Annotated in this window: 52 protein-coding genes (2 of these 52 only partly in view); 19 read left to right on the forward strand and 33 right to left on the reverse strand. The window is 64.7% G+C overall.

Annotated elements, in window-relative coordinates; genetic code table 11:
* The 4 genes in view from ACSVIE_RS00515 to pgl are tightly spaced (at most 15 nt apart) and all read left to right on the forward strand, a layout consistent with a single transcriptional unit that may run on beyond the window.
* Positions 1-150, forward strand: the end of a protein-coding gene (locus ACSVIE_RS00515; RefSeq protein ID WP_426002601.1) for a glucose-6-phosphate isomerase. 1,482 nt of this gene lie to the left of the window's left edge; 150 of the gene's 1,632 nt are visible here — the last part of the coding sequence; the start codon falls outside the window, past its left edge; the stop codon is at positions 148-150.
* A 15-nt stretch (positions 151-165) separates the two neighbouring features.
* A complete protein-coding gene (gene zwf / locus ACSVIE_RS00520) occupies positions 166-1,722 on the forward strand; it encodes a glucose-6-phosphate dehydrogenase (protein WP_426002600.1) in 1,557 nt (518 codons plus the stop codon).
* Complete coding sequence (locus ACSVIE_RS00525; protein WP_426002599.1) at positions 1,719-2,660, forward strand: glucose-6-phosphate dehydrogenase assembly protein OpcA; 942 nt, start codon at positions 1,719-1,721, stop codon at positions 2,658-2,660. Before zwf ends, ACSVIE_RS00525 begins: the two co-directional genes overlap by 4 nt.
* Positions 2,650-3,468 (forward strand): 6-phosphogluconolactonase, encoded by an 819-nt coding sequence (pgl, locus tag ACSVIE_RS00530; RefSeq protein ID WP_442422693.1) that lies wholly within the window; start codon positions 2,650-2,652, stop codon positions 3,466-3,468. The genes ACSVIE_RS00525 and pgl overlap by 11 nt, the downstream gene beginning before the upstream one ends.
* On the opposite strand, the gene ACSVIE_RS00535 is transcribed toward pgl, so the two are convergent.
* From ACSVIE_RS00535 to ACSVIE_RS00605, 15 genes are all read right to left on the reverse strand, one after another.
* The gene (locus tag ACSVIE_RS00535) at positions 3,421-3,816 is read right to left on the reverse strand and encodes an RNA polymerase-binding protein RbpA (RefSeq protein WP_426002596.1); all 396 of its coding nucleotides are present in this window, start codon (positions 3,814-3,816) and stop codon (positions 3,421-3,423) included. The two genes, pgl and ACSVIE_RS00535, sit on opposite strands and share 48 nt — an antisense overlap.
* Before the next feature lie 149 nt (positions 3,817-3,965).
* A complete protein-coding gene (gene secG, locus ACSVIE_RS00540; RefSeq protein ID WP_426002595.1) occupies positions 3,966-4,223 on the reverse strand; it encodes a preprotein translocase subunit SecG in 258 nt (85 codons plus the stop codon).
* Between the two features lie 36 nt (positions 4,224-4,259).
* Complete coding sequence (gene tpiA, locus ACSVIE_RS00545) at positions 4,260-5,075, reverse strand: triose-phosphate isomerase (protein ID WP_442422694.1); 816 nt, start codon at positions 5,073-5,075, stop codon at positions 4,260-4,262.
* A 78-nt stretch (positions 5,076-5,153) separates the two neighbouring features.
* Complete coding sequence (locus ACSVIE_RS00550) at positions 5,154-6,380, reverse strand: phosphoglycerate kinase (protein WP_442422695.1); 1,227 nt, start codon at positions 6,378-6,380, stop codon at positions 5,154-5,156.
* A 9-nt stretch (positions 6,381-6,389) separates the two neighbouring features.
* Positions 6,390-7,400 (reverse strand): type I glyceraldehyde-3-phosphate dehydrogenase, encoded by a 1,011-nt coding sequence (gene gap / locus ACSVIE_RS00555; RefSeq protein WP_426002591.1) that lies wholly within the window; start codon positions 7,398-7,400, stop codon positions 6,390-6,392.
* Between the two features lie 269 nt (positions 7,401-7,669).
* Positions 7,670-8,293: a superoxide dismutase gene (locus ACSVIE_RS00560; RefSeq protein WP_426002590.1), complete on the reverse strand. Its 624-nt coding sequence runs from the start codon at positions 8,291-8,293 to the stop codon at positions 7,670-7,672.
* Between the two features lie 175 nt (positions 8,294-8,468).
* The gene (gene whiA, locus ACSVIE_RS00565) at positions 8,469-9,449 is read right to left on the reverse strand and encodes a DNA-binding protein WhiA (RefSeq protein WP_018777554.1); all 981 of its coding nucleotides are present in this window, start codon (positions 9,447-9,449) and stop codon (positions 8,469-8,471) included.
* A gap of 13 nt (positions 9,450-9,462) precedes the next feature.
* Positions 9,463-10,479, reverse strand: a complete 1,017-nt coding sequence (locus ACSVIE_RS00570) for a gluconeogenesis factor YvcK family protein (protein ID WP_442422696.1) — start codon at positions 10,477-10,479, stop codon at positions 9,463-9,465.
* Positions 10,479-11,402, reverse strand: coding sequence for an RNase adapter RapZ (gene rapZ / locus ACSVIE_RS00575; protein WP_442422697.1), 924 nt, complete (start codon positions 11,400-11,402; stop codon positions 10,479-10,481). Before rapZ ends, ACSVIE_RS00570 begins: the two co-directional genes overlap by 1 nt.
* Before the next feature lie 110 nt (positions 11,403-11,512).
* On the reverse strand, positions 11,513-13,525 hold the full coding sequence (gene uvrC, locus ACSVIE_RS00580) for an excinuclease ABC subunit UvrC (RefSeq protein WP_442422698.1): 2,013 nt from the start codon (positions 13,523-13,525) through the stop codon (positions 11,513-11,515).
* Positions 13,526-13,579: 54 nt separating this feature from the next.
* Complete coding sequence (locus ACSVIE_RS00585) at positions 13,580-14,248, reverse strand: lysophospholipid acyltransferase family protein (protein WP_426002584.1); 669 nt, start codon at positions 14,246-14,248, stop codon at positions 13,580-13,582.
* The gene (locus tag ACSVIE_RS00590) at positions 14,235-14,951 is read right to left on the reverse strand and encodes an HAD hydrolase-like protein (protein WP_442422699.1); all 717 of its coding nucleotides are present in this window, start codon (positions 14,949-14,951) and stop codon (positions 14,235-14,237) included. The genes ACSVIE_RS00585 and ACSVIE_RS00590 overlap by 14 nt, the downstream gene beginning before the upstream one ends.
* Before the next feature lie 111 nt (positions 14,952-15,062).
* Positions 15,063-17,990 carry an excinuclease ABC subunit UvrA gene (gene uvrA / locus ACSVIE_RS00595; RefSeq protein WP_442422700.1) on the reverse strand — a complete coding sequence of 976 codons (2,928 nt, stop codon included), beginning with the start codon at positions 17,988-17,990 and terminating at the stop codon, positions 15,063-15,065.
* A 66-nt stretch (positions 17,991-18,056) separates the two neighbouring features.
* A complete protein-coding gene (locus ACSVIE_RS00600) occupies positions 18,057-18,437 on the reverse strand; it encodes a GntR family transcriptional regulator (RefSeq protein ID WP_442422701.1) in 381 nt (126 codons plus the stop codon).
* 136 nt (positions 18,438-18,573) lie between these two features.
* A complete protein-coding gene (locus ACSVIE_RS00605; protein WP_442422702.1) occupies positions 18,574-19,353 on the reverse strand; it encodes a trans-aconitate 2-methyltransferase in 780 nt (259 codons plus the stop codon).
* A 68-nt stretch (positions 19,354-19,421) separates the two neighbouring features.
* Here ACSVIE_RS00605 and ACSVIE_RS00610 point away from each other — a divergent pair, with 68 nt between their 5' ends.
* From ACSVIE_RS00610 to ACSVIE_RS00625, 4 genes are read left to right on the forward strand one after another with little or no spacing between them, the layout of a single operon-like run.
* Positions 19,422-21,956, forward strand: a complete 2,535-nt coding sequence (locus ACSVIE_RS00610) for a DEAD/DEAH box helicase (RefSeq protein WP_442422703.1) — start codon at positions 19,422-19,424, stop codon at positions 21,954-21,956.
* A gap of 11 nt (positions 21,957-21,967) precedes the next feature.
* Positions 21,968-23,344, forward strand: a complete 1,377-nt coding sequence (locus tag ACSVIE_RS00615) for a CoA transferase (protein ID WP_442422704.1) — start codon at positions 21,968-21,970, stop codon at positions 23,342-23,344.
* Between the two features lie 13 nt (positions 23,345-23,357).
* Positions 23,358-23,867: a GNAT family N-acetyltransferase gene (locus tag ACSVIE_RS00620; protein WP_426002571.1), complete on the forward strand. Its 510-nt coding sequence runs from the start codon at positions 23,358-23,360 to the stop codon at positions 23,865-23,867.
* Positions 23,860-25,188, forward strand: coding sequence for an alpha/beta fold hydrolase (locus ACSVIE_RS00625; protein ID WP_426002570.1), 1,329 nt, complete (start codon positions 23,860-23,862; stop codon positions 25,186-25,188). Before ACSVIE_RS00620 ends, ACSVIE_RS00625 begins: the two co-directional genes overlap by 8 nt.
* 18 nt (positions 25,189-25,206) lie before the next feature.
* On the opposite strand, the gene ACSVIE_RS00630 is transcribed toward ACSVIE_RS00625, so the two are convergent.
* The 4 genes from ACSVIE_RS00630 to coaE form a co-directional block, all read right to left on the reverse strand.
* The gene (locus tag ACSVIE_RS00630; RefSeq protein ID WP_426002569.1) at positions 25,207-26,559 is read right to left on the reverse strand and encodes an MFS transporter; all 1,353 of its coding nucleotides are present in this window, start codon (positions 26,557-26,559) and stop codon (positions 25,207-25,209) included.
* A 29-nt stretch (positions 26,560-26,588) separates the two neighbouring features.
* Positions 26,589-27,614: a TerC family protein gene (locus ACSVIE_RS00635; RefSeq protein WP_442422705.1), complete on the reverse strand. Its 1,026-nt coding sequence runs from the start codon at positions 27,612-27,614 to the stop codon at positions 26,589-26,591.
* A 165-nt stretch (positions 27,615-27,779) separates the two neighbouring features.
* On the reverse strand, positions 27,780-29,879 hold the full coding sequence (uvrB, locus tag ACSVIE_RS00640) for an excinuclease ABC subunit UvrB (RefSeq protein WP_426002565.1): 2,100 nt from the start codon (positions 29,877-29,879) through the stop codon (positions 27,780-27,782).
* A 29-nt stretch (positions 29,880-29,908) separates the two neighbouring features.
* Positions 29,909-31,150 carry a dephospho-CoA kinase gene (coaE, locus tag ACSVIE_RS00645; RefSeq protein ID WP_442422706.1) on the reverse strand — a complete coding sequence of 414 codons (1,242 nt, stop codon included), beginning with the start codon at positions 31,148-31,150 and terminating at the stop codon, positions 29,909-29,911.
* A gap of 22 nt (positions 31,151-31,172) precedes the next feature.
* Between coaE and ACSVIE_RS00650 the strand changes: the two genes are divergently transcribed.
* A complete protein-coding gene (locus ACSVIE_RS00650; protein WP_426002561.1) occupies positions 31,173-31,862 on the forward strand; it encodes an IMPACT family protein in 690 nt (229 codons plus the stop codon).
* Between the two features lie 154 nt (positions 31,863-32,016).
* On the opposite strand, the gene rpsA is transcribed toward ACSVIE_RS00650, so the two are convergent.
* From rpsA to polA, 3 genes are all read right to left on the reverse strand, one after another.
* A complete protein-coding gene (gene rpsA, locus ACSVIE_RS00655) occupies positions 32,017-33,492 on the reverse strand; it encodes a 30S ribosomal protein S1 (RefSeq protein ID WP_021470388.1) in 1,476 nt (491 codons plus the stop codon).
* Positions 33,493-33,737: 245 nt separating this feature from the next.
* Entirely contained in the window at positions 33,738-35,048 is a 1,311-nt protein-coding gene (locus tag ACSVIE_RS00660) for a GNAT family N-acetyltransferase (RefSeq protein WP_426002560.1), read from the reverse strand.
* A 75-nt stretch (positions 35,049-35,123) separates the two neighbouring features.
* The gene (gene polA / locus ACSVIE_RS00665; RefSeq protein WP_442422897.1) at positions 35,124-37,766 is read right to left on the reverse strand and encodes a DNA polymerase I; all 2,643 of its coding nucleotides are present in this window, start codon (positions 37,764-37,766) and stop codon (positions 35,124-35,126) included.
* A 160-nt stretch (positions 37,767-37,926) separates the two neighbouring features.
* Between polA and ACSVIE_RS00670 the strand changes: the two genes are divergently transcribed.
* On the forward strand, positions 37,927-38,391 hold the full coding sequence (locus ACSVIE_RS00670) for a hotdog fold thioesterase (RefSeq protein WP_426002559.1): 465 nt from the start codon (positions 37,927-37,929) through the stop codon (positions 38,389-38,391).
* 25 nt (positions 38,392-38,416) lie between these two features.
* Here the strand turns inward: ACSVIE_RS00670 and ACSVIE_RS00675 are convergent, their stop codons facing one another.
* The 6 genes from ACSVIE_RS00675 to ACSVIE_RS00700 all read right to left on the reverse strand — a co-directional run bounded on the left by ACSVIE_RS00675 (position 38,417) and on the right by ACSVIE_RS00700 (position 43,062).
* A complete protein-coding gene (locus tag ACSVIE_RS00675; protein ID WP_426002558.1) occupies positions 38,417-38,968 on the reverse strand; it encodes a dihydrofolate reductase family protein in 552 nt (183 codons plus the stop codon).
* Between the two features lie 13 nt (positions 38,969-38,981).
* Positions 38,982-39,863 carry a hypothetical protein gene (locus ACSVIE_RS00680; RefSeq protein WP_426002557.1) on the reverse strand — a complete coding sequence of 294 codons (882 nt, stop codon included), beginning with the start codon at positions 39,861-39,863 and terminating at the stop codon, positions 38,982-38,984.
* Entirely contained in the window at positions 39,860-40,846 is a 987-nt protein-coding gene (locus ACSVIE_RS00685; RefSeq protein ID WP_426002555.1) for a hypothetical protein, read from the reverse strand. The genes ACSVIE_RS00680 and ACSVIE_RS00685 overlap by 4 nt, the downstream gene beginning before the upstream one ends.
* Before the next feature lie 108 nt (positions 40,847-40,954).
* Positions 40,955-41,176: a hypothetical protein gene (locus ACSVIE_RS00690; RefSeq protein WP_426002554.1), complete on the reverse strand. Its 222-nt coding sequence runs from the start codon at positions 41,174-41,176 to the stop codon at positions 40,955-40,957.
* The gene (locus ACSVIE_RS00695) at positions 41,173-42,378 is read right to left on the reverse strand and encodes an anion permease (protein WP_426002552.1); all 1,206 of its coding nucleotides are present in this window, start codon (positions 42,376-42,378) and stop codon (positions 41,173-41,175) included. Before ACSVIE_RS00695 ends, ACSVIE_RS00690 begins: the two co-directional genes overlap by 4 nt.
* A 177-nt stretch (positions 42,379-42,555) precedes the next feature.
* The gene (locus ACSVIE_RS00700; RefSeq protein WP_442422707.1) at positions 42,556-43,062 is read right to left on the reverse strand and encodes an HAD domain-containing protein; all 507 of its coding nucleotides are present in this window, start codon (positions 43,060-43,062) and stop codon (positions 42,556-42,558) included.
* Positions 43,063-43,168: 106 nt separating this feature from the next.
* Here ACSVIE_RS00700 and kynA point away from each other — a divergent pair, with 106 nt between their 5' ends.
* The 3 genes from kynA to ACSVIE_RS00715 are packed head-to-tail and all read left to right on the forward strand — an operon-like array spanning position 43,169 to position 46,166.
* Entirely contained in the window at positions 43,169-44,041 is an 873-nt protein-coding gene (gene kynA, locus ACSVIE_RS00705; RefSeq protein ID WP_426002548.1) for a tryptophan 2,3-dioxygenase, read from the forward strand.
* 32 nt (positions 44,042-44,073) lie between these two features.
* Positions 44,074-45,312, forward strand: coding sequence for a kynureninase (locus tag ACSVIE_RS00710; RefSeq protein ID WP_442422708.1), 1,239 nt, complete (start codon positions 44,074-44,076; stop codon positions 45,310-45,312).
* Entirely contained in the window at positions 45,309-46,166 is an 858-nt protein-coding gene (locus ACSVIE_RS00715; RefSeq protein WP_442422709.1) for a PaaX family transcriptional regulator, read from the forward strand. Before ACSVIE_RS00710 ends, ACSVIE_RS00715 begins: the two co-directional genes overlap by 4 nt.
* Here ACSVIE_RS00715 and ACSVIE_RS00720 read toward each other — a convergent pair.
* Complete coding sequence (locus ACSVIE_RS00720; protein WP_442422898.1) at positions 46,163-46,822, reverse strand: GntR family transcriptional regulator; 660 nt, start codon at positions 46,820-46,822, stop codon at positions 46,163-46,165. The genes ACSVIE_RS00715 and ACSVIE_RS00720 overlap by 4 nt on opposite strands.
* 185 nt (positions 46,823-47,007) lie before the next feature.
* On the opposite strand from ACSVIE_RS00720, the gene ACSVIE_RS00725 reads away from it, so the two are divergent.
* The 5 genes from ACSVIE_RS00725 (at position 47,008) to ACSVIE_RS00745 (ending at position 51,593) form a co-directional block, all read left to right on the forward strand.
* The gene (locus ACSVIE_RS00725; RefSeq protein ID WP_442422710.1) at positions 47,008-47,919 is read left to right on the forward strand and encodes an N-acetylglucosamine kinase; all 912 of its coding nucleotides are present in this window, start codon (positions 47,008-47,010) and stop codon (positions 47,917-47,919) included.
* Positions 47,920-48,006: 87 nt separating this feature from the next.
* Positions 48,007-49,119: a LolA family protein gene (locus ACSVIE_RS00730; protein ID WP_442422711.1), complete on the forward strand. Its 1,113-nt coding sequence runs from the start codon at positions 48,007-48,009 to the stop codon at positions 49,117-49,119.
* Between the two features lie 10 nt (positions 49,120-49,129).
* The gene (locus tag ACSVIE_RS00735; RefSeq protein WP_442422712.1) at positions 49,130-50,110 is read left to right on the forward strand and encodes an ABC transporter ATP-binding protein; all 981 of its coding nucleotides are present in this window, start codon (positions 49,130-49,132) and stop codon (positions 50,108-50,110) included.
* A complete protein-coding gene (locus tag ACSVIE_RS00740) occupies positions 50,094-50,951 on the forward strand; it encodes an ABC transporter permease (protein ID WP_442422713.1) in 858 nt (285 codons plus the stop codon). The genes ACSVIE_RS00735 and ACSVIE_RS00740 overlap by 17 nt, the downstream gene beginning before the upstream one ends.
* Before the next feature lie 21 nt (positions 50,952-50,972).
* Entirely contained in the window at positions 50,973-51,593 is a 621-nt protein-coding gene (locus ACSVIE_RS00745; protein WP_426002537.1) for an L-threonylcarbamoyladenylate synthase, read from the forward strand.
* A 33-nt stretch (positions 51,594-51,626) separates the two neighbouring features.
* Here the strand turns inward: ACSVIE_RS00745 and ACSVIE_RS00750 are convergent, their stop codons facing one another.
* The gene (locus ACSVIE_RS00750) at positions 51,627-52,634 is read right to left on the reverse strand and encodes a serine hydrolase (RefSeq protein ID WP_442422714.1); all 1,008 of its coding nucleotides are present in this window, start codon (positions 52,632-52,634) and stop codon (positions 51,627-51,629) included.
* 160 nt (positions 52,635-52,794) lie between these two features.
* Positions 52,795-53,829, reverse strand: coding sequence for a non-homologous end-joining DNA ligase (ligD, locus tag ACSVIE_RS00755; RefSeq protein ID WP_442422715.1), 1,035 nt, complete (start codon positions 53,827-53,829; stop codon positions 52,795-52,797).
* Positions 53,830-53,926: 97 nt separating this feature from the next.
* Between ligD and ACSVIE_RS00760 the strand changes: the two genes are divergently transcribed.
* Positions 53,927-54,592 (forward strand): alpha/beta family hydrolase, encoded by a 666-nt coding sequence (locus ACSVIE_RS00760; RefSeq protein WP_426002533.1) that lies wholly within the window; start codon positions 53,927-53,929, stop codon positions 54,590-54,592.
* A gap of 27 nt (positions 54,593-54,619) precedes the next feature.
* On the opposite strand, the gene ACSVIE_RS00765 is transcribed toward ACSVIE_RS00760, so the two are convergent.
* The gene (locus ACSVIE_RS00765) at positions 54,620-56,713 is read right to left on the reverse strand and encodes an elongation factor G-like protein EF-G2 (protein ID WP_426002532.1); all 2,094 of its coding nucleotides are present in this window, start codon (positions 56,711-56,713) and stop codon (positions 54,620-54,622) included.
* A 163-nt stretch (positions 56,714-56,876) separates the two neighbouring features.
* Positions 56,877-57,451, reverse strand: the 3' portion of a protein-coding gene (locus ACSVIE_RS00770; protein ID WP_426002530.1) for a M50 family metallopeptidase. 199 nt of this gene lie beyond the right edge of the window; the window shows 575 of its 774 coding nt (coding positions 200-774); the start codon falls outside the window, past its right edge — the gene reads right to left on this strand; its stop codon occupies positions 56,877-56,879.

Raw genomic sequence — 57,451 nt, forward strand, 5'->3', positions numbered from 1 at the left:
GCGGCCCAGGCCTCGGGCGACGCCCAGGTCCTTGAAGGACACGGCCGTCCCGTGCTTCGCCTGCATCTCACTGACCGTGCAGCAGGCGTAGCCCAGCTCCAGGAAGTCGTCGCTGCGTTGGCCGGGCAGGCCAGCGCACTCGAAAGCTAAGGCACAAAACCAAACATGCCAGAAACTGAAAACGGCAGGAAGAACGCCGGGCTGCGGAACCCCTTGCGGGACCCGCGGGACCGCCGTCTGAACCGTATTGCAGGGCCGTCGTCGTTGGTCTTCTTCGGAGTCACCGGCGACCTCGCCCGAAAGAAACTCATGCCCGCGGTCTACGACCTCGCCAACCGGGGCCTCCTTCCGCCGAGCTTTGCCTTGGTGGGCTTCGGCCGCCGCGACTGGGACGACGCCGACTTCGCGGCCGAGGTCAAGGAAAACGTCAAGGCCCACGCCCGCACCAGGTTCGATGAAGCCGTGTGGGAGCAGTTGGCGTCCGGCATCCGCTTCGTCAAGGGCGAGTTCGACGACGACGACGCCTTCGAGCGCTTGGGCGACGTCCTCGAAGAACTCGACGAGAACCGTGGCACCCGGGGAAACCACGGCTTCTACCTGTCAATCCCGCCCAAGGCGTTCGAACAGGTCTGCCGGCAGCTGTCCAAGCACGGCCTGGCCCAGGCCAAGCCGGGCCAGTGGCGGCGCGTGGTCATCGAGAAGCCGTTCGGCCACGACCTCGAGTCGGCACGGCAGCTGAACGACATTGTGGAATCGGTGTTCCCGCCGGACGCTGTGTTCCGTATCGACCACTACCTGGGCAAGGAAACAGTCCAGAACATCCTGGCCCTGCGCTTTGCCAACCAGTTGTTCGAGCCGCTGTGGAACGCCAACTATGTTGACCACGTGCAGATCACGATGGCCGAGGACATCGGTACCGGCGGCCGCGCCGGCTACTACGACGGCGTGGGCGCAGCCCGCGATGTCATCCAGAACCACCTGCTGCAATTGCTGGCGCTGACGGCCATGGAGGAGCCCATCTCCTTCAACGCCGACGACCTCCGTGCGGAAAAGGAGAAGGTCCTGGCTGCCGTGAAGCTGCCTGAGGACCTTTCAACCCACTCCGCCCGGGGACAGTTCACCGGTGGCTGGCAGGGGGGCGAGGAAGTCCAGGGCTACCTGGACGAAGACGGCATTCCTGCGGACTCGAAGACCGAAACCTACGCCGCCATCCGGGTGGACATCAATACCCGCCGCTGGCATGGGGTTCCGTTCTACCTTCGCGCCGGAAAGCGCCTGGGCCGTCGGGTGACCGAGATTGCCGTGGTGTTCAAGCGTGCACCCAACCTGCTCTTCCGCGACCACGGTGAAGACGACTTCGGGCAAAACGCAGTGGTCATCCGCGTACAACCGGATGAGGGCGCAACCATCCGCTTCGGTTCCAAGGTCCCGGGCACGCAGATGGAAGTCCGCGACGTCACCATGGACTTCGGTTACGGCCACTCCTTCACGGAGTCAAGTCCCGAAGCCTATGAGCGGCTGATCCTGGACGTCCTCCTGGGCGAGCCGCCGCTGTTCCCGCGGCACCAGGAAGTGGAGCTGTCCTGGAAGATCCTCGACCCGTTCGAGGAATACTGGGCTGGTCTGGACGAACAACCTCAACCCTACGCACCGGGCAGCTGGGGGCCGGCATCCGCCGACGAACTCCTGGCCCGTGACGGACGAACCTGGAGAAGGCCATGATCGTAGATCTTCCCGACACAACCACGTCCAAGATCTCGAAGAAGATCATGTCGCTGCGTGAACAGGGCGGTGTCATCGCGCTGGGTCGAGTGCTCACGCTGGTGGTGGTTACCAAGTCCGGTCAGGAGGAGGAAGCCATCGAGGCCGCCAACGAGGCGAGCCGGGAACACCCCTGCCGGATCATCGTGCTTGCCGACGCCGGGGCCGAAGCGCCCGACCGCCTCGATGCGCAGATCCGCGTGGGAGGCGACGCCGGAGCCTCCGAGGTCATCGTGCTGCGCGGCTACGGCCAGATGGCCCACGAGAGCGAGTCGCTGGTGGCTGCGTTGCTGCTGCCGGACGCTCCGATTGTGGCGTGGTGGCCCCACGGAGCGCCGGAGAGCGCCTGCGACACATCCATCGGCGGGATTGCCCACCGGCGTATCACGGACTCGGCCAATGAGGCGGATCCCGCCCAGGCATTGGAGAACATCCGCCGCACGTACAAGGCCGGTGACACCGACCTTGCCTGGACGCGGTTGACCAATTGGCGCATCCAGCTTGCGGCGGTTCTCGACCAGGTGGACAGCGATCCTGTCTCTGCCATCGCGGTCGAAGGGGCGTCGGACTCCCCCAGCACCCTCCTGCTGGCCGCCTGGCTGACGTTGGCCTTGCAGGCCCCGGTCACGATCGTGGCGGACCCGGCCGGCACCGGGATCCGGCGTGTACGCCTGACCCGTGCCAGCGGTGATGTCCAACTGTTCCGCCCGGGCTTGTCCGTGGCTGAACTGACGCAGCCCGGACAGCCGGCCCAGCGCATCACCCTCCCCCGCCGCAGCCTTCGGGACTGCCTGGCAGAAGAACTCCGCCGCCTTGATCCTGACGAAGTCTTCGGAGAAGTGATTACGATGGGACTGCCACTTACCAGCCAGAGGAGAGTCCAGACCAGTGCACGCTGAGCCAAGAGTTAGCATCCATCCCGACTCCAAGGTGTTGATGGCTGCCATTGCGGCACGCCTGATCACCAAGCTTGTCGACGTACAGGACAAGCACGGCGAAGCCACGGTTGTCCTGACGGGCGGCACCGTGGGCATCGGGACGCTCAAGGCTGTAGCGGACTCTGCCGCAGCTCCTGCAGTTGACTGGTCCAGGGTGAACTTTTGGTGGGGGGACGAGCGCTTCGTCGCTGCCGACAGCGACGAGCGGAACACCCGTCAGGCTCACCAGGCACTGCTGTCGCAGTTGCCTGTCGATCCTGCCCGTGTCCACGAGCCCGGCTCCTCAGACGATTTCGCCACGGCGCAGGAGGCGGCCGATGACTACGCGGCGCGACTCAAGGCGGCAGCAGAAGCCGAACACGCAGCCGACATGTCGGACGACCGGCCGGAAAGTCCGTCAGACCTGCCACGGTTCGATGTACTGCTTCTTGGCGTAGGACCTGATGCACACGTTGCGTCGCTCTTCCCCGAACAAGCCGGTATCCGCGAAAAGGGGCGGACTGTGGTTGGCGTCGAAAATTCACCCAAGCCGCCGCCGTCGCGCGTGTCCCTTACCCTGCCGGCGATCAACACCGCCCAGGAAATTTGGATGGTCGTGGCAGGCGAGGACAAAGCAGGTGCGGTAGGCCTGGCACTTGCCGGGGCGAACCCGGTTCAGGTACCGGCTGCCGGTCCTGTGGGTCGGTCCCGGACCCTCTGGCTTATCGACGAGAACGCTGCTTCACGCGTCCCCCAGCAACTGGTCCGGAAGGACCCGGCCGGCGCGTAGCCGCTCCAGCGCTCCAGCCAGGACCGTTTCGGCGTCCTGGCTGGAGCGTCTTTCTTTAACGTAGTCCAGGTGCGACTTGTACAGTTCGTCGTCCGGCCGGGTTGGTGAGGCAGTTCCCGGCTCCCTGGCCGCGGTCAGCCCGCACTTGGGACAATCCCAGGTCTTGGGGATCTGATCGTCGGGCAGCTTAAGGAAAATAAGCCGCGTTTCATGTCCCTTGGCGCACCAATAGGGGACACGAATACGCGGCAATTGCTCAGCTTCGCCTGGATCGCTGTGATTCCTTGCTCCGGAACCAAGCGCAACTCCTGCGCGGGTACCCCGGTAGCCGGGCGTGCCATGAACCATTGTTTGAACCCCCTGGGCGGCGAGGTGGTGGGCCGTGGCGGCCAGTCGGCCCTGCGGCCGACACGCCCATTGTAATGCGGGGTGTACGACGGCGGCACCCGTCTTCCGGGTGCCGCCGTCGTGAATACATGGAAAGCCTCAGGCTTTGGCTACGAATCTCCGCCGGAGGTGAAGCGCATGATGAGGCCCAACCCGATGATGACAAGGCCCCAGGTGACACCAAGGATGATGGTGAAGCGGTTGAGGTTCCGCTCAGCAACACCGGAGGAGCTCAGTCCGGAGCTCATACCGCCACCGAACATGTCGGACAGCCCGCCGCCCCTTCCCTTGTGAAGCAGGATGAGCAGCGTCAGCAGCAGGCTGGTTACACCCAGCAGAATCTGCAGGATGACTTGGAGAACGTCCACAACGGCCTTTCGAAGAAGCGGAAAACGGGAGCCGGACTAGTCCGTCACGAGGTGGCTCTCGAACCTGACAATGTTAGCAAACTCGGCGGGGTCCAGGCTGGCGCCACCCACAAGGAGCCCGTCAACGTCAGCTTCAGCCATGATGGCAGCCGCGTTGTTGGCCTTGACCGACCCTCCATAGAGCAGGCGCGTCTTGAGGGCAACCGACTCATCAAAGAGCCTGGTCAACTCATCCCGGATGGCGGCGCACATTTCCTGGGCGTCGCCGGGACCTGCGACTTCACCGGTACCAATGGCCCAGACGGGCTCGTAAGCCACCACGAGTTCGGCCGCTTGCTCGCCGGTCAGCCCTTCGACGCCTGCGCGCAGCTGTGCAAGCGTGTGCTCCACGTGCGTGCCCGCCTGCCGGACCTCGAGGCCTTCCCCGACACAAAGGACGGGGGTGACTTGGTGACGGAACGCTGCCTTGACCTTGGCGTTCAGGACTTCGTCGGACTCATGGTGGATGGTGCGCCGTTCGCTGTGGCCTACCAGGACGTAGGAGCAACCCAGCTTGTTCAGGAACTGGCCGGAGATGTCACCCGTGTACGCGCCGGAATCGAACTGGGAGAGGTCCTGAGCACCGTAGACAACATCGAGGTCGTCGCCCTGTACCAGGGTCTGCACGCCGCGGAGATCGGTGAACGGCGGGAAGACAGCAACTTCGACCCGCTTGTAGTCGTGCTTGGCGTCGGAGAGGGTCCACGCCAGCTTCTGCAGCAGGGTGATGCCTTGGACATGGTCCATGTTCATCTTCCAGTTGCCTGCGATGAAGGGCTTGCGGACAAAGTTGCCGTTGGCAGAGGTAGTCACATGAACTCCAAAAGATTTCAGGGGATTAAGGAAGCAGCCGGCAGGGCGCTGTGATGCACCCTGCCGGCTGGTTGCTGGTCAGCGGTCCAGGACGCTCAGGCCCGGAAGTTCCTTGCCTTCAAGGTACTCCAGGCTTGCCCCACCACCGGTGGAGATATGCCCGAACTGTGAGTCCTCGAAGCCCAGGGTGCGGACGGCGGCGGCAGAGTCTCCACCACCAACCACCGTGAAGGCGACAGTGTCCGTCAGTGCCTGGGCGATTGCCCTGGTTCCGCCGGCGAAAGCCGGGAACTCGAACACGCCCATCGGGCCGTTCCAGAACACGGTCTTGGCGCCTTCGATCTGTGCGGCAAAGGCGGTGGCGGTCGCGGGTCCGATGTCCAGGCCGATGCCGGAGGCGCCGAAGGAGCTCTCCTCGATGGCGTCGGCTGCTACGACTTCGTGCTCGGCGTCCGCGGCAAAGCGGTTGGCAACCACGACGTCGGTCGGAATGACGAACGACGTCCCGGCGTCGGCTGCCCTCTTGAGGTAGTCCTGGACAACAGGAATCTGGTCCTCTTCGAGCAGGCTGCCGCCAACCTTGCAGCCGTTGGCCGCCAGGAAGGTGAACAGCATGCCGCCGCCGACGAGGATGGTGTCAGCCTTGCCGATGAGGTTGTCGATGACGGCGAGCTTGTCGGATACCTTGGAGCCGCCGAGGACCACCACGTAGGGGCGCTGGGTGTCGGTGGTCAGCTTGCGCAGGACCTCGACCTCGGTGTGGACGAGGTCGCCCAGGTAGGACGGAAGCCGCGTGGCGATGTCGAAGACACTGGCGTGCTTGCGGTGCACTGCACCGAAAGCATCGTCCACGAATGCCCCGTTCCCGCCGGTGAGGGCCACGAGTTCGTCCGCGAACGCGCCGCGGTCGGCGTCGTCCTTGCTGGTCTCGCGGGCGTCGAAGCGGACGTTCTCCAGGATCAGGACTTCGCCGTCCTGGAGCGCCGCTGCGCGGGCTTTGGCGGACTCGCCAACAGTATCGTCGGCCAATGCCACCGTGAAGTCCGCCAGTTCCGCGAGGCGGGCTGCTGCAGGCTTCAGGGAGTACTTTTCCTCGGGTGCACCCTTGGGGCGGCCGAGGTGGGCGGTTACGAGCACACGGGCACCGGCGTCCGAGAGCTTCTTGAGGACCGGGAGGGATGCCTTGATACGGCCGTCATCGGTCACTGTAGAGCCGTCGAGCGGCACATTGAGGTCACTTCTGACCAGAATGTACCGCCCGCGGACACCTTCAGCGATGAGTTCGTTGAGGGTGTGAGATGTCATGTGTCTACCCTAGCCCAGCTTGGATGCGACAAGCTCCGTGAGGTCTACGAGGCGGTTGGAGTAGCCCCACTCGTTGTCATACCAGGACACAACCTTGACCTGGTTGCCGATCACCTTGGTCAGCCCGGAGTCGAAGATCGACGATGCCGGGTCGCCGACGATGTCGGAAGAAACGATCGGCGCGTCGGTGTAGGTGAGGATGCCTGCCCACTGCTCCGACTCAGCCGCCGCCTTGACTGCAGCGTTGACTTCGTCCACGGTGACTTCGCGGGAAACGGTGACGGTGAGGTCCGTGGCGGAACCCGTCGGCACGGGAACGCGGATGGCGTAGCCGTCCAGCTTGCCCTTGAGCTCAGGGAGGACCAGGCCGATTGCCTTGGCGGCGCCGGTGGACGTGGGAACCATGTTGACGGCGGCGGCACGGGCACGGCGGAGGTCCTTGTGGGGGCCGTCCTGCAGGTTCTGGTCCGCCGTGTAGGCGTGCACGGTGGTCATCAGGCCGCGTTCGATGCCAAAGGCATCGTTGACTACCTTGGCCAGCGGGCCGAGGCAGTTGGTGGTGCAGGAGGCGTTGGAGATGATGTTGTGCTGGGCGGGATCGTAGAGGTTGTCGTTGACGCCCATGACGATCGTGATGTCTTCGTCGCTTGCCGGAGCGGAAATGAGGACCTTCTTGGCACCAGCATCGATGTGCTTCTGTGCGGCCGCGGCCTGGGTGAAGAAACCGGTGGACTCGATCACGATGTCGACGCCGAGGTCGGCCCAGGGAAGGTTTGCGGGGTCACGCTCGGCGAGGACCTTGATGGCCTTGCCGTCCACGACGATATTGCCATCCACGACTTCAACGGACTGGGTCAGACGGCCGCCGACAGAGTCGTACTTCAGGAGGTGGGCGAGGGTTTCGGGGCTGGTGAGGTCGTTGACGGCGACAATCTCAAGGTCTGCGCCCTGGGCCAGCGCTGCGCGGAAGTAGTTGCGGCCGATGCGGCCGAAGCCGTTGATACCAATACGGGTGGTCACTGTTTGTCAATCTCCTTGGTGCTCTTGCAAGCACGCCTCGTGAGTTGGATTAGAGGTCCAACCAACAGACCCCGCACGTCATTGGGCAGAGGTGATTATCAGATCGGAGGGCGACCAGCCACGTTGCTGAAGGCTAACCGCCTTCCGTGATCCATCTTACGTTTAACTAAGCCTGCCCCCGCAACTGCGGGGGCAGGCTTTTCAGCATTTGTCCCTAATTCACTATAAAAGTGACTTTTGTTACACCCGTGTCAACGAGGGCTCACCAACTACAGGACGATGAGGCCCGTGGCGTTGGCGCGGGCAGCTTCGAAGCGCTTGGCGACATCTGCCCAGTTCACGATGTTCCAGAAAGCCTTGACGTAGTCAGCCTTGACGTTGACGTAGTCCAGGTAGAAGGCGTGCTCCCACATGTCGAGCATGAGCAGCGGGGTGGTGCCGACGGCAACGTTGCCCTGCTGGTCGTAGAGCTGTTCGATCAGCAGGTTGCCGGCAATGGGCTCGTAGGCCAGGAAGGCCCAGCCGGAGCCCTGCAGGCCCAAAGCTGCTGCCGTGAACTGCGCGCGGAAGGCGTCGAAGGATCCGAAAGCGTCGTCGATCGCGGCCGCGAGCTCACCCTCGGGCTTGTCGCCGCCGTCCGGGGAGATGTTGTTCCAGAACACGGAGTGGTTGATGTGGCCACCGGTGTGGAACGCGAGGTCCTTGGAGAGGCGGTTGATGTTGGCGTAGTCACCCTTGTCGCGGGCGTCAGCCAACTGCGCGAGGGCGTTGTTCGCGCCGGCAACATAGGCAGCGTGGTGCTTGCTGTGGTGCAGCTCCATGATCTTCGCCGAAATGTGCGGCTCGAGTGCTGCGTAGTCGTAGCCGAGCTCGGGCAGAACGTACTCTGTCACGAAATCCTCCAATGTCGTGGACCGTAGTCCGGTTTGGTCATTCTCGTACTATCCATCCGGCTGGCTGACCAACCGGAAATCCTTGGGGAGGAAGACTGGTCCGGCCCCTGAGGGAAACAACCCGCAGCAGCCTTGCAGTATTTCCTCCGCACTTTCCCGATTCTATGGGTGCGGACTACTCGTCCATCATTTCGGGAGTCACATTTGCTTCTGTGCCCGGTATACCCAGATCCAGGGCGCGCTTGTCGGCCATGGCCAGCAGTCGCCGGATCCGGCCGGCTATGGCGTCCTTGGTCATGGGCGGATCTGCCAGGCGGCCGAGTTCGTCAAGACTGGCCTGTTTGTGGGCCACACGAAGCTCACCTGCGTACTTGAGATGGTCCGGCACATCGTCGCCCAGAATTTCCAGTGCCCGGTCAACCCGAGCGCCGGCAGCCACGGCAGCCTGTGCCGAACGGCGCAGGTTGGCGTCGTCGAAATTGGCCAGCCTGTTGGCGGTTGCCCTGACTTCCTTCCGCATCCTGCGCTCTTCCCAGACCATGAGGGCATCGTGCGCTCCCATCCGGGTCAGCAGGGCGGCAATCGTGTCACCGTCCCGGATGACCACCCTGTCCACGCCGCGGACTTCCCGGGCCTTGGCCTGGATGCCCAGCCGGCGGGCAGCCCCCACCAATGCGAGGGCTGACTCCGGCCCTGGGCACGTCACTTCCAAGGATGACGACCTGCCCGGTTCCGTCAATGATCCGTGGGCCAGGAAGGCTCCCCGCCAGACGGCCTCTGCGTCGGCTGCGGAACCATTGACAACCACGGAGGGCAGGCCACGGACGGGACGGCCGCGCCCATCCAGCAGGCCGGTCTGCCGGGCCAGGGCTTCTCCGTCCCGGACAACGCGGACAACATAACGGCTGCCGCGCCTCAGTCCCCCGCCGGAGACCACGATGATCTCGCTCTGGTGTCCGTAGACCTCGGCGATGGCCGCCCGCAGCCGGCGGGCGGTGGAGGCAAGATCGACCTCTGCCTCTATGACGATCCGTCCGGAGATGATGTGCAGGCCGCCGGCAAAGCGGAGCATAGCCGAAACTTCGGCTTTGCGAACGGACGATTTCTTGATGTCCAGCCGGGACAGCTCGTCCTTGACCGACGCGGTTAATGCCATCGCGTGTGTGTTCCTAACTGTTCCCGAAAATGTCGTGGTACGCCGCGGCCAGCCTCAGTGGATCATGGACGGGGCGGCGCCTCGAAGCCCCTACTTTACCCAACACAACTTCCGCGCCAATCATCCCCGCAGCTTTCTCGAAAGCTTTAAGGTCCGCTATGGCATCCGGGTCCGCCAGGACCACGTCCACGCTGAATTCGGGCGCGTAGCGGCGGAGGACATCCAGATGGTCAGCGGCCGTCATACCCGATGTCTCCTTGGTTTCCATGTCAAGGTTCATGGTCAGGCAGCGCTTGGCAGCAGTGCTCCCCAGGGCCTGGCGGAGTTCCGGCAGGAGTAAATGCGGCAGGACCGAGGTGTACCAGGAACCCGGGCCCAGGATCACCCAGTCGGCCAGCTCAATGGCTGTCAGGGACTCAGTGCATGCCGGAGCTTCCTCGGGCAACAGCCGGACGTCCTCCAGCTTGCCCGCCACGGCGCATTTGGCCTGGCCCCGTACCGTCTGGAGCTCGTGGCCTCCATCCGGCAACTCCACCCGGGCCTGGCCCTCAATGGTCAAAGGCACGCTGGACATCGGCAGCACCTGGCCGCGTGCACCCAGCAGGGCACCTGCCCATTTGAGGCCCGCCACCGTGTCCCCCAGGAGTTCCCACAGCGTAACGATCAGCAGATTGCCCATGGCGTGGTGGTCCAGGGAGCCACCCTTTGCCGTACCGGCATTGAAACGGTGCTGCATGACATCGCGCCACGTCCTGCCCCAGTCGGTGTCATCGCAGAGCGCGCTGAGCGCCATCCGCAGGTCCCCGGGCGGGAGGACGCCGTACTCCTCCCGCAGACGCCCGGACGAACCGCCGTCGTCAGCTACCGTCACGATCGCCGTCAACTCGGACGTGAGCAGCCGCAGTGCGGACAGGGACGCGGCAAGGCCGTGGCCCCCGCCCAGTGCTACAACGGTGGGGCTCTTATGCTGCTGGCTGCCGGGTACGCCCTTGGGCGGGATCAGCGGCAGCGGGCCCGTCAGGACGCCCATTACTCCCGGCCCAGATCGCGGTGGGTGGTGGTGACGGTGACGCGCGGATATTGCGCCAACCGCTTGGACAGCTCGACGGCGACTGCCACCGAACGGTGCTTGCCTCCGGTACAGCCCACCGCCAAGGTGGCGTAGTGCTTGTTTTCCTGGCGATAGCCGTCCAGGACAGGTTCCAGGGCGCGGACGTAACGGTCCACGAACTCGTGGACGCCGTTGGCCGCCAGTACGTAGTCGCTGACGTTCTGGTCCAGTCCCGTATGCGGCCTGAGCTGCGGGACCCAATGGGGGTTGGGAATGAACCTGGCGTCAGCCACGAAGTTGGCATCCACCGGGAGGCCGTACTTGAAACCGAAGCTCATGACGTTCAAGCGCAGCGTGACCGGACCGGTGTCGCTGAAAAGTTCCGTGATGGCCGTTGCCAGGCCATGGACGTTGAAGTCGGAGGTGTCCAGCACAATGTTCGCGTGCTCGCGGAGCTCGCGCAGGACCTCCCGCTCTATGCCGATACCGTCCAGGATGCGCCCGCCCTCCTGCAGCGGATGGGGCCTGCGGCCTTGCTCGAACCTGCGGACAAGGACGTCGTCGCTGGCATCCAGGAACAGCACCCGGAACGTGATCCCGCTGGCGCTCAAGGCTCCCAACGCGGTCTGGATGTCCGTAAACAAATCCTTGCTGCGGACATCCACCACCACTGCCAGCTTGGGAATGGACTTGGGCGCGTGCGAGACGATCTCGGCCAGCGTGCCCAGCATCTGTGGGGGAAGGTTGTCCACCACGTACCAGCCGTGGTCTTCAAGGGCGTCCGAGGCGGTGCTTCGGCCTGCCCCGGACATGCCGGTGACCACCAGCAGTTCCGCCTCCGGGGGCTTGACGGGCGTGAGTCCGTCCTGCTCCGTGCCGGATCCTGCCGTCGAGTCGTCCATGCGTCGTCCCCGTTTCACTGAAGTGGCTGATGCAGCATGCCGCCGCCGGAGCGACGCACGCAGGACCGGCGGCATCGAGCCTGAGGCCACCGGTCAAGTTCTTACCCTAGCTAAGATTCGATGATTTCGCCGGTGGTCATGTTCACGGCGGGAGCTGCTTCGGCCTCCCCGGCTTGTGAGCCCAGGTGCTGGACGACTGCGGCGGCCAGTGCAGGGCCGATGCCCTTGGCGGACGTCAGTTCCTCCACGCTCGCTGCCTTGATCTTCTTCAACGAGCCAAAATGGGACACCAAGGCCTTCCGTTTGGCCTCCCCCAGGCCTGGAACGCCGTCCAGCGCGGACACTGTCATGGCCTTGCCGCGCTTCTGCCGGTGGAAGGTGATGGCGAAGCGGTGGGCTTCATCCCGGATCCGCTGCAGGAGGTAAAGGCCCTGTGAGGTTCTGGGGAGAATGACCGGGAAGTCGCTGTCAGGCAGCCACACTTCTTCCAGCCGCTTGGCCAGGCCAACCACGTAGACGTCGTCGATCCCGAGATCAGCCAAGGCACGCGCTGCCGCATTCACCTGCGGCTGGCCGCCGTCCACCACCACCAGGTTGGGCGGGTAAGCGAACTTCGCTTTGGGTGCCGGAGTGGTGGTGTCCGACGCCGGCACACCGGATGCGTCGCCGGCACCAGTACCGGCGGGGCCGGCGATCTCTCCGGAGACAGGCACCTGGGCAACTTTGTCGTTGAGGTAGTGGCGGAACCGGCGCGTGAGGACGTCATGCATGGCCGCGGTGTCATCTGCTGCAGCCGGCCCTGTGATGGAGAACTTCCGGTAGTCGGACTTCTTGGGAAGGCCGTCCTCCACGACCACCATGGACGCCACCACGTTGGTCCCCTGCACGTGCGAAATGTCGAAGCACTCGATGCGCAGCAACGGCACGGGCAGTTCCAGGGCCTCCTGGAGTTCCTGAAGGGCCAGGGAACGGACCGTGATGTCACCGGCACGGCGGGTCTTATGGAGCTTCAGGGCCTGTTCGGCGTTCTCCCTGACCGTGGACATGAGGGCGGCCTTGTCACCGCGCTGCGGTACCCGGATGTCTACCTTCGCCCCGCGCAATCCACTGAGCCACTCGGTCAGTTCGGCCTGGTTGGCGGGTGTCTCGGGGACCAGGACTTCACGTGGCAGCCTGCCCTGGACTTCACTGTCCTCCCCGTAGACCTGGAGCAGGAGATGTTCGATGAGCTCCGGCGTCGTGGCGTCCTCGACCTTCTCCACCACCCAGCCACGCTGGCCGCGGACCCGGCCACCGCGGACGTGGAAGACCTGCACCGACGCTTCCAGCTCGTCGTCATGGAGGGCGAAGATGTCCGCGTCCGTATCCTCGGCCAGGACCACGGCATTGCGCTCGAAGACCTTCCTCAGCGCAATGATGTCATCCCGGAGTCCGGCTGCCCGCTCATAATCGAGCTCGGCAACGGCAGCGGCCATGTCTTTTTCCAGGCGGTTGATGAAGCGCTTGGCTTCGCCGCCCATGAACGCACAGAAGTCCTCGGCAAGCACGCGGTGTTCCTCTGGCGTCACGCGGCCCACGCACGGCGCCGAGCATTTATCGATGTAACCCAGCAGGCAAGGGCGGCCGCTGGCCTGCGCGCGCTTGAAGACGCCGGCACTGCAGCTGCGGACCGGGAAGACCCGCAGGAGGGTGTCCATGGTTTCGCGGATTGCACCGGCCGTGTAGGGACCGAAATAACGGGTGCCCTTCTTGCGCTCCCCCCGCATGACCTGCACCCTGGGGATCTTCTCGCCCATGGTGACGGCAAGGTACGGATACGACTTGTCGTCCCGGAACATGACATTGAACCGGGGCTTGAATTCCTTGATCCATGTGTATTCCAGCTGCAGCGATTCCAGCTCGCTGCCCACCACAGTCCATTCCACGCTGCTGGCGGCGTGGACCATGGCGTGGGTCTTGGGCAGCAGTCCCGCCGGATTGGCGAAGTACGAGTTCAGCCTGGAGCGGAGGTTCTTTGCCTTGCCGACGTAAATGACCCGGCCGTGGGGGTCGCGGAACCGGTATACACCCGGGTTGGTGGGAATTTCACCCGTTTTGGGTCGGTAACTTGCTGGATGTGCCACGACTCCAGTCTAGTGAAGGGGGCAGGCTTCCCCCGCCAGCGAGACCAGCCGCCGCTAGTCGAGCGACTTGCTCTGGTTGTAGCTTGTGGACCGCTCCTGCCCGCTCAATGCGGCGATGGCATCCATGATCCTGTCCGTCACTTCCCGGCGCGCAGGAAGGGAGTGGTCTGGGCCGGTCTTGTCGAAGTACAGCGGTTCGCCGACCTTCATGGTGAAGTGCTGGGGCCGCACGGCGTTCTTGTCGGCAGGCTGCAGTTTCTCGGTTCCGATCAAGCCCACGGGAATGACCGGGGCACCGGTGGTCAGCGCCAGCCACCCGACTCCGGTCCGTCCCCGATACAGGATGCCGTCCCGCGAACGGGTGCCCTCGGGATAAATGCCGATGCCCTTGCCGGCTTCAAGGATGTCCAGGAGGGTCTTCAGCGCCTGGACGCTGGCCGCCTGTTCACCACGCTCCACGGGGATGGAGCCGACAGCTTCGAAAAAGGACTTCATGACGGCGCCTTTGACACCCTTGGTGGTGAAGTACTCCGCCTTGGCGAAGAAGGCCACGGGCCGTGGCATCAAGGCCTGAACGATGACACTGTCCAGAAACGAGAGGTGGTTTGGTGCAACGATGAACGGGCCGTCCGTGGGAACGTTCTCCAATCCCACGACGGTCGGCCTGCACGTGGTGGAAATCAGGCCCCGCGTCGTCCACCGGATCGCATCAAAGACTGCCATCGTTTTGTACCTCGCTCAGTGCCGCCGCACGGACAGCGTCAAGTTCTTCAATTTTGTTTCTCAGTTCCGTCGTCGAGTTGACGACGGCGACGGCGCCGGCTTCCTCCAGCTCGCCGTCGGGGGCAAAGCCCCACCTCACGCCTATGCAGTCGAGCCCGTTGGCCATGGCCCCGGCCACGTCCTGATGCCGGTCACCCACCATCACGGCCGGCTGGGAGTTGAGATCAGCCAGGGCCGCGCCAACTATCTCGATTTTTCCCGGCGCGGTATTGGCCGAGAGCGATTCGTCGTCGGCGGCACCCCGGATGGAGACAAAGAAGTCCGCAATGTTGTGGTGCTCCAGTACCAGCCGGGCGATGCCTTGGGGCTTTTGTGTAGCCACGGCTACCGGCCGTCCGGATTCGGCGAAAAACTCCAGGAGATCGTAGATGCCCGGGTACAGCTTGCTCTGGGCTATCCCCGTTTCCCGGTAATGGCGCCGGTAACGGGCAATGGTTTGGTCCACCAGTCCAGCAGGCACCTCTGCAAGGTTCAGGAGCGAATCACTGAGTTTCGGGCCCACCATGGCGTTGAGGACAGCCTGATCCGGGACAGGAAGGTCCATTTCGCGAAGGGCAGCTGAGATGCCGCCTGTGATTCCGCCTGCAGGATCGACAAGGGTGCCGTCCAGATCGAAGATTACGGGCACCTTTGTTTGAGTCACCGGGTTAGTTTCCCACAAGTAGCGGCATGCCTGAAACTCGCATGCCGCTACGGGAATACTTCCAGGGCGTGACGATGTTGCCTACCGGCCAGCTGGCTCTGCTGTGAGGCCTTAGCCGAGAATCTCGGCCAGGAACGTTCCCGTGTGGCTGTCCGGGGACTTCGCTACGTCCTCGGGCGTGCCCGTGGCTACGATCCTGCCGCCTCCCGAACCACCGTTGGGTCCGAGGTCCACGATCCAGTCAGCGGACTTGATGACGTCAAGGTTGTGCTCGATGGTAATGACCGTGTTGCCCTTGTCCACCAGCCCCTGAAGTACCATGAGCAGCTTGCGGATGTCTTCGAAGTGAAGCCCGGTGGTGGGTTCATCCAGAACGTAGATGCTGCGGCCGTTGGACCGTTTCTGGAGTTCCGCCGCGAGCTTCACGCGCTGGGCTTCACCACCCGAGAGGGTGGTGGCGGGCTGGCCCAGGCGCACATAGCCCAAACCAACATCCACCAGGGTTTTCAGGTGCCGGGCAATCGGAGTGAACGCAGCGAAGAACTCCGCAGCCTCCTCGATGGGCATGTTCAGGACATCCGCGATGGTCTTGCCCTTGTAATGGACTTCCAGGGTTTCCCGGTTGTACCGGGCACCATGGCAGACCTCGCAGGGCACGTAGACGTCCGGCAGGAAGTTCATCTCGATCTTCAGCGTGCCATCGCCGGAGCAGGCTTCGCACCGCCCGCCCTTGACGTTGAAGGAGAAGCGCCCGGGCAGGTAGCCGCGGACCTTGGCCTCGGTGGTTTCGGCGAAGAGCTTGCGGATGTTGTCGAAAACGCCGGTGTACGTTGCCGGGTTGGACCGCGGCGTACGCCCGATGGGGCTCTGGTCAACGTGCACCACCTTGTCCAGGTGCTCCAGCCCCTGGACGCTGCGGTGACGGCCTGCCACCTGCTTGGCGCCATTGAGCTTGTTGGCAAGGACCTTGTAGAGAATCTCGTTCACCAGCGTGGACTTGCCGGACCCGCTGACACCAGTGACGGCCGTGAAAAGGCCCAGGGGGAACGCGGCGTCAACGTTGTTGAGGTTGTTCTCCCGCGCGCCGACGACTTTGAGCTCCCGCTTTTTGTCGTACTTGCGGCGCTTGGCCGGGACCTCGATCCTGCGGCGGCCGGACAGGTAGTCGCCGGTCAACGATTCCGTGTTCTGCAGCAGTTCCTTGTAGGGGCCCGAGTGCACCACCTGGCCACCGTGCTCCCCGGCACCTGGTCCGATGTCCACCACCCAGTCGGCCTCGTGGATGGTGTCTTCGTCGTGCTCCACCACAATCAGGGTGTTGCCGAGGTCCCGCAACCGGGTCAGGGTCTCAATGAGCCGCCGGTTGTCACGCTGGTGCAGGCCGATGGAGGGCTCGTCGAGCACGTACAGCACGCCCACCAGGCCGGAACCGATCTGGGTGGCCAGCCGGATGCGTTGCGCCTCGCCACCGGACAGCGTGCCCGAAGCCCGCTCCAGGTTCAGGTATTCAAGCCCAACGTCCAACAGGAACGTCAGCCGGGCCTGGATCTCCTTTAGAACCTGGTGGGCGATCTGCGCTTCCCTGCCGGTCAGGGTCAGGTTGCCAAGGAAGGCTGCGCATTCCCGCATGGGAAGTGCGGCTACCTCTGCGATGGACTTTCCGTTGATCAGCACGGACAACGACGCGGGATTCAGCCTGGCACCGTTGCACTCCGGGCACGGAATCTGGCGCATGTACTCTTCATAGCGGTCGCGGGCCCAGTCGGAGTCGGTTTCACCGTGCTTGCGGTGGACGTACTGGATGGCGCCCTCGAATCCGGTGCTGTATTTCCGTTCCCGGCCGAACCTGTTGCGGTACTGGACAACTACCTTGTGGTCCTTGCCGTGAAGGACAGTGTTGCGGACATCCTTGGGAAGCTTCTCCCAGGCCGTGTCCATGGAAAAGCCAAGTTCCAGGGCGAGGCCTTCAAGGAGACGGTTCCAGTACTCCGTGGTGGCGGTGCCCAGGGACCAGGGAGCGATGGCGCCTTCCCCGAGGGAAAGCTCGGGATTGGGAACAATAAGTTCCTCGTCCACTTCCAGCTTGGTGCCGATGCCGCTGCACGCGGAGCAGGCACCGAAGGGGTTGTTGAAGGAGAACGACCGGGGCTCGATCTCGTCGATGGCCAGCGGGTGCTCGTTGGGGCAGGCGAGGTTCTCCGAGAAGGCCCGGATCCTTGCCGGATCATCGGCATCCAAATCCACGAACTCCACCAGGACGCGTCCCTCCGCCAGGCCAAGGGCGGTCTCCACCGAGTCCGTCAGACGCTGGCTGATGCCTTCCTTGACCACCAAGCGGTCAACCACCACCTCGATGGTGTGCTTGAACTGTTTGCCCAGCTTGGGAGCCTCGTTGAGCTGGACCAGTTCACCGTCAACGCGGGCGCGTGAGTATCCCTTGGCTGTCAGTTCCTTGAAGAGGTCTACAAATTCGCCCTTGCGTCCGCGGACCACGGGAGCCAGGACCTGGAACCGCGTGCCGCTTTCGAGCTCCAGCAACTGGTCGACAATCTGCTGCGGGGTCTGGCGGGCAATGGGCTCGCCACATACCGGGCAATGGGGACGTCCCACCCGGGCCCACAGAAGACGCATGTAGTCATAGATTTCCGTGATGGTGCCCACCGTGGAGCGGGGGTTCTTGCTGGTGGACTTCTGGTCAATGGAAACCGCGGGTGACAGGCCTTCAATGAAGTCCACATCCGGCTTGTCCACCTGCCCCAGGAACTGCCGGGCATAAGCGGAAAGGGATTCGACGTAGCGCCGCTGCCCTTCAGCGAAGATGGTGTCGAAAGCCAGGGAGGACTTGCCGGAACCGGAAAGGCCCGTGAAGACGATCATTGCATCGCGCGGAAGATCGAGGTCCACGTTGCGCAGGTTGTGTTCGCGGGCGCCCTTGACGACCAGCCGGGACAGGTCCGGCCGGGTGGGCTTGTCATCGGGAACGACAGAGACGCTTTTCAGGGATTCGATGGCAGTATCTTCAGCTAAGGCTTTGGGCACGCACCCAATGCTAATCGAAAACTTCTTCGAACCGCCATGTCGTTCCTCACACCCTGCCGTCGGATTTCAGTCGGCGTCGTAGGCTGCGGCGAAAAGTTGCACCGCCTCGGCGAAGGAAGCCCCCTGGGCCTTCGCTGCAGCGGCATACTGGGCCGCGACGGCCGCCAAAGCGCCCCATCTGTCGTCCCTTGGACACACCACGGTTCCGTTGCGACCACGGGTGGCCACCACCCCTGCCGCTTCCAGCTCCTTGTAGGCGCGGGCAACAGTATGCGGGGCCACATCCAGCACGCCGGCCAGGTTGCGGACCGGCGGAAGCTTCGAACCGACCGGGAGTTTACCGGAGTCCGCGAGTTCAATGATCCGGAGCCGCAGTTGTTCAAAAAGCGCAACCCCACTGTTGGTATTGGGGCGCCACGAACCGGGGAAGCCGTCTGCCGGCGTCACCGTGAACACCGGCCTGCAACCGGCGCCATGCCCACCGGGTATTGCTCAACGAAGCGTCCTTGGTCCATGCCGAGAATTAGACCAGCGTCGCCCTGCGGGTACAAGCCGTTAAGAGCCGGTGCGTTGCGTCCGCCGCTCACGGGTTCTTCCGGCCGACAGCAAAAATCCGGCGGAACGGATACACGGTGCCGTGATGGGTCGGGGGATAAGCCTCCCGCAGCAACGCGGAATACTCAGTCTCGAACGCTGCGGCATCTTCCGGGGACAGAACATCAAGGATCGGACGCAGTCCCGTCCCCCGAACCCATTCGAGCACCGGATCCTTGCCCTGCAGTACCTGCTGGTAGGTGGTTTCCCAAGCGTCAGCCTGGCATCCGGCGTCGAGCATGAAACCCAGGTAGTCCGACGGTGCGGCGACGGCGCCGTCGTGCCGGAGAACGTCCCCTGCGCGTTCCGCCCACTGCGGCGAACCGGCAAGGGACCGCATCAGGGTATGGGACGGTGACGTGAAATTTCCCGGAACCTGCAGGGCGAACCAAGCCCCTGGCTTCAGTGCCCTGAGCCACGTTGCGAGCATGTCCTGGTGTCCCGGAACCCATTGGAGCGCCGCGTTCGTGATGACGACGTCGGTGTCGTCATCCGGCATCCAGTCAGCAATATCGCCGTGGACAAAAGACAGGTTGGGTGATCCCCCGGCAACAATGGCAGCTTTGGCCAGCATCTCGGGCGAGGAGTCGAGGCCCACGATGCTTGCGTCCGGCCAGCGCTCCGCGAGGGTGGCCGTCAGGTTCCCGGGGCCGCAGCCGAGGTCGACCACCTTCCGTGGAGCCTCGGCCTGTACCCGGGCGACGAGGTCGTGGAACGGGCGGTTGCGATGGTCGCCGAACTCCACGTATTTTGATGGATCCCACTTCATACGGCCTCCTCGCGCCTGCTCCACTGCTGGGGCGAGCCTAGTCCTTCCGGGCACTAAGCTGGAAACCAATGAAACTTCTTGAGCAGCTTCCCGGTTCCGCCGCCGATGGTCCACTGGACCCGGACGAGATCTACACGCGGTTCGTTGAATGGACCGGGAGCCGCGGACTGCAGCTCTACCCGGCCCAAGATGAAGCGATCATGGAGCTCGCATCCGGCTCCAATGTGATTCTGGCCACTCCCACGGGATCGGGAAAGTCGCTGGTTGCCATTGCCGCGCATTTCGAAGCAATGGCCCGCGGCCGGCGCAGCTATTACACGGCGCCCATCAAGGCACTGGTGTCCGAGAAATTCTTCGCGCTCTGCGAGATCTTCGGCGCCGAAAACGTGGGCATGATTACCGGCGATTCCGGGGTCAACCAGGACGCGCCGATCATCTGCTGCACGGCAGAGATCCTCGCGAACACCGCTTTGCGCGAGGGTGCGGCCGCGGAGCTTGGCGCTGTCATCATGGACGAGTTCCACTTCTACTCGGACCCGCAGCGGGGCTGGGCGTGGCAGGTGCCGCTGCTGGAACTCCCCCAGGCACAGTTCCTGCTGATGTCAGCCACCCTGGGCGACGTCACGCGGTTCGAAAAGGGACTCAGCGACCTGACAGGCCGCCCCACCACCACGGTCAGCTCCGCCGAACGCCCGATTCCGTTGCACTACTACTACCAGGAGACGCCTGTCCACGAGACCCTCGAGGAACTGCTTTCCACCAAGCAGGTTCCGGTCTATGTGGTGCACTTCAGCCAGGCCGAGGCGATTGAGCGTGCCCAGAACCTGATGAGCATCAATATGTGCAGCCGGGAAGAAAAGGACCGCATCGCTGAGCTCATTGCCGGTTTCCGCTTCGCTGCCGGGTTCGGGAAGACCCTCAACAGGCTCGTACGCCACGGCATCGGCGTCCACCACGCAGGCATGCTGCCCAAGTACCGCCGGCTTGTTGAGCAGCTCGCCCAGGCAGGGCTCTTGAAGGTCATCTGCGGAACCGACACCTTGGGGGTGGGCATCAACGTGCCCATCCGCACCGTCCTGCTGACGGCGCTGAGCAAATACGACGGCGTACGCACCAGGGTGCTTAACTCCCGTGAGTTCCACCAGATTGCCGGCCGCGCAGGACGGGCCGGATACGACACTGCCGGTACGGTGGTGGTCCAGGCGCCGGAGCATGTGGCGGAGAATGCGAAAGCCATGGCCAAGGCAGTGGCCAAGTTCGGCGACGACCAGAAGAAACTCCGGCAAGTCGTCAGGAAGAAGCCACCGGAGGGTTTCGTCAGCTGGGGTGAGTCCACGTTCAAGCGGCTGGTCGAATCCGTACCCGATCCGCTGTCTTCGAGCTTCACGGTCAGCCATGCCATGCTGCTGAACCTCATGGAACGCCCGGGCGATCCCTTTGAAGCAACACGCCGCCTCCTCACCGGGAACCACGAATCCAGGGCGTCCCAGTTGAAGCTGATCAAAAAGGCCCTGGGAATCTACAGGGAACTGCTGGCGGCGGGCGTGGTGGAACGAATCCCGGAAGCAGACCAGGATGCGGAGGGGCGCGGGGTCAGGCTGACTGTCCATCTGCAGCCAAACTTCGCGCTCAACCAGCCGTTGTCGCCCTTCGCGCTGGCAGCATTGGAACTCTTAGACCCGGAATCGCCTTCCTACGCGCTGGATGTCGTCTCCGTCATCGAGTCCACCTTGGAAAAACCACGGCAGATCCTTTCGGCGCAGCAAAAGAAGGCCCGCGGCGAGGCAGTCGCCGCCATGAAGGCGGACGGCATCGATTACGACCAGCGGATGGCGATGCTCGATGAGGTCACCTATCCCATGCCGCTGGCGGACATCCTGGGTGAGGCGTTCGAGGTCTACCGCAAGGCGGCCCCGTGGGTGGGCGACTTCGAACTTGCTCCCAAGTCGATCATCCGGGACATGTACGAGCGGGCCATGAACTTCGGCGAGTTCGTCCAGTTCTACGGCCTCGCGCGGTCCGAGGGGATCGTGCTGAGGTACCTCGCTGATGGTTTCAGGGCCCTGCGCCAGACCGTTCCCCAGGACCTGCTGCGCGAGGACCTGGAAGACCTGATTGCCTGGCTTGGGGAACTGGTGCGCCAGGTTGACTCCAGCCTGCTGGACGAATGGGAAGAGCTCACCTCAGGGCTTGCCCCCACTCCCCACGACGCTCCCCCGCCGCCACCCCCGTCGCTCACCTCGAACATCCGGGCTTTCCGGGTCATGGTGCGCAACGAGATGTTCCGGCGCGTGGAACTGTTCGCGGATGAAGACTCCGCAGCCTTGGGCGCGCTGGACTCCGATTCCGGCTGGGATGCCGAGCGTTGGGAAGACGTCCTGGATGACTACTTCGACGAACACGATGACATCGGAACGGGCCCCGACGCCAGGGGCCCGGGTCTGTTGATCATCAACGAGGAACAGGGGACGTGGCGGGTCCGCCAGATTTTTGACGACCCTGCCGGAAACCATGACTGGGGTATCTCAGCGGACGTTGATCTTGCAGAGTCGGACCGGACCGGAACGGCCGTGGTGCGCGTGACCAACGTTAATAGGTTGTAGGCGGCGCGGGCATGGAGGCGGTGGTCCGGCTGGTGTCCTGCTTACGGACCCTTGACGCCCTCCGCCACGAGCGTCCTGCCTCTGTCACCGGCCCACGGCGTTGGTGGGCTGCTCCGCCCGGGGGCCTGGATGTCGAAGGCCTCGCCCTGGGTTCCGTGGCCGCGGCCGCCACCGCACTGAATGCCCTGACCGGCAGGCAACGGAGCTCCGTGGAGGCCGGACGCGTCGCCGCTGCCTTCGACTCGCTGGGAAACCTGCGGGTAGACGGACGGAAACCGGAGGGGTTCGCGCCCATGTCCGGCTTCCGGAGGACAGCGGACGGGTGGATCCGGTTGCACGCCAATTACCCCCACCATGCTGCCCGACTCATGGAAGCGCTGTCCGCGGCAGGTCCGGGAGACGTCGACCGTGCCGTGCTGGACATGACGGCCTTGGACGCCGAGGCCGTGATCGCGGCTCATGGAGGTGCTGCGGCGGCTGTTCGCTCGCGGGAGCAATGGCGGTCCTCGCCCCTGAGTGCGGCCACCCAAGGGCCCTGGATATCCTTCACCCCGGCAGGCCATTCCGGTGCGCGGAACGGCTGGGTTCCGGACAGGGATGCCGGCCGTCCGCTCGACGGACTCAGGGTGCTGGATCTGACGCGCGTGGTGGCAGGCCCCACCGCAACCCGGCTCCTGGGAGCCCTTGGTGCTGATGTCCTACGTGTCGACCCTCCAGGCATGCCCGAGCTCGAGGACGCTTTCGTGGATTCCGGATTCGACAAGCGCAGCGTCAAACTGGACCTTGCCCGGCAACAGGACCTCCAGCGCGTGCGCGCCTTGTTGGACGGCGCCGACGCAGTCATCACCGGGTATCGTGGCGGCAGTCTGGACCGCTATGGACTGGACGCGTCCGCGCTGCTGCACGACAGGCCAGGGCTGGTGGTGGTCGCATTGACCGCGTGGGGATACGACGGGCCGTGGACAGCACGCAGGGGCTTCGACAGTCTGGTCCAGGCCGCCTGCGGTATCGCTGAACGTTATGGACAGGACAAAGCCGGCTGGCAGCCGGGTGCGCTTCCGATCCAGGCCCTGGACCACGCGACCGGATACGGCATTGCAGCGGCCGTGCTTGCCCTGCTGGCGGAGCGGCGTGACAAGGGCACAGGAGGCGCGGCCCGGCTCTCGTTGGCAAGGACGGCAGAGGAACTCTTCGTGCTCCGCCCTGCCGCGGGGACCCCGGACACACTTCCCGCTCCCGGCTACCGGTTCTCCGACAGCGCCTACGGCAGGCTTCGGTTCGTGGATCCGCCGTTGATGCTCGACGGCGGTCCGCTCACCTACCGCTCCGCCCCGGTCCCCTATGGTTCCTCGGAACCCCGATGGCAGGATCCAGCGGGACTGCCCTAGTAAGCTCGGATCCATGAGTGTAATCCGCCCTGCCACCGTTGAAGACGTCCCTGCAATCCTCCGTATGATCCACGACCTCGCGATCTACGAGAAGGAACCGGACGCCGTCAAGAACACCCCGGAGAAACTGGCCGATGTCCTGTTCGGTGAGAACCCTCGGGTGTATGCAACCATTGCCGCGAACGCCGCCGGAGCGGTGCAGGGCTTCGCGTTGTGGTTCCTTAATTACTCCACGTGGGAGGGTGTCCACGGCATCTACCTGGAAGACCTCTACGTGGTTCCGGAAGCACGCGGAGAAGGCCACGGGAAGGCTCTCCTGCAGCACCTGGCAGCGACCGCCGTCGAACGTGGCTACGCCCGGGTGGAGTGGAGCGTTCTGGACTGGAACGAACCCTCCATCAACTTCTACAAGGGCCTGGGTGCGGTCCCCATGGAGGAATGGTCAACCTTCCGGCTGACGGGCAGTGCCCTTGAGTCCTTCGGGAGCAGGGACGGCGCCGGCAAGGCACTCGCTCATGGTTGATCTCCGCAGCACCCCGGCGGCCGTGCACACCATCAAGGCCCGGCACGAGTTCCGTGGCCTGAGAACGGCCGAGCATTTTTTCACGGTCCCGCTGGTGCATGGTCCGGACAGTGCCGGCGAAACCATCACCGTGTTCGCCAGGGAGTACTCCTCCCTTGAACACAGTGCAGCGGAGGCCGCCGACCTCCCCTGGCTGCTCTTCCTGCAAGGCGGTCCAGGCGGCCGGGGCAACCGCGTCACTTCCCTGTCCGGATGGATGAAAGCCGCGGCGCGTGACTTCCGCATCCTGATGCTGGACCAACGTGGAACGGGGCTGTCGACGCCTGTTGAGCAGCAATCACTGGCGCTCAGGGGCGATGTCAGCGCCCAGGCCGAATACCTGACCCACTTCCGCGCAGACTCGATCGTGGCGGACGCCGAATTCATCCGCGGTGTCCTTGGCTCGGAACCGTGGACGGTCCTGGGACAAAGTTTTGGTGGCTTCTGCGCCTTGACTTACCTGTCCTTCGCACCGGAAGGCCTGCGGGAAGTCCTCATCACCGGTGGGCTGGCTCCCCTGCATGGCCCGGCGGACCGGGTCTACCGTGCTACGTTCCGCCGCGTTGCGGCCCGCAACGAGGAGTACTTCCACTGGTATCCGGGAGACCGCGGCATCGTCACCCGGATCGCCCGGCATCTCGAGGTTCAGCCGGAGTTCCTGCCCAGTGGCGAGAGGTTGACGCCGGAGCGTTTCCAGATGGTGGGATCGTTCCTGGGCGGCAACACGCGTGTCCATGCACTGCACTACCTGCTCGAGGACGCCTTCATCCCCACCCCGGCGGGAGACAGGTTGTCCCAGGTATTCCTGGAGCAGGTGCACAGCCAGGTCAGCCGCGCAGCCAACCCCTTGTACGCCGTGCTCCATGAGTCGATTTACGGACAGGGCGAGGCTACGGACTGGGCGGCCTGGCGCGTGCTGGAAGACTTCCCCGAGTTCCTGCCGGGGGCAGAGCATCCGCTGCTGACGGGCGAAATGGTCTATCCCTGGTACTTCGAGCAGGACCCGGCACTGGTGCCGCTGGGACCAGTGGCCGAAAAACTGGCTGCGATCAAGGACTGGGCACCCCTATACGACCTCCAGCAGCTTGCCGTCAACACTGTTCCAGTGGCAGCCGCAGTGTACCGGGACGACATCTACGTTGATCACGATCTGTCGCTCGAGACCGCGTCGTCGGTCCGTGGCCTCCAGCCGTGGGTCACCGATGAATTCCATCATGACGGTATCGGTGAGGACGGAGAGGGCATTTTCCGGCGGCTCTTGGGTATGGTCCGGGCAGGCTGACCGTCGCGGGCAGCCGGGTTATGCCGCCTGCTCCGTGGCAGGTCCGTCAAGCGGGCCCTGCGGGGGCACCTGCGAACCACTCCGTGCCGCGGTGGTGAGGGTAATCGCCAGCACCGCCGCGGCCAGTGCACCGGAAACGATGTTGAGGCCCTGGTAGCCGATCCATGCAAGGATGACGCCCGAGGTGGCCCCGCCCACGGCTCCCGCAGCACCCATGAGGGTATCCGATACGCCTTGGACCGTCACCCGCTGGTCATCGGCAACACTCTCGGCCAGCAGCGTTGACCCGGCGATCGTGGCGGCCGACCACCCGAGGCCCAGGCTGATCAGGCCAAGGGTGACGAGTACCGGCTCGTACTGCCCGAATCCTGCAACCACGACGGCCACGAGCAGCAGGCCGTACCCCATGGCGATTGTCTGGAGCCGTCCTGCCTTGTCCGTGAGCCATCCCCACATCGGTGACAACGCGAACATGCCGGCGATGTGCAGGGAGATGGTCAGGCCGATGACCACCAGCGCATCAGTGCTGTCCGTGGCTGCATGGTGGCCCGAGTGGGAGCCGGCCAGCATCTGCTGAAGGTGCAAAGGCGTCATGGACATGACGGCAACCATGATGCCATGGGCGCCAATGACGGCCGCGAGGGCAAGCCCTGCCCGTGGGGACGACCGGATGGCCGCGAGTCCTGAACGGATGCTGCCCCTGGCCGCGGATGCGGCCGGGCCGGCGGCTTCGGACGCGAGCCGGCGCGCCAGCAGGAGCGGGTCCGGGCGCAGCCCAAAGAAGAGCACTGCCGCGGCCAGGAACAGGCCGACCGCCGAGAAGACAAAGGGTCCTGCGATGGGCGGCAGCCCCAGGGCTTCGCCCACCACAGCTCCTGGCTGGATCAGGTTGGGCCCGGCTACGGCTCCGATGGTGATAGCCCAGACAACGATGGAGAGCGACCGTCCGCGGTGTTCCGCATCAGCGAGGTCCACGGCGGCAAACCGCGCCTGGAGATTCGCTGCGGTACCAAGCCCCAGCAGCGCTGCCCCCAGCAGCAGGAGCAGGAAGGACGCCGCCACCACCGACCACATGATCAGCAAAGCGCCAACCAGTGCGGACACCAGGCCCGTCACCAGTCCAACCCTTCTGCCACGCCGTTCTGCGAGCCGTGCCAACGGCAAGGCAGTGAGGGCCGCGGCGAGAGTCAGCACCGTGGTGATCGATCCCGCCCAGGCTTCCGAACCTGACAGGTCCACAGCAAGCAAGGAGCCAATGGACAGCGTGGCACCATTGCCAATACCGCTGAGGAGCTGGGCAGACCCCAGCAGGAAAACAGTACGGCGCTGGACCCCTTGGGGGTCCAGCGCCGTAGGAGAAATGGTAGTCACCTCATGAGACTACAACTTCCCGTGGCCGGTTACTCGGCTTCGCTCATGCTCTTGCGGGCATCTTCTTCGAGACGCTCGTCGATCTTGGCCTGGCGTGCTGCCGGGCTCAGCAGGCTCGCCACCACGGCGATGACGATCGTGCCCACGATCACACCCAAGGAAACGAAGGTGGGGATCTCCGGAGCCCATTCGATGTGCTGGCCGCCGTTGATGAACGGCAACTCGTTGACATGCATGGCGTGCAGGACCAGCTTCACACCGATGAACGCGAGGATCACGGACAGGGCGTGCTTGAGGTAGATCAGGCGGTTCATCAGGCCACCCAGCAGGAAGTACAGCTGGCGAAGGCCCATGAGCGCGAAGATATTGGCGGTGAACACAATGAAGGCGCTTTGGGTGAGGCCGAAGATCGCCGGGATGGAGTCCACTGCAAAAAGGAGGTCCGTCATGCCGATCGTGATGAACACGATGAGCATGGGGGTGAAGACCTTCTTGCCGTTGACCGTGGTGCGGATCTTGCCGCCGTCGAAAGTCTCCGACATGGGCAGAACCTTGCGCAGGCGGGTGATCAGCGCGTTTTCGGTGTTTTCCTCATCCTCGCCGGAATCCTTGGCCTGCTTCCAGGCGGTCCAGAGCAGGAACGCACCGAAGATGTAGAACACCCAGCTGAACTGCTCGATGACCACGGCACCGAGGGCAATGAAAATGCCGCGCAGGATCAGGGCAATGATGATGCCCACCATCAGCACTTCCTGCTGGTACTTCCTGGGCACCGAGAACCGGGCCATGATGATGATGAAGACGAAGAGGTTGTCGATACTGAGGCTATACTCAGTGACCCAGCCTGCGATGAATTGTCCACCGTATTCGTGGCCGGCGAAGAAGAACATCGCAACAGCGAAGATCAGTGCCAGTGTCACGTAGAAGGCGACCCAGAGGCCGGCTTCCTTCATGGACGGTTCGTGGGGACGCTTGACGACCAGCAGGAGGTCGATCAGCAGGATGATTCCGAGGACGACAAAGGAGCCGACCTCAAACCAAACGGGAAGCTGCATGAAAAATGCCTTTCGCAGGGTACGGGAAAGCGGTGTAAGTCTCTCCGGCCTGCCGGGTGCGGTGATGGCGATGCGGCGGCCCGCTACGTCCGGCGAGGCATCTGTGCCTTGCGTGCTGACGATCGTAGCGCTTGGGATACTCCCCTACGTGACCTAAACCTTACCTTAGGCGTGCCCTGCGGATTGCATCTGGCGTAATTCGCGCTTCAACTCCTTGACTTCGTCGCGGATCCTTGCCGCAACTTCGAACTGCAGTTCGGCGGCCGCGCCGTGCATCTGTTCCGTCAGTTGTTCGATCAGCCCGACGAGGTCCTCGGCCGGCGCCGCCGCGAGGCCGTCCTGCCGGACAGCCGCAGCAGCCTTGGCTGTGGACTTGCTGCGCTTGCCACCCTTGGCCAGGCGGTTGTTGTTCAGCAGTTCCTGGGTATCGGCGTCTTCCTTCGCCAACTGGTCGGTGATGTCCGCGATCTTCTTCCGCAGGGGCTGCGGATCGATGCCGTTGTCCTTGTTGTACTTCACCTGGATGGCGCGGCGCCGGTTGGTCTCGTCGATGGCCTGGGCCATGGAGTCGGTGATCTTGTCCGCGTACATGTGCACCTGCCCCGAGACGTTTCGGGCGGCACGGCCAATGGTCTGGATGAGCGACGTGGACGAGCGGAGGAATCCTTCCTTGTCAGCGTCGAGGATACTGACAAGGGACACTTCCGGAAGGTCAAGGCCCTCACGCAGCAAGTTGATGCCCACCAGGACGTCAAAGACCCCCATCCTGAGCTCACGGAGCAGTTCAACCCTTCGCAGGGTGTCTACGTCCGAGTGCAGGTATTCCACCTTTACGCCGTGGCCTACAAGGTAGTCTGTGAGGTCTTCGGCCATCCTCTTGGTCAGGGTGGTGACCAGTACACGTTCGTCCTTGGCGGTGCGGATCCTGATTTCGTCCAGGAGGTCGTCGATCTGCCCCTTGGTGGGCTTGACTACTACCTCCGGGTCCACCAGGCCTGTGGGGCGGATGATCTGCTGGACGAAGCCGTCCGCCTTGCCGAGCTCGTATTTGCCGGGAGTTGCCGAGAGGTAGACGGTCTGGCCAATCCGTTCCAGGAACTCATCCCATTTGAGCGGGCGGTTGTCCATCGCTGACGGGAGCCGGAAGCCGAAGTCCACCAGGTTCCGCTTGCGGGACATGTCCCCCTCGTACATGGCACCGATCTGGGGGATGGTCACGTGGGATTCATCAACCACCAGCAGGAAGTCGTCCGGGAAGTAGTCCAGCAGGCAATGGGGAGCCGTGCCCGGTGCGCGGCCGTCAATGTGCGCCGAGTAGTTTTCGATGCCGTTGCAGAAACCCATCTGCTGCATCATCTCGAGGTCATACGTGGTGCGCATGCGCAGCCTTTGGGCCTCCACCAGCTTGTTCTGGCTTTCCAGGACCTTCAGGCGGTCGGCCAGCTCATCTTCAATCCTCTTGATGGCACGGGACATCCGTTCCGGACCGGCTACGTAGTGGGATGCGGGGAAGACGTACATCTCGTCCTCGTCCCGGAGGACCTCGCCAGTGAGCGGGTGGAGCGTCTGGATATTCTCGATCTCGTCGCCAAAGAATTCGATCCGGATCGCCAGTTCCTCATACATCGGGATGATCTCCACGGTGTCTCCACGGACGCGGAAGGTGCCGCGATGGAAGTCCATGTCGTTCCGGGTGTACTGCATGGAGACGAACTTGCGCAGGAGGTGGTCACGGTTGAGCTCCATCCCCCGCCGCAGCGTCACCATCCCGGCGATGTACTCTTCCGGCGTACCCAGGCCGTAGATGCAGGAGACGGTAGCGACCACCACGACGTCGCGCCGAGTAAGCAATGCATTGGTTGCCGAGTGCCGGAGCCGTTCCACTTCTTCGTTGATGGAGGAGTCCTTCTCAATGAAGGTGTCAGTCTGCGCCACGTAGGCTTCCGGCTGGTAGTAGTCGTAATAGGAGACGAAGTACTCCACGGCGTTGTTGGGCAGCAGCTCACGGAATTCGTTGGCGAGCTGCGCCGCAAGCGTCTTGTTCTGGACCAGCACGAGGGTGGGCCGCTGCACCTGTTCGATGAGCCAGGCGGTGGTGGCGCTCTTGCCGGTACCGGTGGCGCCCAGCAGGACGACGTCCTTCTCGCCATTCCTGATTCGCTCCGTCAGTTCGGCAATGGCTGCCGGCTGGTCGCCCGCCGGGCTGTATTCGCTGATGACCTCAAACGGCGCGACGACACGGTTGATCTCCTGGGCAAGGCTCATGATGTTAATCTACCCCTGCCCACGGACAGCTACTGTCCGGGATTGCCGCTGGAGTGATGAGGAGCATACGACGGCGGCACCCACCCCGTGCGGGCGGCCCACTCTTCCATGGCCGGCCAGGCGACGTCGGTGAACCAAGGCTCCTTAGCCTCCGCATAGGCCGCGGTGCCTTGGACATCCGCGAATTCGGCCGCAAGGCCGCGCTTGTGTGATGCGTACAGCGCGCGGGCCGCTGCGTCGGATCGGAGCCAGTCCCTGAACATCAGGGCATACCTCCACCCCGGGGAACCTGCTGCGCGAACATGAAGGTTTACCGGGCGCCCGGGATCGGCGTTGGCATGGAACCGTTTCTCCCACAGCGACGGGTCCGGGAGGGAAGGTTTGGGAGTGTCCCGGTTGGCGTGCGGCACTGCGGGAAAACCAGCCGCAGCAAGCAGTGGAGCGATCCTGTCGGCTGTTCCCATATCTGCCACGGCGACCTGGAGGTCGATGACATCCTTGGCCGCAAGCCCCGGTACAGAAGTTGAACCCACGTGGTCCACCGCCTGGATGTCCTCCCCTGCGGCCAGTCGTATCCGGGCCGCGAGCCGCGCTGCTGCCGGTTCCCAGACGGGGTCGGCCTCCACCAGGACAGCTCCCTCCGTTCTCGGGGCACGCACGCCGGCTGCCAGGTTCCCCGCGAACGGGACCAGCCGGTGGAACCACAGGGAATCCACGCTGCGAAGGAGTTCTTCACGGCTCCCCGAGTTGTCCAAGACCACGTCGGCTGCAGAGATCCGGTCATCCCGGGACGCCTGCGCCGCCATGCGCGCATACGCGTCGGCTTCCTGCATGCCACGCAAATCCACCATCCGCCGCAAGCGGACATCGTCAGGGGCATCCACCACCACCACCAGGTGGAAGCTGCTCCCCTGCCCTGTTTCGACCAGCAGCGGAATGTCCTGCACCACGATGTCGCCCTGCCCCGCCCCCTCCAGGATTTGTGCAGCCGACGCGCGGACCAATGGATGGATGATGCTGTTGAGCACCTCCCGCCTGGCTGGGTCGCGGAAGACGATGGCGCCCAGTTCCGCACGGTTCAGCCGTCCGCTGACATCCAGGATCTGGTCACCGAAGGCCTCCACTACCCGGGCGAGGCCGGGGGTTCCTGGTTCCACCACCTGCCGCGCCAGGAGGTCCGCGTCAATGAGGGTGGCGCCCAACTCCTGCAGCCTCGCAGCCACCAACGACTTTCCCGAGGCGATGCCGCCCGTCAGCCCTATTTTCAGCACCCCTCCACACTAGACTGAAGCGGTGGATTTTTCGGAAGACAGCCTTGCGACGAGCTACACCACCCTGGCGGCCGGGCCGGACTTCCGCCACGAGCTTGAGGTCCGCCGCTCACGGTTCATCACCGTCCTGCGGCGGTCGCCGGATGAGGAAACGGCGCGGTCGCTGGTGTCCGAACTGCGCAGGGAATTCCACGACGCCAGGCATCATTGCTCCGCTTTTGTGATCGGTCCGGACCGGATGACGCAGCGGTCGTCCGACGACGGCGAACCGTCCGGGACGGCAGGCATCCCGATGTTGGAAGCACTGGTCAAACGTGAGACGGCAGTCGGGGTGGCTGACCTCAGCGACATCGGTGCCGTCGTCGTGCGCTATTTTGGCGGCATCCTGCTGGGTGCCGGTGGGCTGGTGCGGGCGTATTCGGAGTCCGTCTCCGCCGCACTGGAGACGGCGCCGCTGGTACGGCGGAGGCGATTGCGGCTGTGCGATGTGGGGGTGCGGCACGCCGATGCAGGGCGGCTCGAAAACGAATTGCGCAGCAGCGGCTTCGTGATGGCGGAGACAGAGTACCAGGCGGGGCAGGCCGTTCTTCGGGTGGCGCTTCCGGATGAAGCGGAGGCGATCGGGGAAGCACAGGCACGCGTTGCAGCCTTCACTGCCGGCAGCTCTATCCTGGAGCCCCGGGGCACTGAGTGGATCGACGTACCCCGCTGACCAACGGCCGCGCCACGCACACTAATGCACCACGCAGACACATTCGCCTCGCAGACGAACGCACCTCGCAGACAAAGACAAAGCAGAAGGACCCCTGCCGTGCGGCAGGGGTCCTTCTTTGGCTATTCAGCCCAACCCGTGAGGGTGGCCGAAATCAGTTGCCGGTGAGCTTCTCGCGCAGAGCAGCGAGGGCTTCGTCGGAAGCCAGCGTACCCGCGTTGGACTCGGCAGCAGCCGGCTCCGAGGAGTAGCTGGTAGCGCCGGAGTCGCCTTCGCCGGACGTTGCAGCAGCAGCGTCGTCGGCAGCGTGCTGGGCAACCTGCTTCTTGTGGGCTTCCCAACGGGTCTGGGCGTCAGCGTACTGCTGCTCCCAAGCGGCACGCTGTGCCTCGTAGCCCTCGAGCCATTCGTTCGACTCGGGGTCGAAGCCCTCGGGGTACTTGTAGTTGCCCTCTTCGTCGTACTCAGCGGCCATGCCGTACAGAGCGGGATCGAACTCGGTGCTGTCAGCGTCAACGCCCTCGTTTGCCTGCTTGAGGGAGAGGGAGATGCGGCGGCGCTCGAGGTCGATGTCGATGACCTTGACGAACAGTTCGTCACCAACGGAGACAACCTGCTCGGCGAGTTCCACGTGGCGGACAGCCAGCTCGGAGATGTGGACCAGGCCTTCGATGCCGTCTTCGACGCGAACGAACGCACCGAACGGAACGAGCTTGGTGACCTTACCCGGAACAACCTGGCCGAGGGCGTGGGTGCGGGCGAAGGTCTGCCACGGATCTTCCTGCGTAGCCTTGAGCGACAGGGAAACACGCTCGCGGTCCAGGTCGACCTCGAGAACCTCGACGGTGACTTCCTGGCCAACTTCGACAACCTCGGACGGGTGGTCGATGTGCTTCCAGGAGAGCTCGGAAACGTGGACGAGGCCGTCTACGCCGCCAAGGTCCACGAAGGCACCGAAGTTGACGATGGAGGAAACGACGCCCGGACGGACCTGGCCCTTTTCCAGCTTGTTGAGGAACGTGGAGCGGACCTCGGACTGGGTCTGCTCGAGCCATGCACGGCGGGACAGCACAACGTTGTTGCGGTTCTTGTCCAGCTCGATGATCTTGGCTTCGATCTGCTGACCGATGTACGGAGCGAGGTCGCGGACGCGACGCATTTCGACGAGGGATGCCGGCAGGAAGCCGCGCAGTCCGATGTCCAGGATGAGGCCACCCTTGACAACCTCGATGACGGTACCGGTAACGACGCCGTCTTCTTCCTTGACCTTCTCGATGTCGCCCCAGGCGCGCTCGTACTGTGCGCGCTTCTTGGAGAGGATCAGACGGCCTTCTTTGTCTTCCTTGGTGAGAACCAGGGCTTCGACCTGGTCGCCAACGGCAACGACTTCGCCGGGGTCGACGTCGTGCTTGATGGAAAGCTCACGGGAAGGGATGACACCTTCGGTCTTGTAACCGATGTCGAGCAGGACTTCGTCGCGGTCGACCTTGACGACGGTACCTTCGACGAGGTCTCCGTCGTTGAAGTACTTGATGGTGGCGTCGACGGCTGCGAGGAAGTCCTCAGCGGTGCCGATGTCGTTGATTGCGACGACGGGGGCACCGGGCTTCTCGGTGGAGGTGATGGTCATGTAGTAGGGGCTCCGTTGTGGATAGTATGTCGGTCAGGCAAACCGCTGCCGCCCGGCTCCGGACGGCAGAACACGGCACAGTGCCGGGTCATCCTGATTTGTGGATTGTTACAAAATGGCTGCGCGCACGTAGTACACGCCCGTTTATTGTAGTGGATTCCGCAAAGCATGGTCAAAAAGGGCGGTACCGCCGCGACCCCGCCCGCCGTGGTCCTGGCCCGCGGCGGATGCCCACCACGGTGGAGCTAGAAGTGCGTGAGGCAGTGAGCCGGCCGTTCGACGGCAAACAACTGCCGGGCCTCCAGTGCTGCCCCGCTCCGGTGTTCCCTGATCCGCCCCGCGGCGGCAAGGGTTACCGGTGACACCGCGCCAAGGTAGATCGACCCAAGATCAGCGATGTCGAGACTGACATCAGGCTGCCCGTCCTGGACTTCCCGCACGCTGGCGGAAGCACCGCCGTCGGCCTTCACCTCCCAGGTGCCGCCAGCCAGGCCAAGGGGATCCGCGACCTGCAGGACAAGCCGTCCCGCCACCGGATAGTGCCGGGACGACAATGCGGCCGGTACGTCGAGGATACGCAGCCACAACATGTCGCGGATATCCGATGCGTCGATGCAGCGCGGGTCCTCCAGCGCCCATGCCAAAGGATCGTCGACCGGCGCCTCTGCCCACGTGACCTGGTCAATGAGGTCGATGCTCCCCAGGAATCGCCACAGATCCAGGTAGGCAGCGTCCGTGCCTGCCACGATGTCAACGATGTCCATGGTGTAGGGCTTTGAATCCCAGCCCTTGAAGCGGTAGGAAACATAGCCATCGAGGCCGCCATCGGCGTCGTAGTGCAGGGCGCAGCGGACCGAAGTGTCGGGCTTGCCGTCCTGCCCCAGGGATCCGGACGCAAGAAGCCGGTAATACTCCTGGCGCCCCACCGACCCGGGCGTTGAGCGCTGGACGCGGTCAAAGAGCGCAGGGGCGATCTCCAGGAGGACTGCCGGATCTGCCACCTCGACCGAACCCGAAGCCTCTCCCCTGGGACGGAACCGGGGCCCCGTATCCACGGTGATGCTCCGTTCGAAGGTTGCGACTCCAAACCCGAACCGGCCGTAGATGCTGCCTTCGGAGGCCGTGAGCGCGGCAATCGCCAAGCCGTCGTCCTTGGCCGCCTCAAGGTCGGCCGTGATCATGCCGCGCAGGATGCCGTTGCGGCGGTGGGTGCCGCGAACCGTTACGGAGGTCACCAGGTTTGCCTCCACCTGCTTCCCGAAACCAACGTTCAGCTGCTTGCGCATGGTGGCATAGGTGGCCACCGGAACGCCGGAGTCCAGGGAATGATCGGGCACGGTGCCCGTGACGTAGACGCCGGTCAGCTCGCGTTCATCGGTGCGGTAGGCAGCCAGGGTCCTGGCCACATACTCCTCATCACGGCGCTGCTGGTGGAACCCGTGGGAAACGGCCTGCACCCATGCGGTGCTGCGGCCGTAGTCGGCGGCATCCGGGTGGGCGGCCGGGAATCGTTGGACGGTGTATTTGGCGGGAGTCGTTACTTTGGGATCAGCCACTCCCCGAGCCTAACCAGACGCGCAAGGGCGCGCCACCACAGCGGCGGCGCGCCCTTGCGGCGTGGAACCTGCCTGCTAGTGCCCGGCCTCGTGCCAGCTGGATCCGACACCGATCTGGACCTCCAGCGGCACGGAAAGCTCTGCGGCGGCGCCCATTTGTTCCGCCACGAGCTTCTCCACGGCTTCCCGCTCACCGGGAGCGACTTCGAGGACGAGTTCGTCATGGACCTGGAGGAGCATCCTCGACTTAAGTCCCTGTCCCTCCAGCTCTGCCGCCACGCCCAGCATGGCGCGCTTGATGATGTCCGCGGCCGAACCCTGGATCGGTGAGTTCAGGGCAATGCGTTCCGCGGCTTCGCGTGCCTGGCGGTTGGTGCTGGTCAGGTCCGGCAGGTAGCGCCGGCGGCCTTCGATGGTGGCGGTGTAGCCGTCTACGCGGGCCTGGTCCACCACGCCGCGCAGGTAGTCGCGGACGCCGCCGAAGCGGTCGAAGTAGTCCTTCATGAGGGTACGGGCCTCGTCCACGGAGATTTCCAGTTGCTTGGAAAGACCGAAGGACGTCAGTCCGTACGCCAGGCCATAGGACATCGCCTTGACCTTGGAGCGCATGGCGCTGGTTACCTCGGCCGGGGCCACGTTGAAGATCCGGGAACCGACAAAGCGGTGCAGGTCTTCGCCGTCACGGTACGCCTGGATGAGGGCTTCATCCCCGGACAGATGTGCCATGATGCGCATCTCGATCTGCGAATAGTCTGCGGACAGCAGGCACTCGTAGCCTTCGCTGACCATGAACACGCCCCTGACCCGGCGTCCTTCCTCGCTGCGCACCGGGATGTTCTGCAGGTTGGGGTTGTTGGAGGAGATGCGGCCGGTGGCTGCGATGTTCTGGGCATAGGTGGTGTGGATGCGGGCGTCGTCGGCGACCGACTTCTTGAGGGTTTCCACCATCTGGGCCAGCTTGGAGGACTCGCGGTGCGCCATGAGCTGGACCAGGAACTCATGCCCGGTCTTTTCCAGCAGCGCCTTGAGGGAGGCGGCATCCGTGGTGTAGCCGGACTTGATCTTCTTGGTCTTGGGCAGGCCAAGTTCCTCGAACAATACGGTCTGCAGCTGCTTGGGCGAGCCCAGGTTGACCTCGTGCCCGATCGCGGCGAACGCCTGTTCCTGGGCGCTCTCAATGACTTTGCCGAGGTCGGCCAATTGCTCGTTCATGCGTTCCATGGACACGTAGATGCCCGTGAGTTCCATCTGCGCCAGTACCCGCGCCACCGGGAGTTCGAGCGTGGTGAGCAGCGCGTCCGCCTTGCGCTCGGCAAGTTCCTTTTCGAAGTGCTTGCTGAGGGCGTGCACGACGGCGGCCTGCTGGATAAGTGCCGCGGCGGCGGCCTGGTCCGTGCCGCCTGCGAGGTCCAGTTCCAGCTGGCCCGATGGCGCAGTTGCCGGGGCGAGGGTGATCTTGAGGTGCACCTGGGCCAGTTCGGCGAGGTCGTAGCTGCGCCGGTCAGGCTGGATCAAGTAGCCGGAGATGGAGGTGTCGTCCACCACGCCTTCCAAGCTGAGGCCACGGTTGTGCAGCGCCTTCAGGGCAGCCTTGAACTCATGCAGGACCTTGGCTTCCTCGGGGTCCTTCAGCCAGGCGGCGAGTACGGACTCCGCCGCAGCGTCCAGCCCGGTGGGGTCGATGTAGGCTGCGGCGTTGTTCCGGACGACCGCGATGGCCACGGCGTCCTCACCAACGCGGCCCGGGACAGGCTGTACCGCGAGGGCGGAGCGGACTCCCGAACCGGCCGCGAAGAAAGCCTCCAATTCCGCGGCGCCGGCCAACGAGGCGAAGTCCGGGGTATCGATGCTGTCAGGAGCGGACCCGGCGGTGTCGTCCCCGTACAGATCAAAGAGCCTGGTGCGCAGCGTCCTGAATTCCAGCTCCTCGAAAAGGTCTTCGATGGCCTGGCGGTCCGGCCTTGGCTCGTGGAGGTCGGCCAGGGAAACAGGCAGGTCCAGGTCCGTCAGGAGCTGGTTCAACCGGCGGTTGCGCTTGACGTTCTCAACGTTTTCCTTGAGGGCGCCGCCCACCTTGCCGCCGATGGCGTCGAGGTTTTCCAGGATGCCTTCAAGTCCACCGTAAAGGTTGATCCATTTGGCTGCAGTCTTGGGTCCCACACCGGGAACGCCCGGGAGGTTGTCCGCGGACTCGCCCACGAGCGCCGCCAGGTCCGAGTAAAACGCAGGCTTGACGAAGTACTTCTCCTCGATGGCGGCGGCATCGAGCTTGGGAATGTTGCTGACCCCCTGCTTGGGGTAGAGCACGAACACGTTGTCGTTGATTAGCTGGAAGGAGTCGCGGTCTCCGGAGACCAGAAGGACCTCAAAGCCTTCGGCATCAGCCTTGGACGCGAGGGTGGCCAGAATGTCATCCGCCTCATAGCCAGGGAGTGCGATGGTTTTGATGCCCCAGGCCTCCATGACCCTGGCGATCAGCCCGATCTGGCCCTGGAACTCAGCCGGAGTAGCGTTGCGGCCGCCTTTGTACTCGCTGTACTCCGCTTTGCGGAACGTGGTGTCATCCGAGACATCGAAAGCAACGGCGACATGGGTTGGTTTCTGGTCCTTGATGAGGTTGATCAGCATGGACGTGAAGCCGTGGACAGCGTTGGTGTGCTGTCCACGCGCCGTGGAAAAGTTCTCGGCGGGCAAAGCGTAAAAAGCGCGGAAAGCCATGGAGTGGCCATCCAGGACCAGCAGCCTGGGCCGCCCCTCCCCCGCCGTAGCAAGGGAATCCGATGTTGAGGGATTGGGGGCTGTTGCAATGGCGGCAGCCTGGGCCGATGGAACCTGGTCCGGTTTGGTTGTTTCACTCACAGGTGCCAGCCTAGTTGGCATGATGGACAATTTCACGCCGAACCGGTTTCTGGACGAGCTCAACCAGGCAGGTATTCCGGAAGAGTTCCACGAGTGGCTTTCCGGCCATGGTGTGGGCGCCCTGGTGGTCAAGATGGGCATCCGCTTCACGGAGCTCAGCGCCGGACGTACGGTGGCCACGATGCCTGTTGAGGGCAATACGCAGGTGGCGGGAATCCTCCATGGCGGCGCCCACGTGGTACTGGCAGAGACACTGGGTTCGTTTGCGGCCTCCCTCCACGCTGGAAAGGGTCGGCACGCTGTAGGCATCGAGGTCGGCGCCACCCATCACCGTTCCATCGCCAGCGGAACCGTCACGGGTACGTGCACCGCGATCCACCTCGGCGGCACCCTGGCCACCCACGAGATCGTCATCACCGACGAAAAGGGCCGCAGGCTTTCCACCGCCCGGATCACCAACATGATCCGGGACAACCGTCCCTGACCGCCGGCGTCGCCGTGCCGGGCCGCTATGTCCTGCTGCCCGGCATCCGGTAGTGCAGTTCGGCTGCTGCCCCGCCAAGGATCCGTGACGAGACCAACTCCAGGGGCGCCGTCGGGCCTTTGAGCGGCAGCAGCCGCTTCCCGGAGCCCAGGACCACGGGAATGATGGTGACAATGATCTCGTGGAGCAGCCCTGCGTCGGCGAACTGCGCCACCAGGTTTCCGCCACCCACCAGCCAGACGTTTTTGTCACCGGCATCGGCCACCAGGTCCGGCGCAAACTCGCGGACATCGCCGCGGACGAACGTGACGTTGGATCCGGCAGGGGCCGCGTATTCATGGTGCGTGAAGACCCAGCACGGCATGTCCGGATACGGCCACTTTCCGGCTTCGTGCTCCACGAGCCACCGGTACGTGTCCCCACCCATGACAATGCACCCCACACCGGCAAAAAAGGATTCGTAACTGCCGCTGACGCCCTCCACCTGTTCGAACTGGAGGAGCCAGCCAAGGTCGTCCTCGGGGGATGCAATGAACCCGTCAATGGTGGACGCAACGTAGTACTGGAAGTTGGGCATGGCCCCAGACTAGTCAGTCGGCCCCCGGGTTCCCATACTCCACGCGGACGCTGCCGTTATCCGGCAGGACCACCACCCGGCCGGAGGTCAGCGTCCACCCTTCATTGAGCAGGAAGATGCGGCCACCACTCACCACCAGGAGCCGCAGCCCGGTGTAGCGGTAGAGCGGACCGGCTTCGTTGCCTACGGAATCCTCACGGACGTTCGGCACTGTGACAGCCAGCCGCTCCTTGCTGTACACCACGGCGGTGGGCAGTTGTCCGGACCTCTGCTGGTAGTCCACGGCCGCGCCCCGCCCCAGTGCCTGGGCATAATCCGAGGTGCCCCAGAACAGCAGGAGCGTGACCAGGACGAAGACCAGCGACCGTTCAAGCCCGCGGGGCGCGCCCCGCGCAGGGGTGTCGTGCACGGGGGCCGCACGGTGGCGGACGTTCAGGCCCCACGCGCCGACCACCAAGGCCGCGGCGATGAGGAAGGGAACATACAACAGGATGCGTCCGGGCTGGGTGACCACAAGGATCCAGAGGACTGCTGCCGCCGCAAAGCCGACGGCCGTCACGGCCAGCGCGATGGACCTGACCAGCGTCCTGTGTTTTCCGGCCTGCACGACCCGTACCACCGCCCGGTCCAGCATCAGCCACAACAGACCGATCACCACCAGCCAGGCCAACGGCTGGAACAGCGACTGAATGCTCCGCAGGATGAAGTCCTGCACCGTGTAGCCGAACAAGCTGACATCCAGTCCCATGGATTTCGCCTGGGCATCGGTGCGGGCCCACCCGAAGTAGACCAGGAGCGCAGTGGCCACCGTGAGGGGCGGACCGATGACCGAGAGGACTTCAAGGGTCCGTTTCCAGCGCAGGTTCCCTGCCTCTGCCTCCTCAGGGGTGCTCACGGTGTTGCCGTGGCGGTTGCGGAAGCGGACGGCGCCACAGCAGGGCTGGAGGACGTTGATGGCTGGGGAGCCGGCGTGCCGGTGGGCCCGGCAGATGCACTTGGTCCGGGAGCGTCCTCGTAGTAGAAGGTCACGGTGCCGGCAACATCCACGGTGTCGGTGATGGAGATCCTGACGGAACTCCGGCCTTCTGCCGGCGGCATCCGCAGGTACAGGGTCTCGTAGTCGCCGAACCCGGCCACTTTCTCCGGGAAAGCCGGCGCCCCATCGAACAGGATGTCTTCCACGCGCACGTAGTAACCGTCCAGCCTGACGATCGTTCCACCCTCACGTGGTCCCGATGCCCGGGTCAATCCCGCAACGGGCCGCAGGTTTTCGTCCACCACCGTGAGTCCGCTGAGGATTCTGGGGCACGCCTGGCCGGGTGCGGTGACAGCCCTTAGCGGCACTCCCGGATTGCTGCGGTGCTGGGCAAGGAGCGAGGCCGACGCTGCGGCCACCGTGTATTCGAGGCACTGTGTCTGGGGTACGCGGGGCGTCGCGGCAACCGCGGCCGCGGCCCGTTGCCAGTCGTCCTGGCTCCCTGTTCGGAGGGCTTTGCAGACGGCGGCACCCGCCACCCAGACCTGGACGCCTTCCTGGCCCTGGAGGCTTTGGGCCAGCTCATCGCACTGGAACTGCTGCAATTGCAGGTACCGCTGGCCCGATGTGGGATCGCTGGGACCTACCGGACCCAGCGGAACCCACTGCACCACAGGCGCTTCCACGGGCGGCGCGCCGGGCCCGGCCGGTCCCGGCGGCTGGACAGCTGTAGGCACGACGGCGGGCGGCTGGGTTGTGGGGGCGGCGGTGGTTGCTGCCGGCGCAGGATCGGGCGAGGGTACGTCCGGAGCGGACGTTGGGGGCAGGCAGGCAGTCAGAAGCACCATCAGGACCGGCGCGAGCGCAGTCCCGATGATGTGGCCTCTGGATCGGCTCGCCATGAAAGCCCCACATCCGCCGGAATCATGAGCAGCGTTACAGCTACTGCTGATTATTCTCCCGAATGGACCGTGCTGCCAGAGAAAGTGGCCGGGCTGCTGCGGAAGGTGCTACTTCCCGAAGTACGGCACGATCAAATAGATGCCGAAAAGTACTGCCAGGCCGCAGAAGCCAAAGCAGACGTAGGCCAGCGAGCGGAAGAGTGCGGGGGACTTCTGTCCGGTGTCGCCGGCGATGGCGGTCAACCGGACCCCCAGGGAGTACAGGGTCACGAGTGTCACGGCGGCCACCAGGGTTACGCCTGCCACCTGCAGCAGTTCCAACCACTTCATTGCTGCGCTCCCTCGCTCTTGGTGGATTTGCGTGATTTCTTCTTCTTCCGGAACCGCACGGCATGGCCCGCTTCTTCGACTTCCACCGCATTGTGGTGGCCAACGTGTGACTTGCGGGATGCGAAGAACATCAGCAGGATCGCCGCAGTCCCCACCACCGCGGCGATGACGACCCCTACCACGCCGACGTTGACCAGCAGGGCCGTCAGCGCCCCGACGATGCCTGCAGCCGGCAGGGTGAACAACCAGCCAAGGGCGATCTTGCCCGCGGTCCCCCACCGGACGGAGGTGCCTTTGCGGCCCAGGCCGGAGCCGATGACCGAACCGGACGCTACCTGCGTGGTGGACAGGGCGAAGCCAAGGTGGGAGGAGGCCAGGATGGCGGTGGCGGTACTGGTCTCGGCGGAGAAGCCCTGGGCGGGCTTCACCTCGGTCAGGCCCGACCCCATGGTCCGGATGATGCGCCAGCCGCCGGCGTAGGTTCCGATGGCGATGGCGAAAGCACAGGCTGCGACGACCCAGAACACCGGGCCGGAGCCGGGAGGCTGCGTACCACCGGCAATGAGGACCAACGTAATGATGCCCATTGTTTTCTGGGCATCGTTGGTGCCGTGGGCCAACGCCACAAGGCTGGACGTGAAGATCTGTCCGGTGCGGAAGCCCCCACGCTTCTGGGTGAGCTTGTCACCGGTTTCGGGGTCGTGCCGGGAGGTCAGTGCGTAGGCCAGGCGCGTGCAGAGGTAGGCAACCAGGCCTGCGATCAGCGGCGCGAAGATCGCGGGCAGGATGACCTTTTGGAGGACTGTCTCAAAGTTGATCGAGTGAAGGCCGATGCCCACCACGGCCGCCCCGATCAATCCTCCGAACAAGGCGTGGGACGAACTCGACGGCAGTCCCTTCAGCCACGTCACCATGTTCCACAGGACAGCGCCCATCAACCCCGCGAAGATGATGTCCGGCGTGATGTGGATGCCGTCGGACCCCTCGCGGATCAAACCGCCGGAGATCGTCTTGGCAACCTCCGTGGACAGGAATGCGCCGATGAGGTTGAGCACTGCTGCGAGTGCTACCGCCGTCTTGGGCTTGATGGCCCCTGTTGCGATGGGCGTGGCCATCGCATTGGCAGTGTCGTGAAACCCGTTGGTGAAGTCAAAGAAGAGGGCCAACGCTATGACAAGCGCGACCATGAAGGTGATGTCCACCTGTTGCCCAATCTGCAGAGTCGACGTTCAGCAGTTCCACTTTCCCCTTGCCTGCCAATCAGCATAGTTCAGCAATTGTTCAACAGGCTGGACTTGCAGAATTCACTCTGGCGGGCTTGAAACCTTAAGAATCCTACGTGCCAGCGGCCGGGCGGACAAACATGCCCCGGGCGTCCTTCATCCCAAAAAGGCGCCCAAGGCCGCGAGGTCGCGGCGGGTGAGGCCCTTGCGCGGATCAGGTGAGATGCAAAGCACACGGTCCTGCCGGAACTCTGCCCAGGAGCGGGCGTCGGATTCGCGGTCCAATTGGTCGTCCACCCAGGCAAAGCGTTCTGCTCCTGCCTCTTCCACATCCTTCTGCAGCGCAACGAGCTTCCACCATTCGGGCCGCTCGTCCCATCCTTGACTGGAAAGCACAGGCCAGTCCTGCCCCTTGAGCCCGATGGCCGGGCACAGGTACTCGGGAGCCAGCCGTTCCCACGTGGTGAGCCACACGAAGCGGGCTGCGGGATGTTCCGCCAGTTCGTTAAGTCCGGCGACAACCTCGGGGGCATAGGCAACGTTCAGTATTCCGGCGTCAGCGGTTATCCAATCGCTTCCCCAGTCAGTGGTGCCCTGGGGGCCGAAGGGGTTCACCACGCCGTCGACATCCAAATAGATGGACACCGGCACAATGGCGGCCATTGGTACATCCCCTTCCCCTTGAGGTCCATGCTCAGCGTACGGCAAGGGCGACCGACGCTCGAAATCATACTCTTGACGTTCGTCATGGAAGTGATAATCTCGGAGTATGGAACAGCCCGCCGCACCCCGTTCGCCACGCAATGTCCGGGACATCGAGGACACCGTCCGCACCGACTTCCGCCACGCCATGTCCTATGGCGGCTACCTGGACCTGGACAGGCTGTTGAGCTCCCAGCACCCGCTCAGCCAACCCGAACACCACGACGAGCTGCTGTTCATCATCCAGCACCAGACCAGCGAACTCTGGCTCAAGCTGGTCCTGCACGAACTCCTCGAGGCCCGCAGGCTCATGGATTCCGACAGCCTCGGCCAGGCGTTGAAGTGCATTGCACGCGTCAAGGCCATCCAGCGCACCATGATCGAGCAGTGGTCCGTCCTGGGAACACTGACTCCCCGTGAGTACGCGCAGTTCCGCAACTTCCTGGGCAGTTCCTCCGGATTCCAGTCCTACCAATACCGCGCCGTGGAATTCCTGCTGGGCAACAAGAACCGCGGCATGCTCCGGGTCTTTGAGAGCGATCCCGCAGCGCATGCCCTGCTCAACCGGCTCCTGGAGGAGCCCACCCTGTATGACGCCTTCCTCGCCGTGCTGGCCCGGGCCGGGTACGACATCCCCGTCGACGTCCTGCAACGCGACACCAGCGAACCCTGGACGTTCCGCCCGGATATGGTGCCCGTCTTCCAAAAGATCTATGAGGCCGACGACACACCATGGGGGCTTTACGAGGCATGTGAAGACCTGGTGGACATCGAGGACAACTTCCAGGCCTGGCGGTTCAGGCACCTGCGCACCGTCCAGCGGACCATCGGCTTCAAGGTCGGCACGGGTGGCTCCTCCGGGGTCGACTTTTTGAGGCGGGCCCTGGATCTCACGTTCTTTCCCGAGCTCTACGCCGTCCGCACGGAAATCGGCAACTGACAGCATCCCTACAGCTCCTTCCAGGAGGACCCATGACCACCGACCAGCAAACGCAACGGCCTCAAGCCGCCCAGCTCGACGCGGCAGACCCGCTTGCCACCCAGCGTGAGGCCTTCTACACGCCCGACGCCGGCCAGCTCACCTCATACCTGGACGGCAACTCCCTTGGACGCCCGCTTAAGGCAACGGCAGCGAACCTGCAGAACTTCGTCCATGACGCCTGGGGCAGCCGGTTGATCCGTGGCTGGGACGAACAGTGGATGGACGAACCAACCCGGGTCGGCGACCGGATCGGGGAGGTGACCCTCGGTGCAGCAGCCGGCCAGGTCACCGTAGGAGATTCGACATCCGTCATGCTGTACAAGCTGATCCGGGCTGCCGTGGATGCACAGCCGGGACGTGACGAGATCATCATCGACCGGGACAACTTCCCCACCGACCGCTTCATCATCGAGGGCATCGCGGCCGAGAGGGGCGCCACCATCAAGTGGATCGCACCCAATCCGGCCAGCGGCGTCCGTCCCGCGGACCTTGACGGCATCCTGGGTGAGCGCACCGCCGTCGTGGTCCTGAGCCATGTTGCCTACCGTTCGGGGTTCCTGGCGGATGCGCCGGGCATCACCAACGCCGTCCACCGTGCGGGAGCCCTTATGCTGTGGGATCTTTGCCATTCAGTGGGCTCGGTGCCGATGGAGCTGGATGCATGGGGCGTTGACCTGGCTGTTGGCTGCACCTACAAGTACCTCAACGGGGGCCCGGGTTCGCCGGCCTTCGCCTACGTCAACGCCGCGCGACAGAACCGGTTGCAGCAGCCCATTTGGGGCTGGATGGGTGCGGACAACCCGTTCGGCATGACAGAGGCCTACCGGCCGGCAGAAGGCATCCGCCGGTTCATCACCGGAACCCCGCCGGTCCTGGCGATGCAGCCCATCAAGGACATGGTGGAACTGATCGCTTCCGTAGGAATGGACGCGGTGCGGGAGAAGTCGATTAATCTCACCGAATATGCCATCCGGCTGGCAGACGAGCTCCTGGTGCCCATGGGGGCGGCGATCGTCAGCCCGCGCAACGCTGCCGAGAGGGGTTCCCACATCACGGTGGACCACCCGATGTTCAGGGACGTCACCGCGAAGCTCTGGGAGCGCGGCGTCATCCCCGACTTCCGCCCGCCGCACGGCCTGCGGATCGGACTGTCTCCCCTGAGCACCAGCTATGCCGAGGTGGAACTCGGGGTGACCGCCATCCGCGACGCCCTGGCAGAGCTGCAATGAGTGCAGTCCTCGATGACATGGACTCCCGTCCCGGGAGTACCACGTCACTGCTGCGGACGGTTATCGGCCTGTATCTGCGGGACGCCGGCGGATGGATAGCCGGGCGCGACATGGTTTCCCTGATGGAAGCCCTGGGTACCTCGGCCACCGTCACCCGGACCGCGTTGGGCCGCCTGAGGAAAAAGGACGTGGTCCGGCAGGAAAACCGGGACGGCGTCGCCGGCTTCACCCTCACCGCGGGCGCAGCCGCCATGCTTGCACGGGGAGACCGCCGGATCTTCACGCCGCGCAGTATGTCCGACTCCGATCCGTGGTGCCTGGTCTCCTTTTCCATCCCGGAAACTGAGAGGGAAAAGCGCCACCAGTTACGGCGCCGGCTGCACTGGATCGGCTGCGGCACCGTGGCTGCCGGGCTGTGGATCTGCCCCGACACACTGCGCGGTGAGGTGGAGGAAATCCTGGTGGACCTGGATCTCCGGGACATGGCCACTGTCTTTGTGACCCGGACACCCATGGTGGGCGGCAGCCTCCGGGACGCCGCCGCGAAGTGGTGGGACCTGGATGTTGTCGCCGGCCTTCACCGGGATTTCATCGATTTCATCCACGGGCAGGGCGCGGCTGTTCCTCTTCCCGACGACGGCGTGGAGGCATCAGCCTCCTCATTCGCCACCTATGTACAGTGCATTGACCGGTGGCGGGTTATCCCCTATCTGGACCCTGGGCTACCCGGTTCCTTCCTTCCCGACGACTGGCCGGGCGCTGAAGGGACAGCCTTGTTCAGCCGGATCGTGGACGCCTACGCAGGCCCCAGCGCAGAATACGTCCGCAGCACGCTCGGCGTGGCAGTACCCTAGGAGCCCTTCTTCACCCGTGACACGAACCGGAACCTGTCTCCCCGGAAGGTGCTGCGGGTCCATTCGACCGGGGATCCGGAACCGTCACGGGCCATCCGGTGGACAACCATGAGTGGAGCGCCCATCTCAACACCAAGCAGGCGGACCTCCACCGGCCCGGCCAGTGCAGTCTCCACCGCGTCCTCGACCTCGGCCACCTGCCGCCCATAGACACCTGCCAGGACGGCGTAAAGCGACCCCGTCCGGGCCAGATGTCCACCGAGCTCCGGCAACGGCCCGGGCAGGAAGGCGACTTCATGGGCCAGCGGCTCGCCCTCGATCAGCCGGATGCGCTCCAGCCGGGTTACCGGATCGCCCGGCCGCAGGCCGAGGGAGTCTGCAGCGTCCTTGCCTGCCGGAATGACATCGAGTGCCACGACGCGGGAGTCTGGCCGCAGACCCTGGCTTTTCGCATCGTCCGAGAAGGACGTCAGCTGCCGGACATGCGTCATCTTCGGTGGCGCCACGAAGGTGCCATGGCCCTGGATCCTGCCGAGCTTTCCTTCGGCCACCAGCTCGCTGATGGCTTGGCGGACCGTGGTCCGGGACGTCCGGTGCTCCTCCGCCAAGGAGCGCTCGGTGGGAATCAGCGTGCCCGGCTGCAGGCCGGAAATCATGGCCAGGAGTTCTGTCTTCAGGAGGTAGTACTTGGGAGTCGCCGGGCCTGGAGGGAATGACACCCGGACATCCTACTTGTAGACACGGGGATTGGTCTATGCCAATCTGGTCGGAGTTGCCTCGTAGCGGAAGGATGCCCCATGCCCAGAGCAATGCACCGCCATGCCACCCAGGTGGTCGTCTTATGAGTCCGGCCGTCCTTGGACTGCACATCGGCGGATCCAAGACCCGCGCCGTCAGGGCCGGGCTTGACACCTCCGGTAACCATGACGGCGAGGACGGCGGCGCTGTGGAAATCACCGAAGCCCGCGCCAATCTGTCCTCGGTGGGCCACCAGGGCGCCGACGCCGTCCTCCGGCGGATCGCTGCCGCTGTCGGTCCGGGCATCAGTGCCGTCTGCATGGGCGCCGCCGGTGCGGACACGCCTGCCAGCCGGGCTGTGTTGACTGCACTGCTCACGGAGCACTTTCCCGGGGCCGTGATCGACGTCGTCCATGACACCCGCATAGTCCTCGCCGCCGCGGACCTCGACGCCGGCGCCGTAGTTGTGGCTGGAACCGGTTCCGTGGCGTGGGGAAGAAGCCGGGACGGCCGCGAAGCCCGGGCCGGTGGCTACGGATACCTGCTCGGCGACGAAGGCGGCGGCTACTCCGTGGTCCGGGACTCGGTCCGTGAGGCCCTGCGCGAGTACTACGCCGGGCTCGAACCAGGCCCACTGGTCAAGGCGATCATGGCAGCTACGGCAAGCGCCGACGCCTTGCAACTGATGGACTTTTTCTATGCACGGCCGGAGCCTGACCACTGGGCCGGACTTGCGCCTTTGGTGCTGGACCTCGCGGCAGACGGTGATCCCGCCGCAGTCCGCATCCAGGCCGAGGCTGCACATTCGCTCGCGACACTGGCCAGGCAGGTCCTGGGGGAACTTGGGCTGGACCTGCCGCTCGTGATGGCCGGAGCGTTGCTGGTTAACCAGCCCCAGCTGGCTGGAGCAGTGGCACGGAAGGTTGCGCTGGATGACCCTTCGGGCATCAGGATCCTGGATGAGGCTCCCGTGCACGGCGCCGTGAAGCTTGCCCGCCGGTTGATCCAAAGCTGAAGATCGCTGCACTTCCCGGGATGCCGTGAGGCGGGAAGCCGGTGACCCTTGCCGGGCACCGGAGTACTCTGGATTTATGCCTGAAACATGCGGTGGCCGGTAGCGATGACGCGGGCGCGGCGGCGATGGTTGCCTGCCTTCCTTGTCCCCCTTGCTGTGGCGATAACGGTGCTCGCCGGATCGCTCACGGCCGGAGCCACGGTGTCCCTTCCGCCCAAGTCGGCCAGTGACATCCTGACCATGGTCGCCCGGACCGAGGTGCGGGCCCTCTCCGGCACCGTGGTACAGGAAGCTGCGCTGGGGCTTCCGGAGATTCCGGCGACCGGCCCCGGGGCTGCTCCCGGTGCGGCCGGAGCCCTTGACCTGCTGACGGGTTCGCATGAGTTCCGCGTTTTTGTTGACGCGCCGGGCAAGGCACGGTTCCAGGTCATGGAGCGTATGGCCGAACGGGACGTGGTGGTCAACGGCCGCGACATCTGGTTCTATGATTCGGGCGACAACAGCGCGACGCACCTGACCCTCCCCCAAGCCGGAGGCCACGCTTCCCATGATCCAGGCGACACCGTCATGGAAACCCCGGAATCCATGGCGGACCGTTTCCTGGCAGCGATCGATCCTTCCACTGAAGTCAGGGTCGCCGACGACGTGTCGGTGGCCGGACGCAGCGCCTACCAGGTGACACTGATCCCGCGCAGTGCGGGAACCTTGGTGGAGTCCGTATCCATTGCTGTCGACTCTGAAACCGGACTCCCGTTGCGTGTCGAGGTGCGCGCCAAAGGCCAGAACGAACCTGCGTATTCCTTGGCCTACACTGCCCTTGACCTCGCCGTCCCCGACCCGGGCTTGTTCCTCTTCACTCCCCCGCCCGGGGCCGCAGTGACGGAGCAGGCGGTGCCCGCCAAACCCCTGCCCGACAAGCCCGTACCCGCCCTGCCCTCGCCTGGCCCGGATGAGCCGGCGCCGGCACAGCACGGTCCCGGCGTGACCGGCAGGGGCTGGGACGCGATAGCGGTCTTCCCGGCAGGCGTTGTCCCGCCTGAGGTGGCGGCCTCGCCGCAGCTTGCGCAGGCCCTGCAACCGGTGGCCGGTGGCCGGGCCCTCACCACCGCCCTCGTGAACGTCCTGTTCCTGGACGACGGGCGTATCTATGCGGGCATGGTTCCCTTGGAGCGGCTGGAGACAGCCGCAGCAGCTGAATGACCCCGGGCCCATGACGGCCCTTTCCCCCGAAGCCGGAGCCGGTCTGGCCATTGAAACCCACGGGCTGGCCAAGAGATTCCGGCACCGGGCAGCCGTGGACGGCATGGATTTGGCGGTCCCGTATGGTGCTGTCTTTGGATTCCTTGGGCCCAACGGTTCGGGCAAAACCACCACGATCCGGATGTTGCTGGGGTTGGCCGGCGCCAGCCAGGGAAGCATCAGGGTTCTGGGCCGGGACATGCCCGGCGACCTGGCCACGGTGCTGCCACGGGTGGGCGCCTTGGTGGAGGGACCGGGCTTCTATCCGTTCCTTACCGGTACCGGCAACCTCGTCCGGCTCGACTCGGCCGACAGGCACGCGTCAGCGTCCACGCGGCGCAAGCGGGTGGCAGAGGCACTGGACCGGGTGGGCCTGACCCACGCCGCAGGCAAGAAGGTCCGCGCCTACTCCCTGGGCATGAAGCAGCGGCTGGGCCTGGCCAACGCCTTGCTGAGGCCCCGTGAACTGCTGGTGCTGGACGAGCCCACCAATGGACTGGATCCCCAAGGTACCCGTGAAGTCCGCAGCCTGGTACGCTCCCTGGCCGCAGGCGGGACCACGGTCTTTGTCTCCAGCCACCTGCTGGCCGAAGTCGAACAAATGTGCACCCATGCAGGGGTCATGCGCGGGGGCAGGCTGGTAGCCCAGGGCCGCTTGGATGAGCTCCGGGCGGCAGGCCAGCCACATGTTGTGGTTAAGACTCCCGACGCCGACCGGGCCGCTGGTGTCCTGGCCCGCCTGGGGCTGGTACCCGGCCCAGGCCATGGAGCGGGTGGAGGCCAGGACGCCGGTGCCGTTGTGGGCACGGGCCTGGACGGCATGGAACCCGAGAGGATCGTTGCGGCGCTGGTAGAGGACGGGGTCCGGGTCAGGGGATTCGCCGTTGAGACCCCCAGCCTCGAGGAACGCTACGTATCCCTGACCGGAGAGGGGTTTGACGTTGTCGGTTGACGCTTCTCCGCGGACCAGTCCGGGCGCCGGGTGGGCATTGCTGGCGTCCGAGCTCTCCGTCTTGTTCCGCAGGGTCCGTACGTGGGCCATGCTCCTGGCGCTGGCAGCTGTTCCGGTTTTGATCGCCGTGGCCGTCAAGCTGTCGGCGCGGCCGGCAACGCCCGGGCGGGGACCGCTGTTCCTGGACCGCATCACGCAGAACGGCCTGTTCGTGGCCATCACGGCGCTGGTGGTGTGCGTGCCACTGTTCCTGCCCCTGACGGTGGGAGTGGTGGCAGGTGACACGCTCGCGGGGGAAGCGAACCTGGGCACCCTGAGGTACCTGCTGCTGGCCCCCGCGGGGCGGATCCGGCTGTTGGCCGTGAAGTACGCCGGGGCTGTCGCCTTCTGCATTGCCGCAACGGTGACGGTTGTGGCAGCAGGTGCCCTGGCCGGCGTCGTACTTTTCCCGGTGGGGCCGGTGACGCTGCTGTCCGGCGACACCATTGGCGAGGTCGAATCCTTGCTGCGGTCCTTGCTGGTGGCCGCCTACATCACCGTTTCACTGCTGGGCTTGTCCGCGATCGGGCTGCTCATCTCGACCTTCACGGACGTACCGGTGGGAGCCATGGCCGCCACCGTGGTGCTCTCGGTCGTGTCGCAGGTCCTCGACAACCTTCCGCAGCTTGAGTGGTTGCACCCGTGGCTGTTCAGCCACCATTGGCTGGGCTTCGCCGACCTGCTGCGCCAACCGGTCTCCTGGGATTCGTTCCTCGACAATGCCGTGCTCCAGGCGGGCTACGTCGCGGTCTGCGGCGCGCTGGCGTATGGCCGTTTCGCGGGAAAGGACATCTTGTCCTAGGCGTTGCCGTAGGCTCTTTCCATGGCCAGATTCTTTGACGTCCACCCGCAGGATCCACAACCCCGTGCGATCGGGCAAGTAGTCAATATGCTGCAGAACGGCGGACTGATCGCCTATCCCACCGACTCCTGCTACGCGCTGGGGGCACAAGTGGGCAACCGGGAAGCGTTGGACAGGATCCGGACCATCCGGCACCTGGACGACAAACACCACTTCACCCTTGTCTGCAAGGATTTCGCCCAGATGGGCCAGTTCGTCATGCTGGACAACGATGTTTTCAGGAGCATCAAGGCCGTCACTCCCGGCAGCTACACGTTCATCCTGCCCGCAACGCGTGAAGTCCCCAAACGGCTGCTGCACCCCAAGAAGAAGACGGTCGGGGTAAGGATCCCGGATCACAAGGTGGTGCAGGCACTCCTGGCGGAACTCGGTGAACCGCTGCTCTCGAGCACGCTCCTCCTCCCCGACCAGGACGAACCGCTCACCCAGGGCTGGGAGATCAAGGAGCGCCTGGACCATGAGGTTGATGCAGTCATCGACTCCGGCGACACCGGCTCTGAGCCCACCACCGTGATTGACTTCTCCAGTGGAGTCGCCGAGGTAGTGCGCCGGGGAACCGGAGACCCCTCCCGGTTCGAGTGACCCACGGGCGGTTCCGGTCCGCGGCGTAAAGAGTCATCGGAACTGGAAGCGGCACCCGCTGTTCAGCGCCACCTGCGCCAACCCCATCAATTCCAGGGTGAGCGCGGATGGCTGCGTGCCCTGCGCCGCCGGTGGATAGCTCACGGCAAGCGTGAGTTGCCTGTTGCCATCGGCACTGCTCATGGACACCACTCCTCCGCCCGGAAGGTCGGCGGCATGGCCGAAGTAGGAGCCGTTGGTGCACCGGTCATCCCACTGGTCGAGTCCCAGCCCGTAGCCGCCGGGAAGCGGGCCCTTCATCTCCACCAGGCTCGCCGGTTCCAGGAGCCTGCCTTCCAGCAGCCCTGCGTAGAAGGAGTTCAGGTCCGCCACCCCGGCAGCAATCCGTGGTTCCCCTTCGCCTGGACCGGCAAACGCCGTCACATCCGAGGCGTCGCCGTCCACCAGGACGTACCGGTGGACCAGGGTGTCCGGATTGGCCCCCGCAGACACCGGGAAGGAACGCAGGCCCAGGGGTTCCCCGATGTCCCGTGCCAGCACGGTGGCCAGGCCCGCACCCCGAAGCCGCTCCACCAACACGCCGAGGATCCGGTACCCCTGGTCCGACGGATCCAAGGCGCTCGGTTTCCGCCCCAGCACCTCCCGGACGGAACGGCCGCCCGCCACCGTCCCTGACAGCTCCGGCAGGTAGGTTGCCACGGGAAGGTCCAGCACCACCAGCCCCTCCTCCACGAGGGCCAGCACCAGGACCGCCAGCATGCTGCGGCCCACGGCGCCGATGAAGACGGGATCACCCGGCGCCGCGGCAGCGCCGCCCAACGTCCGTGTTCCGGCGGTGTGCGACCAGGCCTGCCCGCCAACCTTCGCCTCGATCAGGACGGCACTTGCCCCCTGGCCGACCATTTCGCGGCTGTACAGTTCCATCGCGGCCTGGAGCTCCCGGAAAGCGGGCGGTACGGTGGCCGGGTCAGGGGACGGTACGCCGAACGTGGACGGGGCGGGCGCCGCCAGCGAGGACTCCGTTCCTGGAAGGGTAGGCACAGCAGAAGCCGGCGTCGACACCATGGAGGTGGGAGGCGGCGGGGCCGGTCCAGGAGCAGGAATGCATGCTGTGAGCAGGCTGCCGGCGGCAAGCACCAGGCATCCGGTGAGGCCGGATGGTAGGCCGTGCTGTTCCCGCCGTGGCATGCCGCCTCCCGTGCTACCCCGCCGGTTCCTCCGGCTTGCGCGCCCGGCTGGGCTGGACCCGCATGGGTTCACCGGGCATCTTGGGGAATTCCGGCGGGAACGGCATTTCCCCCTGCCCGCTCTGCACGTCCCTTTCCCACCACTGCAGCAGGACGTCGATATCACCTGGACTGCGGTGCATGTCAGCCCACGGATCGCCAACGGTCCGCAGCCGCTCGGGAACGGTCATGATGGTGTATTTGGCGGGATCGGCGTTCTCCAGCTCGTCCCAGGCCAGCGGGCAGGACACCTGGGCCTGTGGAACTGCCCGCGGACTGTAGGCCCCGGCGATCGTCCTGTCGCGGTTGGCCTGGTTGAAGTCCACGAAGATCCTGCTGCCGCGTTCCTCCTTCCACCATGCCGTGGTGACCTTGTCCGGCATCCGCCGTTCCAGCTCGCGGCCGGCTGCAATAACGGCGTGGCGGACCTCCAGAAATTCATGCTTGGGGTGGATCGGGGCATAGACGTGGATTCCGCGGTTGCCGGATGTCTTGATAAACGGCGTCAGGCCCGCTTCCTCCAGGACGGAGCGTAGTTCGAGGGCGGCCGGGATCGCGTCGTCGAAGTCGGTCCCCGGTTGCGGGTCAAGGTCGATGCGCAGTTGATCCGGGTTGTCCGAATTGCCGGCCCGTGAGGCCCACGGATGGAAAACAACCGTGTTCATTTGTGCAGCCCATACCGCTGCCGCCGGCTCGTCAATCACCAGTTGGGGATGGGAACGGGCACTCGGATACACCACGCTTACCGAGCGCACGTAGTCGGGCGCGCCCTTGGGAGGGTTCTTGGAGAAGAACATGTCCCCTTCGATGGTTCCGGAATACCGCTGAAGGCTGACGGGCCGGTCTCCGTTGGCCGCGACAAAAGCCTCGCCCACGTCCACCAGGTATTGCGCCAGGTCCAGCTTGGTCACTCCGGCCTCAGGCCACACCACGCGGCCGGGACTGGAAATCCGTACCTCCCTGGGGCCATGGGGTCCGGGCACGGAAATGGTGGTTGATTCGCTCGCCATGGGCACAAGCTACCGCGAACCGCACCCGCGCGTCAGCACCCCGGCCCCATTTGCGTCCGTGGCGCACGGGTGCCTCTCGCTGCAGCATGATGGATACATGCCTGTCACCGAAACTGCCCTGACCATCGCCACGGGAGACACCAGTGTTTCCGCCCTGCACCTGCAGCCGGACCAGTCCACAGCCATGCTCGTGGTGGCCCACGGGGCCGGAGCAGGCATGGAGCATCCGTTCCTCCAGGGCTTCGCGGAAGCCATGGCCCGGGAAGGCGTCAGCACCCTGCGTTTCAATTTCCCCTACCGGGAAGCCGGACGCCGGTTCCCGGACAGGCCACCGGCCGCCATTGCGGCGTGGCAGGACGTCATGCGGACGGCAGCGGTGTTGGCTGGAGATCAACCGGTGTGGGCCGCGGGTAAATCCTTCGGCGGGCGGATGGCCTCCATGGCCGTTGCCGAGGGCATGCCCGCCCGGGGCCTGGTGTATCTGGGCTATCCGCTGCATGCTCCCGGAAAACCGGAGAAACTGCGCGATGAACACCTGTACGGCGTCACCGTTCCGATGCTGTTCCTGCAGGGCACCCGCGACACTTTCGCAACGCCGGAACTGCTGGAAGCGGTGGTCAGCCGAATCGGCCCGACGGCGGAACTGCAGTGGCGTGAAGATGCGGACCATTCGTTCGCGGTCAAGGGTGTCAAACGCAGCGCTGCTGAGACCGGGGCTTCGCTGGCCCCCGTTGTGGCAGCGTTCCTTGGGACCACCCGCTAACGCGGGGAACGGGCAGGCACCGGACCACTACCGGGGCGCAGGCTCATGCCGCAGATAGCTGCGGCGGAACCTTCCCGTACCGGCAGTCAGCGCCCGGAGTTCGATGGCGTACCGCAGCAACTCCTGGTCGGGGACCTCCGCGGTGACGTCCGTGCCGTCGCCGGCTTCGGCTGCAGACGTGCCTGTCACCCGGCCCCGGCGGCCCGAGAGATCGCTCATCACCGTGCCGACGTACTCGTCCGGGACACTGACCACCACGGCGGACACCGGCTCCAGCAGTTGAATGGTTGCTGCTGCGGCGGCTTCCCGGAGGGCGAGGGCACCAGCTGCCTGGAAGGCTGCGTCCGATGAGTCAACGCTGTGGGTCTTACCGCCCACCAGCGTCACTTTGATGTCCACCACCGGGAAACCAGCGGAGACTCCTTTGAGCATCTGCGCGCGCACGCCTTTTTCGACAGATGCCACGAACGTGGCAGGGATGACGCCTCCGACGATCCTGTCCGCGAACTCGAACCCCGCGCCGCGCGGCAGTGGTTCCACCTCAATGTCGCAAATGGCAAACTGGCCGTGGCCGCCGGACTGCTTGACGTGCCGCCCGTGCCCTGTTGCCTTGCCGGCAAAGGTTTCCCTGAGTGGAGTGACCACGTCCACGGTTTGCAGCTTGATACCCTGGCCGCGCAATCGGTCCAGCACCACCTCGGCGTGCGCTTCACCCATGCACCACAGGATCAGCTGGTGCGTGTCCTGGTTGCGTTCCACCCGCAAGGTCGGATCCGCCGCCGCGATTTTTCCGATGCTTTTGGCCAGGGCGTCCTCATCGCTGCGTGATGCTCCCTCAATGGCCACCGGCATGAGGGGTTCGGGCATGTTCCAGGTTTCCAGCAGAAGCGGAGCGTCCCGGTCCGACACGGTGTCGCCCGTTTCGGCCGCCGCCAGCTTGCTGATGGCACAGATGTCGCCGGCAATGCTGAATGGTACGGCTTTGAGGCTGGATCCCACGGGCGAGTAAAGGTGGGTGACCCGTTCGTCGCTGTCGTGGTCCTCGTGCCCCCTGTCCGCGAGGCCGCGACCGCCGATGTGGATTGGCGAGTCCTCGCGAAGGGTCCCGGAGAAGACCCTGACCAGGCACACCCGCCCCAGGAACGGATCTACCGTAGTCCTGACCACTTCTGCGGCCAGCGGCCCTGCCGGGTCGCAGTCCAGGTTCTTCAGCGATGATCCGTCCAGCGCCATGGCTGGTGGAGGGACCCGTTCCAGCGGAGATGGCAGGGCATCGGTAAAGAGCGACATGAGTTCCGGCAGTCCCAGTCCCGTTTCAGCGGAGGTGGGGATGACCGGAAAGAACGCGCCCCGGGATACGGCCGTTTCGAGGTCGCTGACGAGGTCCGCCAGGGGCAGTTCTTCGCCACCGAGGTAGCGGTCCATCAGGGTTTCGTCTTCGCTTTCGGCGATGATCCCCTCGATCAGCGGTCCGCGGGCTTCAGCGATGGCGGCATCGTTGTCCGTGCCGTGGAGGACGCCTGCAAGCTGTTCGCCCGGGGCGCCCGGGTCGGGCAGGTACAGCGGCAGGACCGCTTCGCCGAAAGCTTCCTGGCAACGCACGACGGCGGCACGGAAGTCCGCGCGTGGATGGTCCAGTTTGCTGAGGACCACCGCACGCGGCATGCGGATCTTTTCGCACTCGCCCCAGAGGGCAACGGTGGCACCGTCGATGCCGTCCACGGCCGAAACAACGAAGAGGGCCGCATCAGCGGCCCTCAACCCTGCGCGCAGTTCGCCGGTGAAGTCTGTGTACCCGGGGGTGTCGATGAGGTTGACCTTGGTGTCGCCTGCAATGATCGGCGCGACCGACAGGGAGACTGAGCGTTGCTGGTGGATCGCCGAGGGGTCCGAGTCGCTGACGGTGGTGCCTTCAGTGATCGAGCCCATCCGGGTGATCGCGCCCGTGGCTGCCAGGAGTGCCTCCACCAGCATGGATTTACCCGCCCCGGAGTGCCCTACAAGAGCTACGTTGCGGATGGTGGCGGGGTCCGTGGAGGCCAACGCCGTACCGTTATCGCTCTTCCGCGTGTCGGGCGACCCCGGCGTCCTGGCTGATTCCCGCGTGCCCTTCGAGGACATGGCTAACCTCCTGGGGGTCGTTTCCTGCTCGTAGCTTCCACAACGTGGGGTTCGAACGTGTACAAGGATTGGACACCCTCAGGCGACCACAGGGCAAGGGCAGGTGCGTGCCCAATCCGGCAGGCCGCCGTCGTCCCTGGCTTCCTGCGGCGGTTGGTCCGGTTCAGGCCGCGAGCGCCTGCCACAGGAAGAGCACCGACATGACCGCGCAGGCGAGGACCACAGCTGTCATGCCCGCAAGCCAGATGAACGCCGGAACTCCGGTGGTCCGGCCGAGGATAAAGGCGTCGGATGCCTGCAGCCGGTGCCGGTGCCGGGTATGGACGCCTGCCAGTTTCAGGAGGTCGCGGACCGATCCGACGGTCAGGGCTATGCCGAGGACCATGATGGCGTAGCTGATGACCTCGGGAGTGCCGAAAAGGAGCAAGGCCTGGGCGGCGGCTGCGCTGACGACAGCCACGAGGATACCCGTGGCGTTCCGGAGGAAGACCAGGGAGACCAGCAGGACGATGGCGCCGATGGACATGGCCGCGCCGGACCTGCCGGCGGTAAACGCCCATATGAGTGCAAGACCGGCGACAGCAGGCGCCGGATATCCCCAGAAGCCGGACCAGGCCGCACCGAAGGCGCCCCGGCCGCTGCTGACCAGGCGGCCGGAGTGGTCCAGGCCGATGCGGAGACTGTGGACGAAGCGTCCGGTCATGAGGGCGGCATAGGCATGGCCGAGTTCGTGGACAA

Origin of the sequence: Paenarthrobacter sp. NCHU4564, from assembly GCF_052156435.1 — a bacterium.
Lineage (GTDB): Bacteria > Actinomycetota > Actinomycetes > Actinomycetales > Micrococcaceae > Arthrobacter.

What these genes read in the sequence shown, in the direction of transcription:
- kynA (WP_426002548.1), top strand. Translation starts at nt 43,169, where the DNA reads ATGGAACAGCCCGCCGCACCCCGTTCGCCACGCAATGTCCGGGACATC.
- ACSVIE_RS00625 (WP_426002570.1), top strand. Translation starts at nt 23,860, where the DNA reads ATGGTTGATCTCCGCAGCACCCCGGCGGCCGTGCACACCATCAAGGCC.
- ACSVIE_RS00550 (WP_442422695.1), bottom strand. Translation starts at nt 6,380, where the DNA reads ATGACATCTCACACCCTCAACGAACTCATCGCTGAAGGTGTCCGCGGG.
- ligD (WP_442422715.1), bottom strand. Translation starts at nt 53,829, where the DNA reads ATGGCGAGCGAATCAACCACCATTTCCGTGCCCGGACCCCATGGCCCC.
- ACSVIE_RS00730 (WP_442422711.1), top strand. Translation starts at nt 48,007, where the DNA reads ATGCGGTGGCCGGTAGCGATGACGCGGGCGCGGCGGCGATGGTTGCCT.
- ACSVIE_RS00535 (WP_426002596.1), bottom strand. Translation starts at nt 3,816, where the DNA reads ATGGTTCATGGCACGCCCGGCTACCGGGGTACCCGCGCAGGAGTTGCG.
- ACSVIE_RS00720 (WP_442422898.1), bottom strand. Translation starts at nt 46,822, where the DNA reads ATGATTTCCGGCCTGCAGCCGGGCACGCTGATTCCCACCGAGCGCTCC.
- ACSVIE_RS00615 (WP_442422704.1), top strand. Translation starts at nt 21,968, where the DNA reads ATGGAGGCGGTGGTCCGGCTGGTGTCCTGCTTACGGACCCTTGACGCC.
- ACSVIE_RS00760 (WP_426002533.1), top strand. Translation starts at nt 53,927, where the DNA reads ATGCCTGTCACCGAAACTGCCCTGACCATCGCCACGGGAGACACCAGT.
- ACSVIE_RS00605 (WP_442422702.1), bottom strand. Translation starts at nt 19,353, where the DNA reads ATGAAGTGGGATCCATCAAAATACGTGGAGTTCGGCGACCATCGCAAC.
- ACSVIE_RS00525 (WP_426002599.1), top strand. Translation starts at nt 1,719, where the DNA reads ATGATCGTAGATCTTCCCGACACAACCACGTCCAAGATCTCGAAGAAG.
- ACSVIE_RS00735 (WP_442422712.1), top strand. Translation starts at nt 49,130, where the DNA reads ATGACGGCCCTTTCCCCCGAAGCCGGAGCCGGTCTGGCCATTGAAACC.
- ACSVIE_RS00635 (WP_442422705.1), bottom strand. Translation starts at nt 27,614, where the DNA reads ATGCAGCTTCCCGTTTGGTTTGAGGTCGGCTCCTTTGTCGTCCTCGGA.
- ACSVIE_RS00670 (WP_426002559.1), top strand. Translation starts at nt 37,927, where the DNA reads ATGATGGACAATTTCACGCCGAACCGGTTTCTGGACGAGCTCAACCAG.
- zwf (WP_426002600.1), top strand. Translation starts at nt 166, where the DNA reads ATGCCAGAAACTGAAAACGGCAGGAAGAACGCCGGGCTGCGGAACCCC.
- ACSVIE_RS00685 (WP_426002555.1), bottom strand. Translation starts at nt 40,846, where the DNA reads ATGGCGAGCCGATCCAGAGGCCACATCATCGGGACTGCGCTCGCGCCG.
- ACSVIE_RS00690 (WP_426002554.1), bottom strand. Translation starts at nt 41,176, where the DNA reads ATGAAGTGGTTGGAACTGCTGCAGGTGGCAGGCGTAACCCTGGTGGCC.
- ACSVIE_RS00610 (WP_442422703.1), top strand. Translation starts at nt 19,422, where the DNA reads ATGAAACTTCTTGAGCAGCTTCCCGGTTCCGCCGCCGATGGTCCACTG.
- ACSVIE_RS00620 (WP_426002571.1), top strand. Translation starts at nt 23,358, where the DNA reads ATGAGTGTAATCCGCCCTGCCACCGTTGAAGACGTCCCTGCAATCCTC.
- ACSVIE_RS00745 (WP_426002537.1), top strand. Translation starts at nt 50,973, where the DNA reads ATGGCCAGATTCTTTGACGTCCACCCGCAGGATCCACAACCCCGTGCG.
- uvrB (WP_426002565.1), bottom strand. Translation starts at nt 29,879, where the DNA reads ATGAGCCTTGCCCAGGAGATCAACCGTGTCGTCGCGCCGTTTGAGGTC.
- whiA (WP_018777554.1), bottom strand. Translation starts at nt 9,449, where the DNA reads ATGGCATTAACCGCGTCGGTCAAGGACGAGCTGTCCCGGCTGGACATC.
- ACSVIE_RS00715 (WP_442422709.1), top strand. Translation starts at nt 45,309, where the DNA reads ATGAGTGCAGTCCTCGATGACATGGACTCCCGTCCCGGGAGTACCACG.
- rapZ (WP_442422697.1), bottom strand. Translation starts at nt 11,402, where the DNA reads ATGGACGACTCGACGGCAGGATCCGGCACGGAGCAGGACGGACTCACG.
- ACSVIE_RS00675 (WP_426002558.1), bottom strand. Translation starts at nt 38,968, where the DNA reads ATGCCCAACTTCCAGTACTACGTTGCGTCCACCATTGACGGGTTCATT.
- ACSVIE_RS00710 (WP_442422708.1), top strand. Translation starts at nt 44,074, where the DNA reads ATGACCACCGACCAGCAAACGCAACGGCCTCAAGCCGCCCAGCTCGAC.
- ACSVIE_RS00570 (WP_442422696.1), bottom strand. Translation starts at nt 10,479, where the DNA reads ATGGGCGTCCTGACGGGCCCGCTGCCGCTGATCCCGCCCAAGGGCGTA.
- rpsA (WP_021470388.1), bottom strand. Translation starts at nt 33,492, where the DNA reads ATGACCATCACCTCCACCGAGAAGCCCGGTGCCCCCGTCGTCGCAATC.
- ACSVIE_RS00585 (WP_426002584.1), bottom strand. Translation starts at nt 14,248, where the DNA reads ATGGCAGTCTTTGATGCGATCCGGTGGACGACGCGGGGCCTGATTTCC.
- ACSVIE_RS00765 (WP_426002532.1), bottom strand. Translation starts at nt 56,713, where the DNA reads ATGTCCTCGAAGGGCACGCGGGAATCAGCCAGGACGCCGGGGTCGCCC.
- polA (WP_442422897.1), bottom strand. Translation starts at nt 37,766, where the DNA reads ATGGCTTTCCGCGCTTTTTACGCTTTGCCCGCCGAGAACTTTTCCACG.
- ACSVIE_RS00725 (WP_442422710.1), top strand. Translation starts at nt 47,008, where the DNA reads ATGAGTCCGGCCGTCCTTGGACTGCACATCGGCGGATCCAAGACCCGC.
- ACSVIE_RS00700 (WP_442422707.1), bottom strand. Translation starts at nt 43,062, where the DNA reads ATGGCCGCCATTGTGCCGGTGTCCATCTATTTGGATGTCGACGGCGTG.